Origin of the sequence: Collinsella ihumii, from assembly GCF_900046475.1 — a bacterium.
In the GTDB taxonomy this organism is placed as follows: Bacteria; Actinomycetota; Coriobacteriia; order Coriobacteriales; family Coriobacteriaceae; genus Collinsella; species Collinsella ihumii.
This window is the reverse complement of sequence record NZ_FCOU01000013.1, coordinates 1-57671: the sequence shown is the minus strand read 5'-3', so window position 1 is coordinate 57671 and position 57671 is coordinate 1. Positions and strand designations below refer to the sequence as shown.

The window sequence follows — 57671 nt, the reverse complement described above, 5'->3', positions numbered from 1 at the left end:
TCGGCCCCCACCAGCGTGGAGGAACCGATCTTGACGACCATGGTCTTACGATCAGAGGTCATGGCATGCCTTTCGTTGACACGGGGATTGAGTGTTCACAGGAAAAGGGCGGCTCCCGCCGTCTTGCGGACAAGCGCATGTCCGCCCACGTCGACAAGAGCCGCCCCGTCGTCTCCTCTTCGAACTAGATGCGCTTCCACGGGATAGCAGAGCTGCTCGCCGCCATGCGCTCGCGCACCAGCTCGTCGCGCACGCGGGCAAGGCCGCGCTCCATGCTCACCATGTAGGACTGCGGGTACAGGAAGCGCTTGTACACGGGGTCGAGCGCATCGAGCGCGTCCTTGCAGCGCGCGCGGGCGGCTTCGATCGACTCGCGGGGAGCCGCCGCGGCGCCGTCGCGCACCACGGGCTGCAGCAGCTCATGGTACGAAAGGTCGCGCACGCTCGTGACGAGCGCCGCGTCGTTCACGGCCACGAGCGTTGTGCCGTCGCCCTCGATGTAGGACTCGTCATAGATCATGTCGCACACCGGGCTGCCCGTCTCGTCCACATAGCGGCGGACCTTCTGGATGCCGGGAATCGTGCGCTTGTACGGCTGCTCGGAGAGCTTGAGCACCGGCGTCCACGGGTCATCGGCCGAGGCGCGATGCGCGGCGAGCTTGTAGACGCAGCCGAGCGCGGGCTGGTCGTAGCAGGTCGCGAGCTTGGTGCCCACGCCGAAGCTGTCGACCGGCGCGCCCTGGTTGAGCAACGACTGGATGGTGTACTCGTCCAGGTCGTTGGACACGATGATCTTGACGTAGTCGAGCCCCTCCTCGTCGAAACGGTTGCGGACATAGGCCGAGAGCTTGGCCAGGTCGCCCGAATCGATGCGGATGCCCGCCAGGCGCTCGCCGCGCGCCTCCATCTCCTTCGCCACGACGATGGCGTTCTCGACGCCCTCGCGCACATCATAGGTATCGATCAGCAGCGTGCAGTTCTTGGGACTCGAGCTCGCGAAGGCGCGAAACGCCTCGAGCTCGGAATCGAACGTCATGACCCAGCTGTGCGCATGCGTGCCCGACACGGGGATGCCGTACTTGCGCCCCGCGAGCACGTTCGAGGTCGAAGCGCAGCCCGCGACGTAGCTTGCGCGCGCGACGGCCATGCCGCCGTCGGGACCCTGCGCGCGGCGCAGGCCGAACTCCGCGACCGGCCTTCCCTTGGCCGCCGCGACGACACGCGCCGTCTTGGTGGCCACGAGCGTCTCGAAGCCGATTGTGTTGAGCAGCGCCGTCTCGAGCAGCTGGCACTCGAACATGGAGCCGCTCACGCGCACCATGGGCTCACGCGGGAACACCAACTCGCCCTCGGGCACCGCGTCGATGTCCACATGGGGCCTGAAATCGCGCAGGTAGTTCAAGAACGAGGGGCTGAACAGGCTGCCGCCGGCAGGTGCGGACAGGCTCGCCAGGTAGCTGATGTCCTCATCGGTAAAGCGGAAGCTCTCCACCAGGTCAGCGAGCTCGGCCGAACCGCACATCACCGCGTATTCGCTGCCGAAAGGATGATCGCGGTAGAAGGCCGTGAAGCACGCCTGCTCGTCCTGCTTGCCGTTCTCCCAAAAGCCCTGGGCCATCGTCAACTCATACAGGTCGGTGAGCATCGTGATATCGGTCGGGCGCGACGCATCTGTCAAAGCCATGATTGCTCCTTTACCGTGATGAACGCGCATGTGCGCCCCGTGGCGGGCGCTGCCGGCGCGCAGCGGCTTATGTGTTGCTAGATGAGGCCGGAATTGGAAAGCCAGATGTAGATGCCGCCGCCGATGAAGCACACCATGACGATAAGGATGATGATCTTCTGGGCGGGAGGCATCTTGGGAATGCCGTCGTCGTCAGTCTCCTCGGGCGTCATGACCATGCGCTGGCCGAACGTGCGGGGCTCGTGGTCTGCAGGGCGCGGGGCCGGTGCCTGGCGCTTCGGCTGAGGTGCGGGTGCGGGGGCGGGAGCGGAGGCGGGCTCTGCCTGCTCCGCCTTCTTGGACTCCGCACGCAGGGCCTCGAGCTCGGCGCGCTCCTTGCGGGCGCGCTCGGCCTCCTCGCGGGCGGCCTTCTCCGCGCGCAGGGCCTCGAGCTCGGCGCGCTCCTCGTCGGTAAGCGGGGTGCTATTCTGATCGGCCATGACAGGCCTCCGATTCAATATCATCCGAACAACCGGGACTGGTATATCTGCAGAAGTATACCCGTTTCCCATCTGAGGTGTTCGCGTAGGGACGCGCTGATTTGGATGGCCGATGTCGGTTGAGACCCGCCCTGGGGGCACTTTTCACGCGCATCCCATCGCGCGCCCCATGGATCGGTCCGAATCGAAAGTACGCTATAGGAACGCTGCCTTGTTGACTGTACGGTATAGGCACGTTTTTCACCCGAAAGCGTTCCTATAGCGTACCGTGGACGAGGCTGCGTTCCTATAGCGTACCATCAATCCGCCGCGTACGCGGCCTCGCGCGCTGCGCGGAGATGCGGCTCCGCCGTTCACACGCTCCGCGCCCCGAACGGGGTTCGATTCCCCTGCGGCGGCAACGAAAAAGAGCCCCTACCTGCGTAGGAGCTCTTGGCGAATCAAGGGTGGAGACGAAGGGAATCCGCGGTCGCTGCGCGGCCGCATCCGCTTCGGCCGCTGACGCGGCCTCGCGCGCTGCGCGGCGAACGGCTCCGCCGTTCACACGCTCCGCGCCCCGAACGGGGTTCGATTCCCCTGCGGCGGTAACGAAAAAGAGCCCCTACCTGCGTAGGAGCTCTTGGCGAATCAAGGGTGGAGACGAAGGGAATCGAACCCTCGGCCTCTGCCATGCGACGGCAGCGCTCTCCCAGCTGAGCTACGTCCCCGAGACAAGTGTTTATGATAGCAAGCAAATCTTCGCTGTCAACAACAAACTTGGCAAAAAATGGGCCGCCCCACGCTTCACGAAAATGAACCCACCTCTACAAGGTGGGTGCCCTCATCGTCCGTTCCAGCGTCCTTAACAACGAAGGATACCTGTACTAGGCGCGACTGTGTGGGCTCCCTAAATAAACTCGACGGTTCACCCAGTTGCTCCGCGTGGGGCGGGACATCTTTATCATAAAGCACGCCGTTCGCATTACCAGTCTTGACTTGTATCGATGTGTGGTGGAAGATGGAAGCACACGCCTGTATCAAGGCTCTTTAAGCGCCTGACCGGCGCTTTTTCATGTGAAGAGGTGTTTCGTATGATCGTTCGCCCCGCCGTCACAGCCGACAGCACACCGGTACTCCATGTGTATGAACGCGTTGTGCACTCCATGCGCACCTCCCCCTACAACGCCCATTGGGACATGGAGTTCCACCCGACCGCCAACGATCTTTCCGCGGCCATCGAGGCGGGCGACCTCTTTATCGCCGTGGACGATTCCGAGGACGCAAGCGGCGCAATCCTCGGCGCCTTCGTCCTCGACACGAGCCAGGACCCCCAATACGGCCAGATCCCCTGGCTTATCGCGGAACCCGCGAACCGCATCGCCTGCATTCACCTGCTCGCCGTCGATCCCGACGCCCGGGGCCGTCGCATCGGCGCCGCGCTCGTCAACGCCGCGATCCGCACGGCGCGCGCACGGCGCATGCGCTCCATCCGCCTCGACGTCATCGCCCACAACCAGCCGGCTGTCGACCTCTACGCGTCCCGCGGCTTTACAGACCACGGCGTCTTCACGCTCGATTACGGCGGCGGGCTCATGCTTCCCGCCCATCTGATGGAACTCGACCTGGACGACCCCGCCCCGAACGCCGATCGCGCGCTGCTGGCCCCCGCGTCGCTCGCTTCGTGCGAGCTCTGCCCCCGCCGTTGCCGCGCGGACCGCACCGCCGACGCTACCGGCGTGTGCGGTGCAGGGTCCACCCTCAGGCTCGCCCGCGCAGCCCTCCACCTATGGGAGGAGCCTCCGATATCGGGCGAGGAGGGCTCAGGAACCATCTTCTTCAGCGGATGCCCCCTCAAGTGCATCTACTGCCAAAACCACGAGATCTCGACGGGCAATTTCGGTATCGACGTGCCCGAGCAGCGGCTGGCGGAGATCATGCTCGAGCTACAAGACCAGGGCGCACTCAACATCAACCTGGTGACCGCGACGCACTTTGCGCATCTGCTGCCCGGCGCCCTCAAGGCCGCACGCGCCCGGGGCCTCCATATCCCCATCGTATACAACACGAGCGGATACGAGCGCACCGAGGCGGTGCGGGAACTCGACGGCATCGTGGACGTCTGGCTTACCGACTTCAAGTACGCAGACGCCTCGCTGGGCCGGGAGCTCTCCCACGTGCCGGACTATCCCGAGCAGGCGGCACGCGCCCTAGCCCGCATGGCGGCGCAGGTTGCCGCGCGCGGCGGCATCGTCTACAACGAGGACGGCATCATGCAGCAGGGCATCATCGTGCGCCATCTTGTGCTGCCGGGGCACGCAGACGACTCATGCCGCGTGCTCGACCTCATATGGAACGCTGCGGGCGATGTGCCCATCTCGGTCATGAACCAATACACCCCCAACGAGCGGATGCGCTCGGATGGCGGCGCCTTGGCGCGCGCCGTCACGGACGAGGAGTACGAGATGGTGCTCGCCCATGCCGACGACCTGGGCTTCAGCACGGTTTTCTGGCAGGAAGGCGGAGCCGTGAGCGAAAGCTTCACCCCCGCATTCGACACGACGGGCGTCCTTAGGGCGGCGGACGGCCCCATCCTGCCGCGGGCGTAGTACACCGATTGATCCGTTCCGCGCCGGCCGCCTTCGCGCGATCACGGCGCCAGGCCCTACCGCGCGATGCCCGACACGGCTACGTCCACCGCCTGCTCGACATCGTCGGTAATCTGCATGAGCGAGGGGTCGAGCTGCGAGATGTTGCCCTCTTCGAGCATGGTGCCGGTGATCCAATCGAACAGGCCCCGCCAGTAGTCCGTTCCCACGAGGGCCACGGGCACGCGCTTGACCTTATGGGTCTGCACGAGCGTGAGCAACTCGAAGAGCTCGTCGAGCGTGCCGAATCCGCCGGGGAACACGATGGCGCCCGAGGAGTACTTCACGAACATGGTCTTCCGCACAAAGAAGTACCGAAACGTCATGCCCAGGTTGACCCAGGCGTTGAGCTCCTGCTCGTGAGGCAGCTCGATGCCCAAGCCGACCGACGTGCCGCCCGCCACCGCCGCCCCGCGGTTGGCGGCCTCCATGATGCCCGGCCCGCCGCCCGTGATCACCGCGACGTCGCGGGCTGCGATGAGCTTTCCTGCCCGGCGCGCCGCCTTGTACATAGGGTCGGTGCGCGGTGTGCGCGCGGAGCCGAACACGGAGACCGCAGGACCCAATTCCGCCAAGGCGCCGAACCCGTCGACGAACTCCGCCTGGATGCGCATCACGCGCCATGGGTCCATGTGAAGCCAATCGGTGGAATCTTCGGATGCCAGCAGCTTTCCAGTCGTGGTCTCGGTTGGAATCATCGGGCCGCGCAGGATGACCGGACCCTTGTAATAGGTGTTGGTAAACGGGGCGCCTTTCGCACCCGTGGAGGATTCAGGCGTCATGGAATCGGTACGCGCGCTGTCGTCGGACATGGGGCCTCCTCGCAACAGGAAACGGGGCATGCGACAACGCACGGATGCCGCATGCCCTCAGTATTCCCCGTACAAGCGCGCTCAACCCACCGCAACGGCGGGCCCGCCCCTTTGCTTATGCGCGCGCGATGCCGCAGCGCTCAGCGATACCGGCGTCGGTTGTCACCAGGTCGTCGAGGCCCAGCTCAGAGATGGACGGATGCCCCGTCACCCGGCAGAACATCCGCAGGTCATCGAAGGTCGCGCGGTAGAAGTTCTCCACGCGGCGCGCGCCCGCATCCACGTCCAGACGAGCGCGCAGCTCCGGATCCTGCGTGGCGATGCCCATGGGGCACATGCCGCTGCCGCAGATGCGGTACTGCTGGCAACCGAGCGCCATAAGCGAGGCGCTCGCCAGCGCCACGGCGTCGGCACCCATGGCGAGGGCCTTGACGATATCGGAGGCGACCCGCAGCCCGCCGGTGATGATCAGGCTCGCCGAAGAGCCAAGCTCGTCCAGGCAGCGGCGGGCGCGCGCAAGCGCGAAGATGGTGGGCACCGAGCTCGCGTCGCGCAGCATGACCGGCGAGGCGCCCGTCGCCCCGCCGCGACCGTCGATGGTGATGAAGTCGGCACCCGCGAGGACGGCCGACGCCACATCGCGCTCGATATGGCCCGCTGCGAGCTTGATGCCGATCGGCGCACCGCAGCTCCGCTCGCGCAGCTCGTCGACGAGCATCCGCAGGTCGTCAATGGTCTCCACGCCCGGTATGGTCGAGGGCGACACGATGTCCTCCCCCGGCCGGCGCCCGCGGATGCGCGCGATCTCCTCGGTAACCTTCTCGCCCGGCAGATGCCCGCCCATACCGGGCTTGGTCCCTTGGCCGATCTTGATCTCGACCGCACCGGCGGCGCGCAGGTTCTCATCGGTAACCGAGTAGCGCAACGGGGCGAACTCGAAGATGTAGCGGCCGCCCGCCTCGGCAAGCTCCTCGGGCAAGATGCCGCCCTCGCCCGAACAGGTTGCGGTGCCCGCTGCGGCGGCTCCGCGGGCAAGGGCGATCTTGGCTTCACGCGACAGGGCGCCGAATGACATGTGCGACACGAACGCGGGGCCTTCGAGAGCAAGCGGGCGGTCGGCCTTGGGCCCGATGGTGCAGCCGATATCGACCGGGGCGCCGTCGGCGAGCGGCATGGGCGACAGCTGGGCACCGAGCACCAAGATGTCCTCCCAGCGTGGCAGCGGCAGCGTCGTCGCCATGGCCCCGTCCGGGATGCGCCCGTGCTCCGCGAGCGCGTGGATGGTGTCCATATGGCGGATGGCAGGATCGACCCTCCGCAGCTCGGCCGGAATGGCAAGCGACCCTCCCGCCTCCTTCGGCACGGAGGCGGAGACAGGTGCCGGCGCGGGATCGACGGGCGCGGGCGTCACCCCGTCATCCTCCACCGGATAGAATTCGGCCGCAGGCGCCCCGCACATGGGGCAGCGCTCGAGCTCCGAGAAAGGAGCCCCCTCCGCCTGCTCGTCGTACACCCAACCGCACATGGGACACCGGTACTTGGCCATGGTTCCTCCCTCGTTTCGGGGCGATCATCACAGCCATCGTAATATATCGGGACTCATTCTCAACAAGGCCTTCCACCAGCGGCGCATCCGGCTCGGCAAGACGTCGTCGGCGGACCTGGCACGGCTCGACGGGGCAGAAAACGATAGCGGCGCCCCTCTTGGGACGCCGCTTACGCGAAACATCGATCAGAAGCTCCCGCGCCCGACGACCACCTGCGCGAGATCGATGCGAGAAGAACGCAACGAGACCCAAAAAAGGCACGCAAAGCAGATCGACAGACGTCGTACTACAGCCCCTTGAGGTACTTCTGGAACTCGGGCTTGAACCCGATATGGTCGGGCGCCTGCGAGGGCATCTGCGGGAAGGCGTCGTGGCCCGGCAGGTTGTTGGCCTCGATGAACAGCGGGCCGTCCTCGGTGATGGCCACGTCCCAGCCCACATAACCCATCTGCGGGATGCGCGTCGCCGCCTTGAGGCACAGGTTCATGACCTGGTCCCACAGCGGGATCTGGTAGCCGGTCAGCAGGGTGCCCGTACGCGGATGGCGCTCGTAGACATGGTAGTTCTTGTCGCAGGCGGGACCGGCGATCTTGCCGGTCTCCAGATCGACCACCGAATACATGCCGCCCGCGTTGATATTGTCCACCGGTCGGTCGGAGTTACCCATGCGGATGCACGCGTAGATCACGTGCGGCTCGCCGTCGGCTAGGATGGTATAGACGCGGATGGTGTTCACCGAACCGGGATTGATGGCGGCCATGGCGGGATGCTGGACAACAACGTCCTCGACCAGGTCGATATCGGCGCGCTTCAGGTAGTCGTACATGGCGTCAAGTGAATCGAAATCCGCCTTCTTGAGCTTCTCGACGCCCTGGCCGCAAGACTTGTCGCTCGGCTTGGCCATGATCTGGTCGCGATCGGCCATGAAGGCGATGAAGTCCTCCTTGGGGCATGCCGAGAAGTGCAGCCACCCGCGGTGCAGGTAGTCGGAGAAGTTGGTGTAGAACTCGAACTTGTCGTCGATGCAGTGGTAGTACTCGGGGTCGTTCAGCATGCGCACGATGGTGTTGTTGACGCCGCGCGTCACGAAGGTCGCGCGGTGGGCATCGTCCATGTTGTAGAACTCGAGCAGGTCGTAGTCCTTATAGCCCGCGCCGAACTTGAAGCCGCATTTGACGATATCGAAGAACAGCCAGGCGCGGTTCTTGCGGTTCTTCTCGTGCACGCGGCTCACCGTATCGAACAGCGCACCGTAATCCATATGGGCGATACAGCGAAAGATATATCCGAGACGACCCATGCCGGCCCCTCCCTCAGATCTGCAAATCAATAGCTTGTTGAGTATAGCTCAGCTCGCACACCGCCTTGCATGGAGAGCCGTAATATGGGACCCCTCCACAGATGATTGAAAAGCGCGATCACGCTGCAACGATGACGTGCAACAATGATGCCGAGGGGACCATCGGCCAGGTGTCCGCGCGCCCGGTACGGCGCCGACGGACGCGCAGGGCCGACCGGCATCTCCCAGAAGAAAGGAGCCCGCCATGCCCAAGACGACACCCGACCGCCGCCAGCGCGGAGACGACCTCACCCGCCGCGAGCGCGGACGCGCCGCGCGCGAGGCATGCCCCCGCTCCTCGCACGGGGCCTGGACTGTCGAGGAGCACCGCGACGAGGTCATCGACCTGATCGAAGAGCAGTCCTCCGAGCGCGTCCAGGAGCTCATCGGGCTGCGCTACGAGCGCATGGGGGCATCCCCCTTCACGTTCTATCGCGGCAGCGCCATCATCATGGCGCACGACCTGGCGAGCACGCCGAGCACCGGCATCGAGGTCCAGTGCGTGGGCGACGCGCACATCGCGAACTTCGGGATCTTCTCGAGTCCCACCAGGCACCTGGTCTTCGACATCAACGATTTCGACGAGACCGCTCCCGGCCCGTGGGAATGGGATATCAAGCGCCTCGCCGCGAGTGTCGAGATCTGCGGGCGCGACCGAGGCTTCGACCCGTCGGAGCGAGAGGATGCCGTGCGCGCCTGCGCCAAGGCGTACCGCAAGAACATGGCGCGCTTCGCCGAGATGCGCGAGCTCGATATCTGGTACGCACATCTCGATGTCGAGCAGACCGTCGGCCAGTTTGAGGAGGAGCTCAACGGCAAGCAGAGCAAGACGCTCCGCCGCGCCATAGAGAAGGCGCGCGCAAAGGACAACGTCCGGGCGGCCGACAGGCTCGCCCGCTGCCGCGAGGACGGGACGATGCGCTTTCTCAGCGAGCCGCCCGAGCTCGTCCCGCTCGACGACCTCGGCCGGTTCGAAGGGGCCGACAGTGCCGAGGTGGCCCGCCGCATCGGGGCGCTGTACGCCGGCTACCTCGACAACCTTTCGTATGACAAGCGCTGCCTGGTCAACCGGTACCGTCCCGACGACATCGCGCGCAAGGTCGTCGGCGTGGGCAGCGTGGGAACCCGCGCCTGGGTGGCGCTGCTGCACGGCAAGGACCGAGACGATCCGCTGGTTCTGCAGATCAAGGAGGCGGGGACGTCGGTGGTCGAGCGGTTCTATCGCGCCACCCCGTTCTCGTCCCACGGCGAGCGCGTCGTCCAGGGGCAGAAGCTCATCCAATCGACCAGCGACATCCTGCTCGGATGGACGGGCATCGAGCTTCCCTGCGGTCGCACGCGCGACTACTACGTACGCCAGCTGTGGAACGGCAAGGGCTCGATCGACCTCGAGAAGATCGGCGAGGAGGGCCTTGCCAGCACAGCGCGCCTGTGCGCCTGGGCGCTCGCGCACGCGCACGCGCGCACCGGGGACGGCGTGGCCATCGCGGCGTATCTGGGAGACGGAAACGCCTTCGACGATGCGCTCTGGGAGTTCTCGCAGGCCTACGCAGACCAAAACGAGGCCGACTACCGGCTCTTCTGCGAACGCCTGCTATCCTAGCGAGACGTCGATCGATTCATTTCCGCACACGGCGGCGCCATCGCCCAAACGCGCCCCCGCGTCTTCCGCGAAGGACGACGCGGGGGCCCGTGACACAGAGCGGACCGTTTGGCACGCTAAAGGGGGTCTGTAAAAGGAGTTAGCGTGCCAAACAGCCCGTTTTGTGTCATCGGCCCCTCTTCGCCCCCATCCCGAGGAGGAAGGCGCGAGCTGATCGGTCCTCTCCTCGGGAAATATCGATCAGTAATCTTGGGCGGCGGGGCTGTCCATCCACTCCTGCTGGAACTCGGCATAGCGGCCGTCGATGATGGCTTGGCGCGCACGGCGCATGAGGTCTAGCAGGAAATAGATGTTGTGCATCGACAGCAGGATGCCGCCGAGCATCTCCTTTTGCGTCACCATGTGGCGGATGAGCGCACGGCTGTAGCCGCCGGTGCACACCGGGCAGGTACACTGCGGGTCGATGGGCCCCGCGTCGCGGGCAAAGCGCGCGTTGCGGAAGTTCAGACGGCCCTCGTGAGAGAACGCCGTGCCCATGCGCCCGGTGCGCGTCGGCAGCACGCAGTCGAACATGTCGATACCGATCCCGACGCCGCGCACCAGCGTCGTGGGATTGCCCACGCCCATGAGGTAGCGGGGCTTGTGCTTGGGCATGTATTCGGACGCGAGCGGCGTCAGCGACTCGAACATCGTCTCGTGGTCCTCGCCCACCGAATAGCCACCGATGCCGTAGCCCGGGAAGTCTCCGCACTCCTCGAGATGGCGCAGGGAGCGCAGGCGCAGATCGAGATGCATGCCACCCTGCACGATGCCGAAAAGCGCCTGGTCGGGACGGGTGTGCGCGGCGTAGCAGCGCTCCGCCCACATGCTGGAGAGCTCCACGGCGCGCTCGACGTAGGCGCGCGTGGCCGGATAGCCCGGGCACTGGTCGAGCTGCATGCAGATGTCGGATCCGAGCTTCTGGGCGATCGCCATGTTGTCCTCGGGCGTCCAGAAGATATGCGACCCGTCGTAGTCGGTGGCGATGAAGCGCACGCCGTCATCGGTCAGCTTGACGGCGTCGCCATGGGAAAACACCTGGAAGCCGCCCGAATCGGTCAGGATCGGCCCGTGCCAGTTCATGAAGGTGTGCAGGCCGCCGAGCTCATCGATCAGGTCCTCGCCGGGACGCATGGCCAGGTGATAGGTGTTGGCGAGCACGATCTGCGCACCGAGCTCACGCACGGTCTCGGTGGGGATGCCCTTAACGTTGGCCTTGGTGCCCACCGGCATGAAGATGGGCGTCTCGATATCGCCATGCGGCGTGTGCAGGATGCCCGCGCGCGCATGCGTCTTGGGATCCTCGGCGACGATATCGTAGGTGAACAGGCTCTGGTCCATGGGGCCTCCTTGTTACAGCGATGCTTCGACCAGCCATTCTACTATGGTGACATATGCAGGATGAATCCCTATCGCCCACTCCTCCACAATTCCGAACTATGAAACAAGCCCTCCGATCATCCCGAAACGTTATCCTCGTACAAGATCGAGCAGGCTCTCGAAGCTGTCGACGGCGTCGTAGCGCACATCGGCATCGCCCAAACTATTGAACAGCTTACGGGCGCATGCGATTTTCGCCCGCTCCACCCCGCGCAGCTGCATGCTCTTCATGGACCCCTTCGTTTCCGCAACGAAGAATACGTGCTTGACCGTGCCGCGCTTGAACGCAATCGCCCAGTCCGGCGCATAGTTCCCCACCGGCGTCGGAATCTGGAAGGCGCGCGGCAGCTTCGCGTACACGCACACCTCTTCCGCTGCATCGAGGTCCTCTGCAAAGCGGCGCTCCACCGACCGCTCCGCCGAGCCATCGGGAAACACGTAGTCCTGAACGTTCTTGCGGGCATGGTAGGCACGCGAAAGGTTCTCGGGCATCTCCTCGGTAAAGATGGCGGAGTCGTACCGCTCGCTCAGCCGGTTATAGCTGATGTGCTCGACCACCATCGCTGCCTTCTCGTCCACGATGGCGGCGGCCACCTTGGCGATGAACTCTTCAGGGTTGTCCTGGAACATGCGGAACTTGTACGCACTCATACCGGATAGAATCGCTGCCGCACTCTTGCGGGTTATGTGGGCGCGCGCAGCGACCTCGCCCACCAAATCGTACTTCACGTTGACGGGAGCAGATGCCGCAAGGTCCATGGTCTTCCTGCTATGCACGGAGAAATGCGATCCATCGGCAAGCTCGTCCTCGCGTGCGGACTCCCGTTGCTCTCCGACTATCATCCGATAGCTCACCTTCGATACCGTCAGGCTGCGATCGATGTTATCGATCGCCTTGCGCCGCAGTTCCGCATCATCAAAATGCACGGTATATGCCTGCTTGAAGTTGATGCGGTTCCAGAGTTCCTGAAACTCCTTCCTCCCGAAGTTCTCGTTCAGCGGATTCGAGGTCACTTTCGTCTCGAGGCCGTTCTCAAACATGCCGTCGAGCACAGACTGGTCGTACACGCTCGCCAGCGCTGCGTCTATGAGCGGGCGCGTCTGCTCGATAACCGTGCGGGACGACTCGGGCAATGAAGCGATATCCGCATCGCGAATCCCGCCATCCCGATAGCGATCGGTCACGGCGCCGTCCTTATCCACATAGCCGAACGTCTCGAGGAATCCATGTGCGATACTCGCCTGCGAGCTATCGAATTCGATATCGATACCCTGCTCGTTTGGAATGCGGAAGCGAAGCAGGTACTGCTCGGTGACCGCTTGAGGACGCTTGCGCAGCTCCTCTCGCATGCCGTCCTGAAGGCCCTTTACGTACGACGTATAACTTTCGGACGCAATCACCGTGAGGAGATTCACCCGCTGCACCATATTCTCGCCCAGCGCGGAAACGTCCTGACGGTCGCCATCGCGATTCACGCACAGGCGCATGCCGCGCCCGACTTCCTGACGCTTGCTCGTCTCGGAACCGGACTCCTTGAGCGTGCAGATTTGGAATACGTTGGGGTTATCCCAGCCCTCGCGCAGCGCCGAATGGCTAAAGATGAAGCGCGTCGGCTCGTCAAAGGAGAGCAGGCGTTCTTTGTTCTTGAGGATGAGGTCGTACGCACTCTCGTCGTCTGAATCCTCGCTGCCGCGCTTGGTTTTGCTGTCAACCGCACGTCCCTTCTTGTCGATAGAGAAGTACCCCTTGTGCACCTGGTCAGCGGTAAAGCTCGAAAGATATGCCGAGTAGGATCCGGGCAGCTCATCGCCAATCTGCGGATTGCTGAGGCGCTCGCGGACCGCCGCCGCGTATTCTTCCTCGAAGACCTTCCCGTATCCGACGGTGAGCTCATTGCCGTCGTCATCGTATGCGCGGTATTTCGCCACCTCGTCGATGAAGAAGAGCGAGAGGCATTTGATGCCGCGCTCGTACAGAGCCTCCTCCTTTTGGATGTGGCTCTTGATCGTTTCACGAATCTGCACACGACGCAGATCCTCACCGGTGGAGTCGCCCACCACCTCACCGCAGCAGATCTCCTCGCCGTTGCGGAAACGGACGTGGCCTAACGCGCCCCACTGATCGGGAACAATCTCCGCGATCACGAAATCGTTTCGGTATGCTTCGAGCTCACCCGAGGCGACAAAGATGTCATCGCCTTCGTTGAACTGCCTCACGGCGCGCTTCATGCTTCCGCTTGCCATGCGACGCGTGAACTCAATTACCGCTACCGGAGGATGATTCTTGCTCACGCGAATCTCCTGCAGGCAAAGGTATCCATCGGTCCCGCGCATACCCCGCACCTCAAAACCCTTCACCTCGATGCGCTTCACGAGACGCATGTTGTAGGCGTCGAGCGCATCGAGCGCATACACCTCGTTGTGGTGCTCGGCGTGCGTGGCGGAATAGTCGAGGGAGAACAAGGGCCTGAACTGCTGCATTGCCTTGCGCGTGGCGCTGTTCTTCTTGCCCATCTTCTGCGGCTCATCGAGGATGAGGATGGGGTTGGTGGCGGCGAGCACGTCGATGGGGCGTCGACTGCCGAAGTCATCGCGCTCGGAGAACATGATGCGCGCCGTTTTGTCGCCGCCGCGGCCCTCCTTGTTTTTGGACTCATCAAACGCGTTGAAAGCCTGCATATTGATGACCATGACGGAGATATCGCTGCGGCTGGCGAAGCTGTCGAGTTCGTTCAGACGGCTGCTGTTGTAGACGAACCACCAGATTCGCTTACCGTAACGCTCCGCGAAGTGCCGTTCCGTCACGGCAAGTGATTTTGCTACGCCCTCACGGATGGCGACGCTCGGCACTACGATGATGAACTTCGACCACCCGTAGCGGCGATTGAGCTCGAAGATGGTCTCGGTGTAGACGTAGGTCTTGCCCGTGCCCGTCTCCATCTCAACGTCGAGCTCGCAGGCGCCGAGTGCATGGTGAAGCGCTGAGGAACGCTCGATGAGGTTGCCGTCCTGTATCTTGTGGATGTTATCCAGCAACGCATCAGGACCTAGCGCAAGCGGAGCGTTGCGATAGCCGTCCGAGGATTCATACTGGATGGCCTCCGTACCCGTCTTTGTGTCGAACCGCGTACGGCCAAGATCGCGCACGAACTGCTGTCCCTCGACCTTGGGCTGCCCGTCGAACACGCGCGCCACCGAATCCGCCGCGCGCGTCTGATACTCTTGGATGCTGAACTTGAATTCCATGGTTATAACCTTTGCGGGTACAATTCGTGTAGTTTCCGAGCGAACGATGGAGGCAATCTTGGTCCGCCCCTATGCTCAATTCCCCGACGAAACAGTCATCGCATACAGCGACATGCGCGATGACTGCACGGTCGAGATCCTCATAGAGCGTCCCCGCGATTGGGGCTTCGACAGCGCGCGCTGCCTTATGCCCGCATACCGCTGGCTCGATGTCGACGGGTTCTCCGAGAGCGACCTCGATAACCTCGAGTCGTTCCTGCGTGATAATGCGCCCCTCATCTTTGAGTTCGCAAGCGATCCCGAAGGCGGATGGAGAGCTGCCTGATGCCGACGATCCTCACACTCGGACGCTACGTTCTGTTCTTTTGGATGAATGAACCCGACGAGCCGGTCCACATCCATGTCGCCGTCCGCAGGCCAACGGAGCATGCCACGAAGTTCTGGCTGACCGAAGACGGCGGTTGCATCCTCGCCAGCAACGGGAGCAATCTTCCCAATAAGGAGCTGAGAAAGCTCGCGAACTTCATCGCGCTTAACCACGGACGCATCTGCGACGCATGGAAGAATGTCTTCAAGACCGATATGCTGCGCTTTTACCGATAGCTGATCGCCCATATCTACACCACTCTCGTGATGGTGGTGGGGCTATACGTTTTGAAGAGCTCGCCGAAGTTGGAAACGGCGTCGTCGCCCGCGAAGGAAGCGTCGCGCATCACGGCGTAATCGGGTTCCATCTTGGCCATCTCGGCGATGGTGTCCGTTGAAACGTCACGGTCGAAGCAGGCTGCGAGGCGACCGTCGTCAACCGAGAACACCGTGGAGCCGTTGATACTCTTGCGCTCGATGCTTACAGACAACGGAATCTGGAACTGCAGCATCACCTGGAACAGGATATCCTCCGCCGTGCGACCGGGCTTGAGGTTGTCCGCAAGGCCCATGAGTGACTCCTGGGTGTAAGCCGCGGGCTCAGCCGAAACGTCCTCGAAGTTGGACGAGTCGATCTTGAGCACGCGGAAACCGATGTCTGGGACCTTCTTGGGCTCCTCGCCGAGTTTGAGCTGCCGGTTGGACTGCTCCACCTCGTCGGCAATCTTCTTGCCCGCACGGCGGATGCGCTCCTTGCCGATTTCGCAGATGTTCTTGTAGCCCGCCTTGGCCGCCTCCGTCTCCGGTCCACAAACTTCGGGCAGCTGCACCATGATGAACTTGCGGTTGCCGCCGTCTTCAGCATTGAGCTTCATGACGGCATGAGCGGTTGTGGCGGAGCCGGAGAAGAAGTCGAGAATTATCACGTTCTTATCAGTCAAAGTGGCTGCCTCAACCAACTGATAAACTAGCTCAACAGGCTTCGGGTAGGAAAAACCCTCCACCCCAAGTCCTTCGAGGTCCTTCTTGCCTTCCTCAGACAACACCTTGATGATCGAATATATTTTAGAGGTCGCCGAATTAACCGGAATCCACTCGCAAATCGTGTGCATTCCTTCGGAATTCTTTTCGAGAAACAGCTTGCCTTGTCTTAGAAGATAATCGATCTCCTGTTTTTTCTTTATCCCCTTATACTGTTCCAACTGCTCGTAGAAACAGCGACGGTCGACCCCGGAATCGTACTTTCCGAACTGCTTTCTCACAACATCATCGTTCTTGATGCACAAAACACCATCCACGACGTAAGTACGGCCCTGAACAATCTTTTTCCTCGCTAGAGAGACATCGGATTGAGTCGATTTGATACAGACATGAATATAATCATGTCCCTTTACGATATATTTCGCTTGACCGCCGCCCTTCGCCCTCTGATGAATCAGAGCGCCGAGATGGCAATCGTTTCCGAATATTTCATTGAGCATTCTGTCAAGCGACCCCTGCTCACCATCGTCGCAGCTCACAAATAATACTCCATCATCGCTCAGCAGATCCCTCGCAAGCAGCAGGCGCGGATACATCATGCTGCACCAGTCGGAGTGAAAGCGGCCGTTGGACTCGGGGTTGGCAACCAGGCGACCGCCATCCTCGTCGTAGTCGCCGCTCTCGGCGTCATAATCAGTCTTGGTGCGCGCGAAGTCATCGTCATAGATGAAGTCATGCCCCGTGTTGTACGGCGGATCGATGTAGATCATCTTAATCTTGCCGGCATTCTTGCCGGCATAGGTGTTGCGCAAAAGCTTCAACGCATCGAGGTTGTCCCCCTCGATGTAGAGGTTCTCCGTCGTATCCCAGTTGACGCTCTCCTCAGGACACGGGCGCAAGCACTTGTCGATAGGGCGATACGCCTCCTGTTTGGCATCACGCTTGCCCGGCCACGTGAACTGATAGCGTTCGCGTTGACCCTCAGCGACGTCACCCACACGCTCTTTCAGCGCTTCGACATCGATGGTATGGCGCAGGCTTCCATCGGGCTCACGGACCTCGGTCACCACCTCGGGAAAGAGCTCGGCGAGCTTCTCGACGTTCTCGTCCAGAATGTTCTCGGTTGCATGCGAAAGCTTCTCCATCAGGCACCTGCTTCAAGTCGGGCAAGCTCCTGTTTGATCGCGCGTGCGCGATCAAACAGTGCATTGCGTTTTGCAATCTGCTTCTCTGATTTACGTTTTTTATTTATTGACACCAGCTCGCCTTGAAGTTCCTCAATGCGATTTTTGCGCTCAACGCGCCCGGCAAAATCGCCAGGCTCGCTATTGCCGAACACCACTTGAGAACTCAAGGAGTCCCAAAGCTCAACCAAGGTTGATCCTCGCAGCTCAACTGTCGTCTCGTCACATGGCAACCAAGCGGTTTCGTACAACCGATCTCGCCGCACGAGCAACTTCACTGCGTCATCCGTCTCGCAGACAAACAGCACCTTGCTGGACACACTCTTCGCAATGAGATCAATGGCCGCGTAGGGTGCCTCAGCCCCAGCTCTATCACCCACACGCAGATAAAGCCCCAGGACATCAATCTCATTAACCTCGCCACTAGCGGGAATATGCAGCGTCTCCTCTTTTATCGAGGCGACCATATCGATGCGCTCAATGAGCCGCACGAACTCGTCTTTGACAGCAGCGGTTGTTGCAAGGAATTCATAGAAAAGCTTCTTGGGCATCGTCTTTCCCACCAACACGGTGCTCGGCAGCCCCAGCGTGAGGCTACTCATGGGGCCTCACCACCAAGAAGCAGATGAGTTCGAAGTCGTCGAGCCCTGCCACGTCGTTTTCCAAAAAGCTGGTTGTGCCCGCCGTAAAGAAGCTCCTCAGGTCCTCTTCGGCCTTCTTATCTACGATGGATTCGATAGCGCTTCTCAGCATGTTCGAAGCCGCACGCATATCGCGGCCATTCTTAGTGACTCTGTTGTACTCGCGGCAAAGGTCTGCATCCGGCTCACCTTTGCCCCGGCACAAGCGCCGCATGGCATCGAGCGTGTCCTTGGGGTCGAGGTAGCCATGCCGCACCTCGCCGTCGTCGCCCACATACACCAGGTAAAACGGATGAATCTGGTTGCGCGTCTTCGCATCGAGCTGCTGGCTCACATTGCGCAGTACGAAGATCACGCCGGGCTCATCACCCGCTACAACAGCATCGATGCCCGTGGGAACACAGTCGATGTCTGGGTTCTCTTGGTAGTAGGCAACCAAATCCATCCGGAACTCATTGAGGCCGAGGTCGGTAATGGATACACCGCCCGAAACGTCCTCAAGATCGACCACCTCATGTTGCATCTGCTCGAGTTGCTGGCGACGGTATGCAAGGTCGCCTTGTTCGTCCTCGTTGATGTAGTCGTCATCGCCGGTTGAGCTCATCACCACGGCGTGCATGCGATTCTCCACGCGCGCTTTGAGGTTGATGTAGTGGTCCAGATCATCATCCGGCCAGAAGTTGACGAGCTGGATCGCGCTGTTCTTCGAGCCGATTCGGTCAACACGGCCGAATCGCTGGACGATGCGCACGGGGTTCCAGTGGATGTCGTAGTTCACGAGGTAGTCGGCATCCTGCAGGTTCTGGCCTTCCGAGATGCAATCCGTAGCGATGAGGATATCGATGTCCTTGCCCGCCAGGCGCGGATAGACTTTGTCGCGCTCCTTGGAGACCGGCGAGAAGCAGGTGAGGATTTCCGCCAAGTCGCCGCGCACACCCTTGACGGTGGTCTTGCCACCGCCCGTACCCGTCACTTCGGCAACGCCGAGGCCCAAGCTCTCCGAAACATAGGGGGCGATCTGCTCGTACAGATAGTTTGCCGTATCGGCGAACGCCGTGAAGATGATGACTTTCCTATTCCCCGGATTGATGGGGTTCGTCACCTTCCGCGCGATGAGCTTCTTGAGATCGAGCAGCTTGGCATCGCGCGCGGCATCTATATCATCAATCATGGCAAGCAGGCCCTCGATGGTCTGAGCGTCATCGCGCACATCGCGCTCCCAGCTTTTCCAATCGAGGTCGCGCAGGTCATAGCGGGTCTTCCCTCCTACCGAGAAGTCCATGACCTCGCTATCGTCCGCATCGAAATCAAAACCCTCCTGATAAGTGGCAATGTTTACGCTCGATGTCGACGCTCCCGTCTCCTTGAACGCCTCGATGGTGCCCAGACATGCATTCATGACAGAAAGCACGCGTTCCAATGTCAGGCGAAACGAGGAAACCGAGCTCTCCAAGCGCTTGAGAAGGTTTGCCGCCATCAGTCGGCGCACCCCCGTTTCGCGGCCTCTGTTGGTAAGGTTTCCGTTTTCGCTCTCGTACTTGTATGCAGTGCTCGGCAATACGTACTGCGAGGGCACGTAGACTGCCAGCGTGAGCAGATTGAGAGAGTCGGCGATCTCGCTGTATGTCGGGCCATGCTCCAACGTCGAGAGCTTGGGATAGACCGAGATGGGTTTCTTGCGCTCCGGGAACGGCCCGATGACGCTCACATCGTAGTAGCGCTGGATATGGCGGCGCGAGCGCGCAACGGTTACCTGGTCGAGCACGCGGAAGAAATCGAAATCCAACGACTCCGTGAGCGCCTCGGTCGTGCGCTCCTCAGCCGGCAGGTCGCTCCACGCGGAAAAGGAGGCCTGCGCCCGACGGAACACGTCCTCTATGTTGCTGGATAGCCCCAGACGCTCGGACCACCCATCGGAATCACCCTGATACGCAAGGGCGAGTTGGTTCCGCAAATCGCGGAACCGATTGTTGACCGGTGTAGCCGACAGCATGAGCACCTTCGTGGGCACTCCCCCGCGAAGAACGCGACTCAGCAGGCGCTGATAGCGATTCTCGACACCACCGGAGCCATCGTCCTTTGCCGCGCGTGCCGAATCCTCGCCGTTGCGGAAGTTATGGGACTCGTCGATGACGACGAGGTCGTAACCGCCCCAGTTGAACGCCTCAAGATCGATACCCGTGGCGCTTCGTCCGCGCTTGCGCGAAAGGTCGGTATGGTAGAGCACGTCATAGCGCAGGCGGTCCTCCGCAATGGGATTGTTCTTCTGGTTGTTGCGGTATGTGGTCCAGTTGTCCGAGAGCTTCTTCGGGCAAAGCACCAGCACATTGCGGTTGAGGGATTCGTAATACTTGATGACCGCGAGCGCCGTAAACGTCTTGCCCAAACCGACGCTATCAGCCAAGATGCAACCGTTATAGGTCTGCAGCTTGTTGATAATCGCCAGCACCGCATCGCGCTGGAAGTCATAGAGCAGGTTCCAGATCTTGCTATCGCGAAAGCCGGTCCCCTCCTTGGGCAGGTTGTCGGTGGACACGTCGTCCAAAAACTCATGAAAGATGCGATAGAGAGCCACGTAATAGATAAGCTCGGGTGGATTCTCCCGATACATCTGCTCGATGTTTTCCGTTACGGTTGCGGTTACGTCCTCAAGCTCACCGCTCTGCCATACTTGATCGAACAGACCTAGGAACATGCACGATGATTGGGAATCGCTACGTTGGATACCAGTGAGCGTAGGGTGGTCGCCCATGCCGAGCTGGCCTACGGTGAATCCGTTCATCATCGGCATGTAGGTGACAGCATCGTTGTGGCCCGATACCGTGAGCGCAGGCGTAACCGAAGCCACCCCAGATTTGGGCGACTTGAAAGTCGCCTTCTTTCGTATCCAACGAGCACATTCACCCGCTATGGCTTTTTGCGTGAGCTCGTTGCGCAGCTTGATTTCAAACTCGGTACCGTACAACCCCTGCTCGCGCGAAAGACGCGGGATGTAGAATTCGCGTTGCTCCTTCGCGGCACGCTCCGTGGCAAAAGTGGGCTCGGTAAAGATGAATCTAAATTCATCGAGCCCCTCGAGCCGCTCGCGCAGCTCGCGATAGGCATACATGGAAAAGACCGATGCGGCAACCGATATGGAGTCGCCGCTGTGAACCGTATTCACGAGGTCATCTTTAAGGACACGCGCTCGGTTGTCGATAAAGGCGGCGTCCATTTAGGAAACCGCCATCAACCAATGCGCGCGGCGCAAACCTGCGATATTGATATTTGCTACCGAAGGAAGAGCCTGTCTATGAAAGCCCCCCCCCGACTTTTCACATCGGGGAACAGCATCCTTCTCCTCTTCACGACCCGGACGATGGGGTCACGAGCAATCAACGAGAACTATCTTCATATTCCATAGTACACGATTGACCGCAGGAATATCTTATGGCCGCCGAGAAGCAGATGCGGGGCGGCTTGCATCATGATAGTCCGCATCCCTCGGCGGCTACCGTTCACCTGCCGCATTCAGCAGGGTCGCCACGCAGTCCGCCATTCCATCGGCGGCAGAGCGGATGTTCGCGATCCATGGAGCCAGGCGCCCATCGCCTGCGGCCTCGGCTTCCAGCACGTCGCAGTTTGCCATCATCGCCATGAGCGGCGTCTTGAGCTCATGCGATGCCGAGATGACGAACTCCTGCTCCCGCTTGCGCGCCGCATACACGGGGCGCAGCAGATGGCCGGCGGCGATCCAAAGGACTGCCGCAGACGCCGCCGACAGCACGATGGTCGCAGCGATGCAGCGAAACGCGATTCCTCGCAGGTAGTCATAATGATAGGAGATATCGATGAAGGTATAGACCCGATCGCCCGCATCGGAACCGACGGCATCCGCGGCGACCTCCGCGTCCTCAATCGCGCCGGTGGGCGACACCGTGATGCCGTCCTCCGACTCCCCCGCCGGCTGCCAGGTGCCCAGCCACGTGCAGCCGGCATACTCGAACGGCGCGGATCCCTTCTCGTCACGCAGGCCGACGAGCTCGGATAAGTCCTTCGAGGTGAACGTCGTCTCCGAGTCGGGCGTCCACGTGAACTGATCGCCGACCGCGGGCAGGGCCACCTCCAGCACCTCGCCCGCATCGTTTACAAGGGCCCTCCAAACGGTCTCCGACGGATAGATCCCGCCGGACGGCAGCGTCACCTCGCGGGCATCGAGCCTATCCGCCGAAACGCCCGAAAACGGAGCGTTCGAGGCGTCCTCGAGCCTCGCGCGATAATCGCTGAGATTCGCGTCCACCACCACATAGCACAAGGCGGCCATGCAGAGCGCGACGCAAACCGTGAGCGCCCCTGCGGCCGCAGCGACGATGCGACGACGAAAACGCTTGAGCTCATGATCTTTCACGGCCCTCCCCCTCCTCTTCCAGCACGTAGCCCATGCCTCGCACCGCCCGGATGCGCACGGGCGCGCCGACCGCGCGCAGCTTCGTGCGCACGAGCGACACCTGCACGTCCAGCCGGGTGTCCGACGCCGCGTCGTCCGGCCCCCACACCGCGAGCTCAAGGCGCTCTCGCGTGACCGTGTGCCCAGAAGCGCGCATCAGCGCCTCGAGCACCAGGCCCTCTTTGGGCGTGAGCGCCACCGACACGCCCTCATGCTGCAGCTCGCGCGATTCGGGAACGTAGCAAAGGCCCAGCTCTTGAATGGCCGTTGCCGAGTCGGGAGCTCCGCGGCGGCGCAACACGGCGCGGATGCGCGCCAGCAGCTCCTCCACATGGAAGGGCTTGGCCAGGTAGTCGTCGGCGCCCGCGTCGAGCCCGCGCACGCGGTCGCGCACGTCGCCGCGAGCCGTCAGCAGGATGACCGGCGTGTCGATGCGCTCACGGCGCAGCTTCGCGAGCATCGACAGGCCGTCGAGCTGCGGAAGCATGATGTCGAGCACGATGGCGTCATAGGCTCCCGTGCACGCGAGCTCGAGCCCCCGCGCCCCGTCGCACGCCGCGTCAACCGCGTATCCGGCGCGCCCGAGTGCGTGGGTGAGCGGCTCGGCGACCAGGCGCGCATCCTCTACCAACAAGATTCTCATACTCATCTCCTCGATTCGGACCGTCTGGCGCAAAGCGGGACGGCCCGGAGCGGAATGGATCGACCGGCGCTTCCTTACGCCTCGGACCCCGATGCGCCGCCTTCCGCGATCGACTCGGGCACGGTAACCGTCAGATCGGGCGCGAACTCCCCCGGATCAGCGGTCCCGTCAAGCGCCCGATACGACTCGACAGCGTAGGCGATCATGCCGTCTCGCCTGCTCAGCTCGTCGCCCAACGTGATGACGACACCCTGCTCGACCGGATCGGCGCTCGCCGTTCGAGGCGCGCCCAGCACCGCTGCCGATCCGACGACGGCGCAGCACGCGCTCGCGACCGCCAGCATTCTCATCATCGTCTTCATCCGTGTTCCCATCGTATGCCTCCTCGGGTGGTAGGTGTATCCGGGTGGCCACCCTGAGCACATCTTACGAGGCGAAGATTGAGGAAAGCTTTAGGTCGGCTGACGAAATCGGAAGATCGTTCAGAAAAGGGATGAGATGCAGCCGCGCAAAACAAAGCGCCCGTCGGCCGAAATGGCCGACGGGCGCCATCAGTCACAGATCGTGCCGCGCATCTACCCAGCGAGCTTGGCCGCGAAGTCCGCGAGCGTGCCGGGGATGTCGATCTGCTGCGGGCAGACCGCCGCGCAGCTGCCGCAGCCGATGCAGGCGTCCGGGCGCTTGTCCTCGGGCAGCGCGTTCACGTACATGCTGGGGATGAACCCGCCCTTGCCGCCGGTCACGATGGCCTCGTTGTACATCTCCAGCAGCTTGGGGATGTCGAGCCCCTGCGGACAGTGGCTCGTGCAGTAGTGGCACGCGGTGCACGGCACGGTGCCGCGACCGAGCATCTCGTCCACAACCGCCTGCAGCGCCGCGGACTCCTCCTCGTTCAGCGGCTTATCCTCGGAGAACGTCTGGATGTTCTCCTTCAGCTGCTCGAAGTTGGACATGCCGGACAGCGTCACGCAGACCTCGGGGATACCCTGGATGAAGCGGAACGCCCACGCGACCGTGGACTCGTCGGGGCGCAGCTCGTGCAGGTGCGCGCTCTCCTCATCGGTGATCTGCGCAAGCTTGCCGCCGCGCACCGGCTCCATGACCCACACGGGCAGGTTGTACTTGCTCAGCAGCTCGACCTTGCCCTTGGCGTCCTGGAACTCCCAGTCCAGGAAGTTCAGCTGGATCTGGCAGAACTCCATGTGCTCGCCGTACGCCTCCAGGAAGCGCTTCATCACCGGGATGGCGCCGTGAGCGGAGAATCCCAGATGGCGGATGCGGCCGGCCTCCTTCTGCTTAAGCAGGTAGGCGACGATGCCGTGGTCGAGATTGAGGTACTCGTCGATATTCATCTCGCACACGTTGTGGATGAGATAGAAATCGAAATACCCCGCACCGGTCTTCTCGAGCTGCTTCTCGAAGATCTCCTCGACCTTGTCCATGTTCGACAGGTCGTAACCGGGAAACTTGGTGGCGAGGTAGAAGGAGTCGCGCGGATGGCGGGCGAGCGCAGTACCCATCGCGATCTCGGAATTGCCGCCATGATAGCCCCACGCGGTGTCGAAGTAGTTGACGCCCTGCTCCAACGCGTAGTCGACCATCTCGTCGACCGCGGCCTGATCGATCTTGGTGTCATCACCGTCGACAACCGGCAGGCGCATCGCGCCAAAGCCGAGCGCGGACAGCTTCATGCCCTGAAAGTCCTTGTACAGCATCTGTTTTCCCCTCTGTACGCGTGCACAACACGAAAGACCACAGCACACGGCGCGGCCCTGCGCATATGGTAGAACCTGGACCGCGCTCCAAGTCAATCGGGTCGCGCAACATCCGCGCGCCGTTTTTGTACTTGACGTAAACGCTCGCAGACGCGCGCCGCGCCATCCCCGCGTGTCCCCTCAAGGGTTTATTATGGTGCAGTGAAACATATGCGCGCTGCCATAGCGGCGCGTTTGAGAGATGGAGCGACCATGAGCGACGAGCGTACAACCAAACAGCCCGGCGTTTGGGACGAAGACATACAGGCAAGCGACGAGGCGCAGGAGGGCGCGTCGGTCGACGACGATGAGGCCGCCGAGACGGACGCCGCCGTCGACGAGGAGCCCGAAGCAGAAGAGCCGCTCTACCTCGCCGAGGACGAAGACGAAAACGACATCGTCGAGGAGGACGATGCCGAGGGTGACGACCCCGAGGACAGCGCCCCTGACGCAGGCGAGCCCGCAGACGACGAGACCCCGGCAGAAGACGAGGACGACCTGCCCGCCGACCTCGATGAGGACGGCGCAGACGAGGCCGACGGCGATGAGCCCGAGGTCCCGCATGCCGCTGCCGACGACGCGGAGCCGGAGTACTACGGCAGCATGCCGCGCTTTCTGACGCGCGAGGAGTACGAGAACTTCGGCGATGACCCCGAGCCGCTGCCCGAGGGATTCGAGGTCATCGAGGGAGGCGCGGGCAACACCGGCAGCATGCCGCCCGTCTCCGCCGCACCCTCCCCCGCCCCCGCCGAACCCGAGCAGCACGGCCCGTCCAAAGGCGAGCATTTCGCGCGCGCCGCGTCGGTCGCCGCCAAGGAGGCCGCGAGCACGGTCAACGCGTTCATCAGGCAGGGCGTCGGCGCCGTGCGCGAGATGAGCGACGCCAAGCGCGCCCACGCCGAGGCGCGCGAGCAGCTCGAAGAGCTCAAGCACCGCATCACCGACCAGACCGCCGAGCTCGAGCACCGTCGCGACGTCACCGAGCGCTACCCCGAGATCATCCAGGAGCAGACGACGCGCAAGTCGAGCGCCGCGGCATCGATCAAGGCCGCCCAGGCGCTCCAGAAAACCATCCAGGACAACATCGACATGCTCAAAAAGCAGCTCGATGACATGCGCGCGAGCGACGAGGCGACCGAGAAGCGCCTCAAGTCGGCCCTGGAGGCCGCCGAGAACCGCGAGGAATCCGCCCGCGACGCCGCCAACCGCCTCAAGCGGCGCCTTTCCGACGCGCAGCGCGCCGTCGAGAAGGCGCAGGAGGCCAAGGCGACGAACATCGAGACGGCCCAGCATGCGGTCGAGGCGGCAAACGCGCGCCTTAACACGCTCCGCGAGGAATACGCCGAGCTGCAGCGCAACCCCTCGGCGAACTCCGCCGCCTACAGCGTGCGCGACAACCAGCTCTCCGCCGAGATCGCCGACGCGACCGAGGAGCTGCGCCGCGCCAAGGAGAACCTGCCGCGCGTGACCGCGGACGCCGAGGCGACGCTTCTGGCCGCCAAGTCCGCGCTTGCCGAGGCGGAGAGGCCCGTCGCCGAGGCCAAGAACTCCTTCCGCGGTATCGCCGACGAGACGGGCAACGCGCGCGATGCGCTCGAGGCGTCCCGCAAGGAAGCCGCCGACCGCCAGAAGGCTCTCAAGAGCAAGATCTCCGAGCAGGAGCGCGCCTACCGGGATCAGCAGCGGGCCCAGGAGGAGGCGCAGGCAGAGATCGCCGACGCCGACGACACCATCACCAAGGCCGCCGAGATCCACGACAACCCCGACGTCACCGACCGCATCGCCGCATCGCTTGCCGCCGACACCGCCGAGCACGATGAGCTCATGCAGCAGGTCCAGGCCCTCGCGGAAACCGAGGCGAACGTCCGCGAGCGCACGCGCGACTCGCGCGTGAAGTTCATCGGCGCCATCGCCGCCGTCATCGTCGTGATCGTGATCATCGCGGCCATCTGGTTCGCGCTCACGTAAATGCGCTGGCTCGGCATCGACGGGGGCGGCACCAAGACCGCGTTCTCCATCTACGACGAAAGCCTTCGGCAGGTCGACCGCATCGTGCTGCCGACCTGCCACTATGCGCAAGCGGGCCTGACGGGCATGCGCGCGGTGCTCGCCGAGGGAACCGAGCGCGCCATCGCGACCGGGCATCTGGGCCCACGCTTTGGCATCGGGTTTTCCATCTGCGGGTTCGGCGAAGATGCCGAGGCGGACCGCGCCGCGAAGGACGCCGCGCACGATATCGCGCAAGGGAGGCCCTATGCGCTCGTCAACGATGTCGAGGCCGCTTGGGCTGCCGGACTCGACATGCGCGACGGCATCGCCCTGATCGCCGGCACCGGCTCCATCGCGCTCGGCGTGCGCGCAGGGCGCACCGTGCGCTGCGGCGGCTGGGATTTCGAGATCGGCGACGAGGGCAGCGGTGGCTGGATGGGTCGCGAGGTGCTGCGCGCCTTCACGCGGCAGGCCGACGGCCGCGATGCCCGAGGACCCCTGTACGACCTGGTGCGTCGCGAGCTTGCCCTCGAGAGCGATTTCGACATCATCGGACGCGCCCGCACCCTGCTCGCCGACCGCACGCAGACGGCCGCGCTCAGCCGTCTGGCAAGCGAAGCCGCGTGCGCAGACGACTCGAGCGCCCGGGCGATCTTTGAACGCGCGGCTGCCGAGGAGGCGGATATGGTCGGCGCCATCGTGCGCCAGCTGTTCCGCGACCTCACAGACAGCCCGGCAGCGATCCCGGTCGCCTACATCGGCGGCACCTTCAACGCGGGCGATCTCATCTTGAATCCGCTTGCCGACGCGCTCCCCTCCTGCTGCCGGCTCGTCGCCCCCGTCCACGAGCCGGACCTCGGCGCGGTCCTTATCCTGCGCGACCGCCTGAATAAAGACCGCTGAGCTGGGACGTTCCAGGACGAGGCCAGCCCTGCCGATCGGAAAGCTACGACACGCGCTCGAGCGTCACCGCGGTGCCGCTCGCCGTGACCATGAGCATGCCGCCCTGGCCGAGCACCTCGTAGTCGAGGTCGACGCCCACCACGGCGTGGGCCCCGAGCTAGGAAGCGCGCCGGCCGAGCTCGTCGAGCGCCTCCTCGCGCGCGGAGATCAGCTCGTCCTCATAGCCCTTGCTGCGCCCGCCGACCAGGTTGCGCAGGCTCGCGCCGATATCCTTGATGAAGTCGACGCCCGCGATGACCTCGCCGAACACGATGCCGTAATACCCGCTGATGCGGTACCCCTCGACGTTGGGTGTGGTCGTGATGATCATGGCTCCACCTTTCTATCCGAGACGGCCCGGCATCAGCCGCCGGGTCGTCTTGCGGTACAAGCGCGCCTACTGCTCGATGGCCGTCACGGGACGCACCAGCGCCGCGCCAACATCTTCGGCGACCGCCGTCGCGTCCTCATCCTCCTGCGATCCGTCGGCAGTCGGCGCCTCCTCGGCCGTGCAGGTGAAGGCGATCTGGTCGCCCACCCGGTAGCGCACGATGGAAAGCAGGTCGGGCAGGGCAAAATCGTAGATGTCGGAGGAGCCCTCGAGCGTTACGTAGAAATGGGAGTTGCCGTCGATGACCGCCTGCGCGATCGTCGCGATCTTGCCCTCGACCCGCTGCTGCACGCCCGACGCCTCGGCCTGCTCATCGGAGAGCGTTCCGTCCGCAGCGAGCATCTGCAGATAGCTATCCTGGCAGGCGGCGACCGTCGAGCCCGTAGCGACATTCTGGTAATGCTCGACGTTGAGCATCGCGTACATCTTCACCAGGCCGGCATCATCCTTCATGGCCATGAAATACGTGGGCTGACCGGCCACGTTGAGCAGCAGCGGGAACGTCGCCTGGTAGCGCAGGTTCTGGAGCTCACCCTCGGCGCTCGCCATCGCGGAGTCCTCGGTCGCCCCCGCGACGGGATAGAAGTGGGACTCGCCCGTGCGCTGGTTCACGAGGATGAACCCGACGTTCGAGCTGTCGGCGGTCACGCTCGACACGCCGGAATACAGGTAGATGTCCTCACCCTGCGCCAGGTAGTTGTAGCCCAGCTCGCCGTCGGTCCCACGCGTGGTCCGCACCACGTCGCGCTGGCCCAGCCACGAGTTGAGCCAGCCGTTCACGTAGGCCCCGCTCCAGTTGTACTGCTGGATGATGAGGTCGCTCGGATACGCGCGGTCGACCCACGTGGGGACGTCCTCGACCGCGTAGTCCGCCGTCTCGCCGGTGCAGGCGTTCACGAGCACCACGCGCTGGATGGTCGTGCCCTCGAACAGACCGATGGTGCGGCGCTGCACGGGATAGACCCACCACGGCGTGCCGTCCTCGTCGAGCTCGAACGACTTCTGGTCGAACATGTAGGTCGGGTACTTGAGCTGCACGTAGCGGTCGACGTTGCGCGCAAGCGGCTCGGACTCGCTGTACTTGATGGGCTCGTCCAGCCGAACGACCTCGGCCTCCTGGGTCACCATGTCGACCAGCACGTAGGCCGGGATGCCCGACTCGCGGTTCGAGAACCATTTGAACAGGTCGGCGTAGATCAGCGGGCTCACGCGCACCGGGCGGCCCTGGTAGTTGATCTGGCTGTAGGCATCCGAGATCTCGAACTGGCTCACGTACTCGGGGATCGAGCCCATGGCGCGGGCGCCGAGCAGGATGGCCGACGCGCGGTCGATCACCGGCACGTCAGCGTAATCGACCTCCTGGATGTCCTCGGCGAAATCGCCGTCGGTCGTCTCGAGCACCGTGGCGTAGCGCTCCGCGTTGCCCGGAATGAACGGGAATCCGGCGACGACGCCCACCACGAACGCCGCGATCACGGCGATCGGCACGATGATCAGGCGGCGCAGCAGCACTTCGTGCTTCGTCGAGCGCATCGAGAGCACCTTGAGCGCAAAGGCCGCGACGGCGGCGATTCCCAGAATCCAGCTCCAGACCTGCGGGCTCTGCAGGTTGAGCGCAGGATGGAACCACCAGTAGCTCGCGGCGAGCACGACGACGAGCACGATGCAGGCCACGATCAGGGCCCGTTTGCTCCATTGCGCCAAGCGGTCGAGCAGGTCGCCTCCCGCATGCCCTCGCGGCCCGCGCGACGAGCGGCGCTTTCCGCCCCCTGAGCTGCTCGAGGCCGACGTCCCCTTCTTGTCGTCCCCCTTGGCATCGTCCGCGTCGCCGATCACCGCGTCCACCGGTATGGCGTCGTCGCCGTCTCTGTCCTCGGGCACGGGCATCCCCATCATGCGAAGCAATCTGAACAGGTCTTCATGGTCGTTGGCCATGGGTTCGCTCCTTCGTAGCGGTTCGACTCACGAGGCTATGATACCCAAGTGCGCGCATGCCCAACGACGGGGAGGGCCAGCTTCTTAGGGAAGCGCTGGCCAACGCACCGTCCTTCCCTCTGCTGCGCCGGAGGACCCCGGGGGATGCCGCACTCCGTGGGAAAAGTGGCTAGAATTTTCTGTTTTGCTGTAAGCCGGGCGCGGCGGAGATGTCCGGATAAACCGTTTTGGCTGTATTGGCTGGCTGCGAAGCTGGTTTCTGGACCCAAAGATCCCCGAATCGGGCGCTCCCGGGGAGAAATCGGTGCCGGCGGCGGGCTTCCGACCCCTCCATCCAGGCTCAGCTACAGCAAAATAGAAATTTCTAGCCACTTTCGCCCGGAAGAGGTCGCGGCAGGGGCCATGCGGGCGCTCCCGATCGGAATTAACCAGCGTTCCCTACCGTTCGGCCATGGCCCTGAGCACCCAGTCGACCGGTCCGGGCTGGAGCCTGCGGCGCACGTCGCGCAGGCGTTCGGGGATGTCGATCTGCTGGGGGCAATGGCGCGTGCAGGCACCGCACCCCACGCAGTTGCTCGCAAGGCGCGGCGAGCCGGTGCGGATGGCGCTCGCCGTGAAATACTGCTGCACGCCCGTAAACCAGCTGTGGGCGAAGCTCGCGTTGTACGCGGCGAAGCATCCGGGGATGTTGACGCCGCGCGGGCAGGGCATGCAGTAGCTGCAGCCGGTGCACGGGATGCGATTGGCCTGCTCGATGTGGCCGAGCGCCTCCTGGACGACCTCGAGCTCGGACTTCCCCATGCTGCCGGGCAGGGCGCGGCAGGCGATCCGGGCGTTGTCGGCAACCTGCTCGGCGCTCGTCATCCCCGAAAGCAGCATGGTCACCTCGGGGTGGTTCCACACCCACGACAGCCCCCATGCGGCGGGCGTCGTCAGATGCTCATGGGACGCCATGTCGAAGACGCGCTGCGCCGCGCGCGGAAGCTTGGTCGCCAGACGGCCCCCGAGCAGCGGCTCCATGATGAACACGGCCATCCCCCGCCCGGCAGCGGCCTTGAGGCCCGCGGTCCCCGCCTGATAATGCTCGTTGGCGTAGTTGTACTGGATCTGGCAGAAATCCCAATCGTAGGCGTCGAGCACCACCGGGAAGTCGACGGCGCTGCCGTGGAAGGAGAATCCGATCTGACGGATGCGCCCCCGTTCCTTCTGGGCGGCTATCCAGTCCTCGATCCCCAAGCCGCGCACCCGTTCCCACTGACCCGGGCTCGTGATGTTGTGCATGAGGTAGTAGTCGATATGATCGGTTCGAAGACGGCGCAGCTGCTCGTCGAAGAAGCGATCGAAGTCGTCTGCGCGCTTGCAGGAGGCATGGGGCAGCTTGGTCGCCAGGAACACCCGGTCGCGCATGCCGAGTTTCTCGAGCGTCGCCCCCACGACGGCCTCGTTGCCCGGATACAGGTAGGCGGTGTCCAGGTAGTTGATGCCCGTCTCCACCGCCGCCGAGATGATCGAGGCGGCCGCCCGGGCGTCGGGTTTGCCTAGGGCAAAGCCCGGGATGCGCATGCAGCCGAGTCCCAGCGCCGAAATCCTGTTGCCGCTTTTAGGGTCGATTCGATACTGCATTCATCCTCCTGTACAACCCATCGCCCCCTGGAAGCCGGACCCGGCGCCAAAACGCACCGCCTAGGCGACCGCGTCCTTCATCTTCTTGATCAGCTCCTTTTTCGAAGAGCAGACCACGAGCTTGCCGTCGATGCGCGCGAACGTGCGCCCGGAGTCGGCGTCCTTCTTCTTGACGCACGCGTGCACGCAGCCCTCTTTCCAGTAGCTTTTGTCGATGGTCCCCTTGAGGTCCTTCGGCGAGATGCCCGAGCACTTCTTGCAGAACTTGATAACCGTCTTTCCCATGATGGCTCCCCAACATAGTCGCAGCCCGTTAATTGTTATCGGGATTGTTGCATATTGCAAAACGTTTGCCAAGGGAAACTTCGATAAGGGTCCTCGGGAGGCGGCCCCGATCAGTGACGGTCGCGATACCACCGGACGAACACGGCGATGGCGAGCGCCACGAACACGACGGGCAGCAGGCGCAGCGCGCCGACAAGCACCGTGCCCAAAAACGACAGCACCAGCGATATGACGGCGGCTATCACAAGCAGGATGCCTAGGTAGACCAATAACTCCATGTACGTCTCCTCCATGTCGTCTTTCTCCTCCATTATCCCCTATTACCTTGTCCCCTGTGACCAAAGACCTCCCTTGCCCCTCGAAACCGCTACACTGGATGAAACGTCCGGGAGATGGAGGCCGCACATGGGACTGTTGGATCGCATTCGCGCATGGGGCTCGGCAGACGACACGAAGGCGCCCACGGTGCGAAGCCCCCAAGAGGCACAGCTCATCGAAACCATGCAGGACCGCATCGGCGACCCGCTGCACGAGGAGCGCCCCATCCGGCTCTACCTGCGCTTCACCGGGGAGGTGCAGGGCGTGGGATTCCGCTGGACCAACATGGGGCTCGCGCGCGAGCACGGTATGACGGGCTGGGTCATGAATCTGTCCGACGGCTCGGTCGAGATGGAGATCCAGGGGACTCCGAAGCAGGTCATCGTCCATCTTGACGAGCTCCATGCGTATTACCGACGGTTCGCCAACCGCATCTGGCTTGAGGAGAAGCGCGAGATTCCCGTGATCGCGGACGAGACGTCGTTCGAGGCGCGCTACGAGCCCGGCATCACTCTATAATGGTTCGGCTTGATGTCCGTTCAGAAAGGATCCAACGCTTGAACGTCACCATCTATACCGACGGCGCCGCACGCGGCAACCCCGGCCCCGGCGGATACGGAGCCGTGCTGCGCTACACCGCTCCTTCGGGCAAGGTGCACGTGCTCGAACTGTCGCGCGGATACGAGCGCACCACCAACAACCGCATGGAGCTCATGGCGGTCATCGCCGCGCTCGAGGTGCTCAACCGCCCCTGCACCGTCGAGCTGCACTCCGATTCGCAGTACGTGGTGAACGCGTTCAACAAGCACTGGATCGAGGGCTGGCAGAAGCGCGGCTGGAAGACCGCGGCGAAGAAGCCGGTGAAGAACCCCGACCTGTGGCGGCGCCTGCTCGCAGCGAAGCAGCAGCACCAGGTCACTTTCGTGTGGGTCAAGGGCCACGCCGGCCACACCTTCAACGAGCGCTGCGACCAGCTCGCCACGAGCGCCGCCGACAACGGGCCGCTCTATGTCGACGAGGGCTTCGTGGAGGGCGACGTCGATTAACGGCGCCTTTTAGGGGATGGGTCGAAATGAACCCGTCCCCACAGGACCCATCCAAAAAAGCGCCAAAGCAGGTGTCATTTTATGGAGACGGACGCCATACCTTGATTCGGGCTTTTTCTTTTGCTGAAATGCACATGAGGTCAGTTGAAAAGGAGGGCGCCATGACGGTGCAGCGCAGGAACACCAAGCAGCGCACGCTCGTGCTCGACGCGGTGCGCTCTCGCAACGACCACCCCACCGCCGAGGACATCTACCTCGACGTCCGTCGTCAGGACGACAAGATCAGCCGGGCCACGGTCTACCGCAATCTGCGCCTTCTGGAAGACACCCATGCGATCACCTGCGTCAAGGCGCCCGGCGGCGACCGCTTTGACCTGCGCCTCGACGCGCACGCGCACGTCGTGTGCACCGAATGCGGAGCCGTCATCGACGCCACGCTCCCCTATGACGAGTCGGCCGACAACGCCGTCGCAACCGGCACCGGCTACGCCGTCACGGGGCACAGCACCATCTTCACCGGCATCTGCCCGAACTGCCAGCGCGCAGAAAACCCTGAACAGTAGCTTTCGCGATCAGTCGCGCGAGATGCCCTTGAGCCGTTCGAGGATGAGGTTCAGCGAGCGGTACATCTGGATGCGCTGGATGTCGCCAAGCTCCTCGCCCGCCTCCGCGACGACGCGGCGGATGATCTCGCCCACCGTATCGGTGACCTCGCGGCCGCGCTTGGTCAGGCGCACCGGAGCCCGGTAGCGCGACCCCGTCTTCTGCTCGCCCGCGACCTCGACGAAACCGTCCTCCTCCAGATGGGCAAGCGTGCGCGAGACCGCGGCGCGCGTGACGTCCGCCTCGCGCGCAAGCTCGGATCCGGTCAGCCCCTCCTCATGCTGCCCCAGGTAGTACAAGCACATGATGTCGGATCCCTTGAGACCCAGCTTGGAGGCCTCGACCGTCTTGATGCGCTGGATCTCTTTGGAGATCAGCGTGATGAGGCCCACGAAATCCTCGAATCGCTCCGTCTCCACGGGGCCTCCTTCCATCCGTAACTTGTTAACGCGTCAACATTCATTCTATCGATGTGTTCCTGCAGTTCAAACGGGGTCAACCGGTCTTCACAGACGCGACAAAGGAGGGGACGGCCAGGCGGCGGCGATCCGGTCGCCCGCGCCCCGAAAAGGGCGAACCCGCCCGCCGCAATCGAGTGCGGCGAGCGGGTTCGCAAGAAGGCAAGGGCGGTGATGCGCCTTAGCGGTTCTTCTTGGCGAGGTCCTTGAGGTCGACGCCCGGATAGCGCGTGTTGAAGTTGTCCTTGAACTTCTGCGCCAGCGCCTCGGCCTCGCGGTCATACGCCTCGGGATCCTCCCAGGTGTCGCGCGGGTTGAGCAGCTCGGTGGGAACGCCGGGGCAGGCGATGGGCACCTCGACGTCGAACAGGTCGTTGTGGCGATAGCCCGCGATGTCCAGCTCACCGGTCTGCGCGGCCTTGACGAGCGCGCGGGTGTGGAACAGCGCGATGCGGTGGCCGACGCCGTAGGGGCCGCCGGTCCAACCGGTGTTCACGAGGTAGACGCGCGTGTTGTTCTGCGCGATCTTCTCGCCCAGCAGGTAGGCGTACACCATGTGGTCGAGCGGCATGAACGGCTCGCCGAACAGCGCGGAGAACGTGGGCTGCGGCTCCTTGACGCCCAGCTCCGTGCCGGCGACCTTGGCGGTGTAGCCGGTGAGGAAGTGGAACATGGCCTGCTCGCGGGAGAGCTTGGAGATCGGGGGCAGCACGCCGTAGGCGTCGGCGGTCAGGAACAGCACGACGCTCGGGATCTCACCGGTGCCGGACTCGACGACGCGCTCGATGTGCTCGAGCGGATAGGCGGCGCGGCCGTTCTCGGTGATGGAGCTGTCGGAGTAGATGGCGGCGCGGGTGCGACGGTCGAGCTTGACGTTCTCGGACACCGAGCCGAAGCGGATGGCGTCGAAGATGTCCGGTTCGCGCTCACGCGTGAGGTCGATGGTCTTGGCGTAGCAGCCGCCCTCGATGTTGAACACGCCGCGCGGGCTCCAGCCGTGCTCGTCGTCGCCGATGAGCAGGCGCTCGGGGTCGGCCGACAGCGTGGTTTTGCCGGTGCCGGACAGGCCGAACAGGATGCAGGTCCTGCCGGTGTTGGGATCGACGTTCGCCGAGCAGTGCATGGGCAGCACGCCGTCCTCGATGGGCAGCAGGTAGTTCATCATCGTGAAGACGGCCTTCTTGATCTCACCGCAGTACCCGGTGCCGGCCACGACGATCTTCTTCTTGTTCATATCGAGGATGACAGCCGCGGGCTCGACGCCGTCGCGGTCGCGAGAGCACACGTAGGAAGGCGCGGCGAAGACCAGGATCTCGGGGCGACCGAAGACCTCGAGCTCATCCTTGGTGGGACGAACGAGCATGTTCTGGATGAACAGGGCCTGATGCGCGCGCTCGCACACGACCATGACCTTGCGGGCGTACTGGCGGTCGGCGCCGGCGTAGCCGCGGATGACAAACAGGTGGCGACGCTGGGACATGTAGCGGGTCACGTTCTTGCGGACGCGCTTGTAGGTCTTGTCGTCGATCGGCTTGTTCGTGGGGCTGTTCCAGTTGACGTTCTTCTCGGCGGCCCCGGCGTCGACGATGTAGCGGTTCTCGGGAGAGCGGCCGGTGAAGGCACCCGTGCTGACCGAGAGGGAGCCGGTCGAGGTGAGGTAGCCCTCGTGGTGAGAAATGGCGTGCTCGATGAGCTTGGCAGGGCTCCAGTCGACGTGCACGCGATCGATGTCGCAGTCGATGCCCGATTCCAACAGTATGGTCTCGATCATAAGCAGCAACCTTTCATACTCGGCGCGATGCTCGGCGCAAGGCGCCCTACTAAATAAACCCACGTTGGATGGGGCGTTGTCCCGAGAGGACAGCGCACTTGCTACATAATACCTGCAGAAGTGACTCCCCGTATAGCGAGATATCGGTGAAAGAACAGCAACGGGGCACAAATGTACCGGATACCTATTCGAGGGTCGCACGAGGCTCCGAGAAATGGTATAAAGGTGCATTTCGTTTCGCCGGGGCGCTCGATGGCCCGCCGGACGCCCCCCGCCGCACCGCACCGGATCCGCTTACTTCAACCTGCAACAGTGACGGTATCACCCGGCCGGAATGCACGGAATCGGCGGCGATTCCGTGCATTCCGGCCGGGTGATACCGTCGGAGTTGCACCACGGGGCACGCGGTGCGGAATAAACTGGTCGGTAGCCCGAGGGCCAACCGCTCCCCTACAGCATCGTGCCCGCCATCGCGATCAGCGACATCGCAACCAAAAAGCCCAGCGCGTACGGCAGGACCGAGCGCAGGAGCTCCGCGTCCTTCCCCACCACGCGCACCGAGGCGAGACCGATGGCGAGGGTCTGCGGCGAGAGCATCTTGCCCGCCGCGACGCCGAGCTCGTTCAGGGCGACCATCCAGTACGGATCGGCCCCGAGCGCCGAGGCGGCCTGTGCCTGCACGGGACCGAACAGCATGCCGGAGCTCGTCCCCGAGCCGGTCACGAAGGCGCCCACCATGCCGATCCACGGCGCCACCAGAGGATAGAGGCCCCCGGTCATCTGGATGCAGAACGCGGAGATGGACGAGATCATGCCCGCATAGCCCATCACCTTGGCGCACCCGAGCACCGCGAGCATAGTGACGACCGTCGGCATCATCTGCCGAACCGTGGCGGCGAACACCCGCGCCATCTGGCCTGCCCCCGCGCCCTGGATGCGCCCGCCCGCCAGAGCGGCGACGATGATCCACACGCCGGGCGTGTTCACCCAGGAAAACGACAGCGAGCCGGGGTCCGCACCGGTGTACACGACGACCGTCGAGCTGAATTGCGCGAGCCATGCGTTGAGGGGCGCCACGAGCTTCGAGGTCCCCATGAGGAGCACGAAAATCAAGATGAAGGTGGACCAGGCGACGAGCGCCTCGCGGATGCCGACCGCCTGCGACCGGTCGACCTTCATATGGAACCGTGCGTCGAGCACGTCGGCCCGCTCTGCGCGCATGCCCAGCAGGGCCGTGCAGGCCAGCGAGCAGATGGAGCCGACCACGACCGAGAGCTCGGGCCCCACCAGCGCGGCCACGACCGCCGTGGGCACGATGAACGACACGCCCGAGACGAGGGCGATGACGCCGACGCCCCGCATGCGGACGGTAAACGAGGCGGTCTGGGTGTTGCCCGACCCCGCCACGAGCACGATCAGGAAGGGCGCCGCGATGAAGAACGGGGCGAGCTGGATCGCCTCGGTGAAGGCGAGCTGCGCGGGGTCGAGCCCCACGAGGCCCGCGAGCGAGACCGTCGGGATGCCGATGGACCCGTAGGGCGTGGGCACGCCGTTGGCCAGCAGGCAGACGAGCACCGACGACAGGGGGCTGAACCCGAGGCCCACGAGCATGCCGGCGGGGATGGCGACCGCGGTGCCGAAGCCCGCCATGCCCTCCATGAAGCCGCCGAAGCACCAGGCGATCAGCAGGGCGAGAATGCGGCGGTCGCTCGAGATGGAGCAGATCATCCTGCCGATCACATCCATCGCGCCCGTGCTCACGCACAGGTTGTAGGCGAAGACCGCGGCGATGATGACCAAGACGATCGGCCAGAGCGCCATGCAGAAGCCCTCGAGGCTCGCCGTCGCCACCTCGCGCAGAGGCAGGTGCCACATGAGGAACGCGAGGGCGCAGGCGATGAGAAACGAGCCGATGGCAGCCTTCCACGCCGGAAGCCTGAAGACGAGCAGGACGACCACCAGCCACAGGATCGGGGCGAGCGCCAGGATGAATGCGAGCAGATCCATGGGACTCCTTCACGATGAAAAACCGGAATGGAAAATAATTTCGATATCAGCACCATCAGCATACCGCAACAGCCGTCATGAAAACGCGCCGTCGCCATGAAATCGGCGCATGGCTATCTGCGCCGAACCGTCTATGTCACGGCAGCGCGTCTTCCAAGAAGGGCACGGCGACGCCGATCGATTCCGCGCCACCCCGGCGGCCCCCTACCAATATGGAACGAAACGGCAGATGTGGGCCCTTCCCCCACAGGGGAGCCGACGGCAACGTATCATGTGGGGGACATCGATTCTTCTGGAGGCTCATGGCTCTCTCACTTCTCGACCGCCTGCGCGCCCGACGCGCAGCTCGCGCAGCCGCCCGCGCCGTCGGCAAGCCGCAGTACCGCACCGTACCCGCAAGCTCCGTTCCGCCCGCGACGCCGGCGCGCACGCCGTCGCGCCCGCATCGCACCGGCCCTATCGCCCGTCTCGTCAACCGCTGGTGGAACCGCCTGCTGCAATCCGTCTACGAGGGCTCCCTCTCCGAGCAGGAGGCCCAGTACGAAGAGGGCAGCACCACGCGCGACTACCTGTGGAACACCATCGGCACCTCGGTCTGGGGGTTCACCTTCCCGCTGCTCACCGTCGTTGCGACCCAGCTCGCCGGCGTCGAGGGCGCCGGCATGTTCTCCATGGCGTTCGTCGTGGGCACCCTGCTGATGATCGCGTCGAACTACGGCATCCGCAACTACCAGGTCTCGGACATCGAGGAGGCGAACTCGTTTTCCTCCTACCAGATCAACCGCTGGCTGACGAGCATCGTCGCCCTTGCCGTCGGCGCGCTGTACTGCGCCCTGCGCGACTACGACGCCTCCATGACGACCATCTGCGCGGGCGTGTTCGTCTACAAGGTGCTCGACGGTGTCGCCGACGTCTACGAGGGCAGGCTCCAGCAGGCCGACAAGCTCTATCTCGCCGGCATCAGCCAGGCGCTGCGCTCCGTCGCGATCGTGGCGGCGTTCTCCGTGCTCCTGTTCGTGACGCGCAGCCTGGAGATCGCCTCGGTGGGCATGGCGATCGCCGCCGCCGCAACCTTCGTGCTCGTCACCGTCCCGCTCGCCCTGCTTGAGACCGAGAAGTCGCGTCCGGCGAGCATGAAGGAGGTGGCGCGCCTGTTCACGCAGGGCTTCCCGCTGTTTTGCGCCCTGTTCATGTTCAACCTCATCGAGAGCATGCCCAAGTTCGTGATGGAGGGGTCCATCGCCTACGAGAACCAGCTCTACTTCAACGCGTTGTACTTCCCGGCGCAGGGGATCCTGCTGGCGACGGGCTTTATCTACAAGCCGCAGCTCGTGCGCCTGGCGAGTATCTGGTCGAACCCGCGCAAGCGCCGTCGATTCGACCTCATCATCGGCGCCGTCGTGGGCGTGGTCGTCATCATCTCGATCGTGTGCGGGCTCTTTTTGGGCTCGATCGGCATCCCGCTCATGAGCTTCATGTACGGCGTCGACTTCGAGCAGTTCCGCCCGCTCGCCTACTGCATGGTCGCCGCCGGCGGTGTCACGGCCGTCATCGATTTCCTGTATGCGATCATCACCGTGCTGAGGCGCCAGGGCGACGTGATCCGCCTGTACCTCATCGCGTTCGCGGCGTCGGTCGCGCTGCCGCTCGCGCTCGTGAACCTGTTCGGCCTCGCGGGCGCCGTGGCGAGCTACCTCGCCGTGATGACGCTGCTGCTCTGCCTGCTGGTCTGGCAATACGCCCAGATTCGCAAGGAGATCACGCGCCGAGCCGACCCCTTCGCCTAGGGAGGCCCCGGTTTTTTAGCGAATGCGGGCCCTTGGCCTTCCAGGGGCGCGTCTCGCGCGGCGACGGCGCACGACGGGCGGATTCCGGGCCCCGTATGCGCGCGGCGGGCAAACCGCACCGCAAAACTCCAGGAATGAGGGGGTTATTATTTTTTGAAAATGAATTTGGTGTCAATTCGGGAAGCACAGAGGGAAAACGGCCATATCTGACAAGCCTGTGACCTGCTGTTTCTTTGTCCGGCAGATTCCAGCGATCCCGCGAGGGGCACTCGATCCACCCGGAAGCGGTCCTTATTGCCCAAGAATTGATACCAAATTCAAAACAGGGCATCCGCGCACCTTGGGAAAACCTTTTATCAAGGTGCGATTCCGCACACGGGCGGATACAGCGGCCCCTTCTGCGTCAGGCGCCCTCTTCGATGGTCCCGTAGAAGACGGCGTGGTCGTCGAGGCGCATGATTCCCACGCGCCCGTGGGGCGCGCCCGCGGCGGCCGAGCAGTCGATGTCGATGCGGTCGGCCACGCCGAACGTGTCCCAGCAGGCTCCGACCTCGACCATGTTCGCCCGATCGTCCTCGTTGAGCACCGGTCCGCCCATCATCTCGGCGTAGCGCGCCAGCAGCACCGTCGGCGTGTGCCCGGAGATGACGACGGGACCGCGCCCGTCGGGACCGACCAGGCCGGTCGGCTCCCCCCAGAAGGCCCCGCGCGTCCACAGCAGGTCCTCGGGATCCTGCTCGGCGAGCGCCGCGCGCCACACGTCCTCCGGCACGTCGCCGTATCCGGTGTCCGCGTTGAAGCCGGCCGTTGCCAGATAGCCGCGCAGGCCAAGCGCGTCGATGCCGGCATGCGCGAGCAGATACGTCCTTTCGCCCGCGCTCACCACGTCGAACAGCGGCAGCGCAGAGATCCAGCGGATGATGTCCACGTACTCGTCGTGCGGGCAGGCATCGAGGCCGGCGGCCGTGGACGACCCGCCGTTCATCTCCCAGGTCAGAAGATCGAGCTGGGTCCCCGATGAGATCGTGTTGAGCAGCATGTCCTCATGGTTGCCCATCAGGACCTGCGCGTTGGGGAGGCTCCGGACCAATCGCAGCACGCCCACCGGATCGGGTCCGCGGTCGACCATGTCTCCGAGCACGTAGAGCCTGTCGTCGGCGCCAAGGGAGATCTGCTCGAGCGCCGCATCGAATGCGCGCAGATGGCCGTGCGCATCGGAGGTAACATATGTCGCCATGGCCTGCCTCGCAATCCTTAAACTTCAAGTTGAACGTTATTGTACACGTTTCCCGCTACCGCATCCGAGCCGGCACCAATCCCCCATGCGAGGTTACGCACCGGTTAACGAAAACGCATAAAATACTTTGCTATGCTAGAGTTAGGCGCACTTTGCAATCGACTCAGGTCTGGAGGTCGCGTATATATGGCACGCGTGCACAACTTCTCCGCCGGCCCCGCCGCCCTTCCGCTCGAAGTGCTCGAGCAGACGGCGTCCGAGCTGATCGACTACCGCGGATGCGGCATGTCCGTGCTGGAGATGAGCCACCGTTCGGCCGCATACCAGCGCATCTACGATGAGACCGAGGCCTGCCTACGACGCATCCTGAGCATTCCCGACACCTACCAGGTGCTCTTCCTGCAGGGCGGGGCGACGCTCGAGTTCGCCGCCATCCCGCTGAACCTCATGCGTCGCGGGCGGGCGGGCTACGTGGTATCGGGCAACTTCGCCAAGAAGGCCTGGGAGGAGGCCCGCCGCTACGGCGAGGCGGTCGCGCTCGCCTCGAGCGAGGACACGAACTTCGACTGCATCCCCGATCTTTCCCCCATCGCCGAGCGCGCCGCATGCGGCGACCTCGACTACATCCACATCTGCCAGAACAACACCATCTTCGGCACGATGTACCACGAGCTCCCGAGCACCGGCGAGGCGCCGCTCGTGGCCGACGTGTCGAGCTGCTTCCTCTCGATGCCGCTCGACATCGAGCGCTACGGGGTCGTCTACGCGGGCGCACAGAAGAACGCGGGCCCCGCGGGCGTGACCGTCGTCATCGTACGCCGGGACCTGATCGAGGACGGGCCGGCGCTGCCCATCTGCCCGACCTATCTCGATTGGCGCACCCAGGCGGCGAAGGGCTCCATGCTCAACACGCCCAACACGTTCGGCATCTACCTGTGCGGCAAGGTCTTTGCCTGGATCGAGCGCACCGGCGGGCTCGCCGCCATGGAGCAGCGGAACCGCGCCAAGGCGGAGCTGCTCTACAACCTGCTCGACGGCAGCGACCTGTTCCACGGCACGGCCCAGCCCGCCTCGCGCTCGATCGCCAACGTGACGTTCAGGACCGCCTCCCCCGAGCTCGACGCCGCCTTCATCGCCGGCGCGCGCGAGCGCGGCATCGAGGGCATCGCGGGACACCGCCTCGTGGGAGGCATGCGCGCGAGCATCTACAACGCCGTCGACATGGCGTCGGTCGAGGCGCTCGCCGCGTACATGACCGAGTTCGAAGAGAGCCGGCGCACGCAGACGCGATCTTCGTAGCCCGCTGACACGCGGGCCCCTCTCGACCGTTACGGCAACACAACGAAGATCGACAAAGGAGATCGTTCCATGCGCTACATCAAGACCATCGATGACATCACCAAGGACGGCAACGTCGAGTTCGGCGAGGGCTACGAGTTCGTCGAGCACACCGAGGACGCCGACGCCATCCTCATGCGCTCCACCGACCTGCACGGCTACGAGCTTCCCGACGGCATCCGCGCCATCGCGCGCTGCGGGGCGGGCGTCAACAACATCCCCGTCGAGGAGTACGCCAAGCGCGGCGTCGTGGTGTTCAACTCCCCCGGCGCCAACGCCAACGCCGTGAAGGAGATCGTCATCGCCATGATGATCCTGTCCAGCCGCGGCATCGTCCAGTCCATGGAATGGGTGAGGAACAACGCCGGCGACCCCGACATCCTCGTCAACGCCGAGAAGGCGAAGAAGGCGTTCGTGGGCCACGAGCTCAAGGGCAAGCGCATCGGCGTCATCGGCCTGGGCAACGTGGGCTCCAAGGTCGCCAACGCAGCCGTGAGCCTCGGCATGAACGTGTACGGCTACGACCCGTTCATCTCCGTCGAGCACGCGTGGGCGCTCTCCCAGGACGTGCAGCGCGTGGGCACGCTCGAGGACCTGTGCCGCGGGTGCGACTACCTCACCCTCCACGTGCCGTCCAAGGCCGACACCGTCGGCATGATCTCCACCGAGCAGCTCGACCTGCTCGCCCCGGGCGCGGTGCTCGTCAACTTCGCGCGCGAGACCATCGTGGACGAGGACGCCGTGGACACCGCCCTGCATCGCGGGCAGCTGTCCTGGTTCGCCACCGACTTCGCCACGCCGAAGACCGTGCTCATGCCCAACACGTTCATCACCACGCATTCCGGCGCGGGCACGGGCGAGGCCGAGGCCAACTGCGCCGACATGGCGATCTCCGAGCTCAAGGACTACCTGGAGAACGGCAACATCGCGCACTCCGTGAACTATCCGGCCTGCTCCATGGGCAAGGCGCGCGCCGCGAGCCGCATCGCCTGCCTGCATGCCAACGTGCCGAACATGATCGGCCAGATCACGCGGATCCTGGCGGACGACAACGCCAACGTCCAACGCATGGTCAACGAGAGCGCGGGCGAGAACGCCTACACCATGTTCGACACCGACGAGCATCTCGACAGCAGCACGATCGAGGCGCTGAAGAGGATTCCCGCCGTCTACCGCGTGCGCGTTATCAAGTAGCACCAGCAACCGAAACGAGGAGTCGACATGTATTCCGCTTGGGAGCTCGCGCAGCAGCTCGTGGGGATCGACAGCTCCGACCCCGGGGCATATGAGGGCGAGATCGAGCAGGCCATCAAGCAGCTGGTCGAGCACCGGCTGGCGCAGATGCCCTCCGAGCTCGCGGCGTGCGTGGACATCGAGGAGCTCGAGGTGCTGCCCGGACGCTGCGACCTCATGGTCACCGTGCCCGGCACCACCGACGAGGAGCGACTTGTCTACATCTGCCATATGGACACCGTGACCTTGGGCGAGGGATGGAGCGACGACACGCCACCGCTCGGCGCGGTCGTGCGCGACGGGCGGCTGTACGGACGCGGCGCCTGCGATATGAAAGGCGGGCTCGCATGCGCCCTGTCGGCGCTGTTCTCGCTGCTCGACGAGGTCGAGCGCAAGCAAGCGCTGCCCCGGCGCGGATTCTCGCTCATCTGCTCAGTGGACGAGGAGGACCTGATGCGCGGCGTCGAGGCCGCGATCGAGGCCGGCTGGGTCGGCTCCGGCGAGTGGGTGCTCGACACCGAGCCCACCGACGGGCAGGTCCAGGTCGCGCACAAGGGGCGCACGTGGTTCGAGCTCACGATGGAGGGCGTGACGGCCCACGCGAGCCAGCCCTGGCAGGGAGCGGACGCCATCGCGGCCATGGCCGAGGCCCTGTGCTCGATTCGCCGCGCGTTCGCCGACCTGCCCGCCCACGGCGAGCTGGGACCCTCGACGGTCACGTTCGGCATGATCTCGGGCGGCTACCAGCCCTATGTCGTCCCCGACCGCTGCCAGGTCTCGATCGACATGCGCCTCGTGCCGCCAACGGACACGGCGGCCGCGCGCCGCATCGTGGAGGAGGCGTGCGCCGCCGCCGAGAGCGCCGTGCCGGGCACCCACGGCACCTATGTCATCACCGGCGACCGACCCGCCGTCGAGCGCGACCCCGACTCGCCCCTGCTCGCCGCCCTGCTTGCAAGCACCGAGGCCTGCGGCGCGCCCGCCGAGGTCGGCTTTTTCACGGGCTACACCGACACCGCCGTCATCGCGGGACGCTGCGCCAACCGCAACTGCATGAGCTACGGGCCGGGATCGCTCGCTCGCGCGCACAAGCCGGACGAATTCGTGCCGCGCGCCGACATCGAGCGCGTTGAGCGCGTGCTCACCGAGCTGACCCGTCGCGAGCTCTGGTGATAAGAAGCGCAAAGGTGCCCCTTCCCGCCTGCAGAAAGGGGCACCTTCCATTTGCCTAGACGATGAGCGCCATGAGCGGGATCGTGAGGATCGAGGCGAACACCGATAGGAACATACCCTGCATGACCGGCTTGGCGTCCATGCCGTACATGAGGCAGTACAGGATGCCGTTCGTCGCCACCGGCATGGCCTGGCCGAGCACGATGACCGACAGGATCAGCGGCGTCGCGGCGAACCCGCGCAGGGTCGCGAACAGCAGCAGCGGCACGCCGACCAGCCTCAGCGCGGTCGCCACGTAGGCGCGCCAGTTGCTCAGCATCTCGCGCGCCGAATAGTTCGCCAGCGACGAGCCGCAGATCAGCAGCGCCGCGGGCGTCGTGAAGGCGCCCACGTTGGACAGGCCGTCGCCGACCACGCCGAAATCGTTGATGCCGACGAGGGCGAACGCCAGCACGATCAGGCTCGCCACGAGCATGGGCGAGACGAGCCGCTTCGCGCTCGCGCGCAGGGCCTTGGCAAGGCCGCCTTCCGGCAAGCCCGAGATCATGAGCACGCCGATGCTGCTCGACAGGATGTACCAGGGGATGTTCGCGATGGCGGCGTAGAGCACCGCGTCGGGTCCGAGCACGGCGCTCAGCACGGGGAAACCGATGAAGCCCACGTTGCCGAACGCGATGACGAAGCTGTACGCGCCGGATTCGGGCGCGCGCATCAGCCTCGGGGCGATCAGCGCCACGATGACGGCCATGACGTAGCCCGCGGCGGACAGGGCGAGCAGCTGCAGCAGCTCGGTCGCCGGCGGCAGCTCGCGACCGCACACCGAGACCAGGATCATGCACGGCAGCGTGATGTTGATCACCAGCTTGGACAGCGCGCTGTCGAAATCTCCGCCCAGAAAGCCGAGCTTATGCGCCACGTAGCCGATCAGGATGGGGATGGCAAGCGTGACCATCTGCAGCGCCGTCTCGATAAATCCCATAGGTGGAGCTCGCATTCCCTCGTAGTGTGCAACAGGTGTATAAGAATACACCCAACGTCTTTCCTTTGGTTACATCATGGGGCTCCCCGCTACGCACGCCACGCGCGGCGCGTGCCCTGCGGTATGATGGTCGTGGTTCGACCGGCCGATCCACGATCAGAAAGGCATCCCATGCGCGTCCTCCCCTTCCCCTGCATCCGCCCCGTCCCTGAGCACGCCTCCGACGTCGCGGCCCTGCCCTACGACGTCTTCGACCGCGCGGAGGCAGCCGAATACGTGCGCACGAGGCCCCTGTCCTTCCTGAACATCGATCGTCCCGAGACGCAGTTCGCACCGGATCAGGACATGTACGCGCCGGAGGTCTACGCCCGCGCAGCCGAGGTGCTCGAGCAGCGCATCGAGGACGGGACGTACCTCTCGGATTCGAACCGCGCCTACTACATCTACGAGCTGCGGATGGACGGACATGCGCAGACGGGCGTGGTGGCCATCTGCTCAATCGACGAATACGAGGACGGCACCATCAAGCGCCATGAGCTCACGCGCGAGGACAAGGAGCGCGACCGCATCGAGCACATGCGCGCGCTCGGGTGCCAGACGGGCCCGATCTTTCTCACCTACCGCGACCAGCCGGTGCTCGACATCATCATCAACGCGGCGAAGGAGTCCTCGCCGATCTACCGCTTCACCGACGACGAGGGCGTGGAGCAGATCGTGTGGGAGGTCGCGCGCACCGATGCCGTCGAGGCGATCCACGCCATGTTCGAGCATGTCCCGTGCGCCTACATCGCCGACGGGCATCACCGCACCGCATCGGCCGTGAAGGTCGCACAGGCCATGCGCGACGAGGCGCGCGCCGCCGGCACGCTGACCGGCAAGGAGCCGTTCAACTTCTTCCTGTCCGTCCTGTTCCCGGCGAGCCAGCTGACGATCCTGCCGTACAACCGCGTGGTGGCAGATCGTGCGGGGCTGACCGTCGACGAGCTGCTCGCACGCGTGCGCGAAGCGGGCTTCACCGTCGACGCCGCCCCCGCGGCGGTGGTTCCCTCGTCCGCGGGAACGTTCGGGATGTTCACCGATGGGCGCTGGTGGCGGCTGGCCCTGGGCGAGGAGCTCGCCTCCCAGATCGCCGACGGAGACCCCGTCTCCGCGCTCGACGTGTCCGTGCTTCAGGAGCGCGTGCTCGCCCCGGTGCTGGGCATCGGCGACGTGCGCAGCGACCCCCGCATCTCCTTTGTGGGCGGCATCCGAGGCGTGGACGAGCTCGAGCGCCGCGCGGGCGCCGAGGGCGTGGCGTTCTCGATGTACGCCACCTCCATCGACCAGCTGCTCGCCGTGGCGGATGCGGGCCTGCTCATGCCGCCCAAGTCGACCTGGTTCGAGCCCAAGCTCCGCAGCGGCCTGTTCATCCACCGCATCGCCCGCCCCTAATGGGTCATTTGGGGACGGGTTCGTTTCAACCCATCCCGACGTGAGCGCGACATGGCACCTCAGAATGCCAGCACCCGCAGGATTCTCGCGAGTCCTGCGGGCGCTCTTTTCGTCCGGACGGCCTCAGCCCTCCTTCTGCTCCTCGCTCGTCACGATGCGATCGAGCGAGAAGGCCGAACCATCGAAGGAAAACAGCATGATGGAGCAGTTGCCCGGCAGGTCGACCCTGCCGCTATCCTCATAGCCCAGCGCGTGCGCGAGGAACTCGCGACAAGACGAACCGGAGGACACGGCGAGCACGCACTCGTGACCGGGCCGCCGCATGATCTCGGACAGCGTCTCGACCATGCGCCTCCTGACCTCCATCTGGCCCTCCCCGCCGAAGCGCTTGAAGAAGTCGCCCCAGGGCTTAGGGAACATAATGTTGGAATGCTCCGCCTCGAAGGTGCCGAAATACCATTCGCGAAGACCGTCCTCGCAGCTATAGGGCATACCGGTGATGCATTCGAGCGTTCGCTGCGTCCGCGTGAGCGTCGAGGCGTATGCGTGATCGAACACGACGCCCTCGCGCTCGAGGTACGCCCCGGCGCGACGCGCCTGCTCCCAACCGAGATCCGTGAGGGGCGAGTCGCACCAGCCTTGAATCAGCCCCTTGACGTTGAACAGCGTCTCACCGTGGCGCACAAGATAGAGATGTCTGGTCATCAGGGTTCCCACCGCCTTACAATCCGACAATCCGCGGCGCTACATCGCACGGTTCTTCGCCGCCGCGGCGCGGGCGGCGTCGATCACCGCGGCGCGAAAGCCGCCGGACTCGAGCGCGGATACGGCCTCGATCGTCGTGCCCGCGGGCGAGGACACCATGTCCTTCAGCACCGCCGGGTGCACCCCGGTCTCAAGCAGGTACTTCGCCGTGCCCAGCACCGCCTGCTCGGCGAAGGTGTAGGCCTGCGCGCGCGGCATGCCCTCGGCCACGGCTGCATCGGCCAGGGCCTCGATGAACACGCATACGTACGCAGGCGAGCTGCCGGACGCGGCGATCACGGCGTCGATGAGGTGCTCGGGCACCACCTCGGCGCGGCCGAAGCTTTCGAACAGCTCCTGCACGCGCGCGCACTCCTCGGCGCTCACCTGCGCGTTCGGCGTCAGCGAGCTCATGCCCGCAAGCACCATCGCCGGCAGGTTGGGCATCACGCGCACGATCTTGCGCTCGGAGCCCAGCAGGCCCTCCAGGCGCGCGAGCGTCACGCCGGCGGCGATGGACACCACGAGCGCATCGGGCACCACGGCGTCGGCGAACCCACGCACCACGTCGTCCAGATACTGCGGCTTCACCGCGATGATGACCATGGCCGCGTCGCGCACCGCCTCGACGTTGTCGCAGGTGCCCGCGCACCCCAGCTCGCCAGCCAGCCGTGTGGACGCCGCCTCGCTCACGTCCGACACCACGATGTCGCCCGCGTCGATGAGGCCCGCGCCCACGATGCCCTTCACGATCGCGCTGCCCATGTTGCCGCAGCCGATGAGGGCCAATTCCTTATGCATGATGCTTGTCCTTTCCCGTGATACGAATGGTTCAGCGTCTCCCCAGAGCCGCTAAAACGCCTGCTCCGTACGGTTGATGATCTCGTCTTGCAGCTCGCGGCCCAGGTTACACCACTTTTCGGAGAAGCCCGCCACGCGCACGATGAGGTCGCGGTAGTTCTCCGGGTGCTCGCGCGCGTCGAGCAGCGTGGCGCGATCGATGATGTTGAACTGGATGTGGTGCCCGCCCATGTCGAAGTAGGTGCGCACGAGGTCGGCCAGGTTCTCCAGGCCGCGCTCGCCCTCGATGGCCGCCGGCGCGAACTTCTGGTTCAGCAGCGTGCCTCCCGTGGAGGCGTGATCCATCTTGGCACACGACGCGATCACGGCGGTCGGGCCGTTCACGTCCGCCCCGCGCTCCGGCGAGATGCCGTCGGAGACCGGCTCGCCCGCCAGGCGTCCCGACGGGGACGCTCCCGTGACCTCGCCGAAATAGATATGGCAGGTGGTGGGCAGCATGTCGACGCGCCACTCGCCGCGGCGCATGTTGGGGCGCCCGGTCACCGCGTCGCGGAAGCACGCGAACACCGAGCGCATGATGTCGTCGGCGTAATCGTCGTCGTTGCCGTACTTGGGCGTGCGGCGGCTCACCATGCCGTGCAACGCCGCGAAGCGCTCGCCCTCGAAGTTGGCGTCGAGCGCATCCATCATCTCGCCCATCGACACCCGGTGCTCGTCGAACACGTTGAGGCGCAGCGACGCCAGCGCGTCGGTGATGGAGCCGATACCCACGCCCTGCAGGTAGGTGGTGTTGTAGCGCGCGCCGCCGGCGTTGTAGTCCTGGCCGCGCGCGATGCAGTCCTCGGTCATGATAGACATGAACGGCACCGGGTTTAGCCGTGCGCACAGCTGCGTGTTGATGTTGGAGCCGCGCACCTTGATGTCGATGAAGTGGCGCATCTGGGCGCAGTAGGCGTCGAACAGCTCGTCGTAGCTGGCAAAACCGCGCGGATCGCCCGTCGTGAGGCCGATGAGCTTGCCCGTGCGCGGGTCCACGCCGTTATGCAGCGTGACCTCGAGGATCTTGGGCAGGTTGAAGTAGCCCGTCAGCGGATAGGCCTCGTAGCCCCAGCAGCCCGTCTCCACGCAGCCCGACGCCCCGCCACGGCGCGCATCGGCCAGGCTCTTGCCGGCCGCCAGCAGCTCGTCGACGATCTCCTCGGTGCTGTAGAAGGCCGGCTGGCCCCATCCGGCGCGCGCCACCTCGCAGGCGCGCAGCAGGAAGCGGCGCGGCGTCTTGCGCGAGATCTGCACGTTGGAGTTCGGCTGGATGAACATCATCTCGTCCATGCAGTCCAAGATGAGGTAGGACACCTCGTTCACGCCGTCGGCGCCATCGGGCGTGATGCCGCCGGTGTTGATGTTGGCGAAATCGCTGTACGTGCCGCTCTCCTTGAGCGTCACGCCCACCTTGGGCGGCGCGGGCTGGTTGTTGAACTTCACCCACAGGCATTCCAGCAGCTCGAGCGCGCGGTCGCGGTCGAGCGCGCCAGACGCCACGTCGGCGCGGTAGTGGCCGATGAGATGCTGGTCGAGGCGGCCGGGCGTGTAGGCGTCCCACGGGTTCGTCTCGCTCGTGATGGCCAGGTGGATGAACCAGTAGCGCTGGATCCACTGCCAGAACGTCTGCGGGCGCTCGGTCGCGACGACGCGGCAGTTCTCGGCGATCTGCGACAGCTCGGCGGCGCGCACGGGATCGGACTCATCGGCCGCCATGGCGCTCGCCAGCTCGGCGTAGCGGATGGCCAGCGTCTGCACGCCCTCGAGGGCGATAAGCATGCCCGAGAGCTCGTCGCGCTTGGCCACGGCGTGCTCGTCGGCCAGGTAGTCGAGGCTCGCCAGCGCGGCCTCGATGTCGGCGCGGATCTCGCCGAAGCCCGCGCGCACGCCGCGCTCGGAGCCCAGGCAGGTGTGCCCGCCGGCACGCTGCTCGTAGAACTCGGTGAAGATGCCGGCCTCGTAGGCGTCGTGCCAGGCGGGCTCCTGCGCGCGCATGATGGCGTCGCGGCTCGCGCGGCCCGTCCAGTACGGGATCACGATGTCGCGCTGCGCGGCCAGGTCGTCCTCGGTGACGGTGAAGTTGACCTGCTCGCGGTCGTTCATGTTGTGCATGTCCTCGAGCGTGTGGCAGCACAGCTCGGGGAAGGTGGGCGCCGCCTGCGGGCCGCGACCCTTCTCGCCCACGATAAGCTCGCCCGGCTCGATGGAGATGCTCTTGTGCGCAAAGTAGTCGCGCAGCACCAGACCGCGCAGCTCAGGGGTGGAGACCGTGCCCTCGTAGCGCAGGTAGGTCGCCGTCTCGATGAGCGCCCGCTCCATGTCGAGGTAGGGCTGGGTGGTCTCGGACTGATGGCGCAGCCGCTTCACGCGCTCGTTCATGCCGCGGTCGTCCTCCCACGTGGCATGCGACGTGGTCCGCGTGGGCGCGGTATGCGAGCGCACCGCGGCGAGCGCGTCGCGGATCGCCTGGAAGCGCGGGTCGTCGAGCGTGGAGGATGCGGCGGTCTGGCGGATGCCCGACGGCTTGCCTGCCTCCATGGCGACCTCCCCCGTATCGGTGTTCCCTGTCATATCAACCCCCGATTTCCACCTGCAAGAAGCCGCGCTCGCGCAGCAGGTCGCGCAGGTGCTCCATCGTCTGCGCCGGGGGCACCGCGAACGCGCCAGCCGGCGCGGCGCGACCCAGGCGCGCGTACTTTCCATTACCCGTTGTATGATACGGCAGCAGGCTCACCGGGCACAGCCCCGCATGCGACTTGATGACCTCCGCGGCGGCGATGATATCGTCGTCGCCGCTGTTCACGGGCTCGACGATGGGCATGCGCACGTTGATATGCGCGCCGTGTTCCGCGAGGTAGGCCAGGTTCTCCAAGATGGCCCCGTTCGGCGCGCCCGTGAGCGCCCGATGGGTCGTCTCGTCGGCAGCCTTGATGTCATAGAGCCAGAGGTTCACGAAAGGCAGCAGCCGCTCCAGATGCGCGCGGGGCGCCGCGCCGCACGTGTCCGCCGCCACGTGCACGCCCTCCTCGCGCAGCAGGCGGCAAAGCTCGACCAGGTAATCGATGTCCTGTGCCAGGCACTCCCCGCCCGACAGCGTGACGCCGCCGCCCGATTTCTCGTAGAACATGCGGTCGCGCAGTCGGAGTTGGTGATGACCCTGTGTCTTATACACATCTAGATGTGTATAAGAGGCAGACCAGGGCCTGCGGACGCTTCGTTTTGAATTTGGTATCAAGTCTTGGGCAATAAGGGCCACGTAAGAGCGAATCGGATACCCCTTCCGAGGCCTCCGGAATCGATCGTGTGGAAAAAACGCAGGTCACAGGCTTGTCAAATATGGCCGCTTCCCTTTCGTACTTCCCAATTTGATACCAAATTCATTTTCAGGAAACCCTGACCCCCTCGTTCCTGCGGTTATGCGGTGCGGTTTCCCTATCTGACGCATACGGGACCTCGGGATCCGCCCGGCCCGTGCCCCCTACTCCCCGCTCGTGCGCACCCAGTTGCGGTCGAAGTCGCGCAGCAGCAGGAATATCATGGCGACTCCGAATGCGAGCGGGCGGGTGTCATCGTCCTCAAGCTCGATGCGAAAGACCGGACGGCCCGACGAGCGCAGCGCCGTCACCGTGGCGATGCGTCCGCCCTGGCGCCAGATGCTGAACTCGTCGCCCAGCACCGCGCCCTCGACGCCCACGCCCTCGCCCTCGATGGTGTAGACGGTTCGAAACTCGCCCGGCTTCCATTCGCGCCTCACCTGCACGCGCTCGAACCCCGGCACGCGCAGCTGATACACCGGATCGAAGGTCGCCCTGCCTCGATGGATGGTGCCCACGGCCTCTCCCGCACCGTTCTCGATGCGATAGTTGCTCATGCTGAACAGCGCGAACGTCCGCACCAGGCGAAACTCCGGCATGCCGGCGCGCACGGCATCGATGCGCTCGTAGTTGCCGAACACCACGCTACCCTGCGGCTCGGGCATGGTGAGCGTGATGGGCGCGTCGGCATCCTGTGCGCCGGCAGCCTCCGCGGTGGAAACCCGCTCAGAATCAGCCCCTTGGGCGCTCGAATCGGACAATTCCGGCCCCACCACCAGCAGGCGATTCCGATCGCGCGCGATGGCCCGCGCCATCACGTTCGCATCGCCCTTCACCATCTCGTCGATGGTGACGCCGAACAGGGCGCTCATGAGGATGAAGCTTTGGATATCCGGCGTCGTCGCGCCCGTCTCCCAGTTCGATACGGTGTTGCGCGACACCCAGATGGCGTCGGCCAGATCCGCCTGCGACATCCCCAGCGCCTCGCGCCCGCGCCTGATCTGCTCGCTCACGTTCATGACGGCATCCTTCCACTTTGCCGCGGCCCATGCGGCTACCTACCGTGTACCCCCACTGCAGCACAGGCGAAGCGAACGCGCTGCCCAAAGCCTTTGGCATAGCGGCAAACGGCCGGCAGACGCGGGCGAAAGACGGCACGTGTCCTCCATCGGGAGACACGCGCGCATGACGGGGATGCCGTCAACCGGCCATGCGGAAATGCCCCACGATGTCGCCGCGGCGGGACTCCAGGAGGTCCTCTTCGTAGCGCAGCTGAAATGCGCTTTGGTGGTGGATCACATAGGGTGTGCCGCGGCTGTTACGATAGTCGGAGACGATGCCCACGTGCCCCTCGAACATCACGATGTCCCCGGGCTGCCACGAGGAGAGATCCTCCGGATTATTCGTGAGGCGTTGGGCATGGCGCTCGAAGTACACGAGCTGGTTGCCCGTCCTGCGGAAGTCGATGGCGGCATCGGGCGTCTCCACGTCATACGCCTCCGGGGCAGCCGCGATATCATCGGCGATGAGTTTCTGCAGGTCATAGCCCGCATCGCGCAACGCGAACGCGACGACATCCGTGCACACGCCGAAGCCGTCATCCGGATATCCGTTCGCGTAATATGCGCTTCGATAGCGCGGCCGGGTCCGAACATACGCGAGCGCCGCCTCGAGAATGTCCTGGCCGTCCTCAATGCCGTCCCCGTCGCGATCAACATGCGACCCGTCGTCGACGAAAAGTATGTCCATGTAATGCTCCGGGCGCTCGGCGGACGTCATGTTCACCGCACCCGTCGCGACGAGGACGGCAGCGACGAGCGTGAACAGCAGAAGAATCCCGCCCAGAGCTGCCGTAACGCGATGCCTCATCTGCCTTCTCATCGCAATCCCTCCCGTACCGAGCATGCTTCGAACGCGTCGATGCGCGATGTTCCCCTCCAGTTTATCAGCCCATCCTTTCGCGCTTGAAACGGGACGATTCGGTCTTGACCTTACCGTTACGTAAAGCGCTATCGTGGAGCTCGAAGGAGGGGCCATGAACGGATACCGCATCGGGGAGCTCGCGCGCATGGCGGGGATCACCACGCGCACACTGCGCTTTTACGAAGAGGTGGGGCTGCTTGCGCCCTCGGGCCGCAGCGAACGCGGCTATCGGCTGTACTGCAGCGCGGACGCCGATCGGCTGCAGGAAATCTTGCTGCTGCGCCGCTGCGGCGTAGCGGTGCGCGACATCGGCCCGCTGCTGAGCACCTCGCCCGCAGAGCGCGCTGAGCTGCTCGCACGCCATCTTGGCCGCCTGCGCGACGAGCGGCTCCGCCTGACGCGCCTCATCGCCACCGTCGAGCGAACGCTCGCGACTTTGGAAGGAGCTGGGTCCATGACCGATATCGAGAAGTTCGAAGGTTTCAAACGGGATCTCGTGGATAAGAACGAAAAGCGCTACGGAGCCGAGGTGCGCGAGCGCTATGGAAACGACGCGGTCGACGAGAGCAACAGGAAGATGCTGAAAATGAGCAAGCAGGAGTATGCGGATTTCCGTGCACTGGAGGAGCAGATCCGCTCCGAGCTGGAGAGGGCCGTCGACGCGGGAGACGATCCCGCGGGCGAGACGGGCGAACGGATCTGCAGCATGCACCGCACCTGGCTGGGCTACACCTGGCCCGCCTATTCCGCCGAAGCGCATCGCGGACTGGCGGAGAGCTACGTGGCAGACGATCGGTTCCGCAGCTACTACGACCGCTCCGTCGAGGGCTGCGCCGCATGGCTGCGCGACGCGATCGTCGCGCACGCGCGGTAGGCGGCGCTTTTCGGGAGGGGCGCCGGTTGCTGCGCCTTTCGCCCGCCCGACGGTTCGGCGGCTCCCCTTGATGCGCATGTGCGATAATCGATGCCCTCAGCGAAAGCGAGGCGCACCGCGACCGTGGTGCACGGACGACGAGCAAGGAGACGCATGGTCTGCATCCGCACACTCTATATAGATGCTGACGCCTGTCCCGTCCTGCGCGAGGCGCTCACCTGCGCACGATGCGCCCATATTCCCGTCGTCATCGTCGGCAACACCACGCAGAACCTTGCGCGGCACATCAGGCGCGACGACCCGCGCGACGCCGAGCATGCCCGCGGGCGCACGGCAGATCGCCCCGGGTTTTGGGTCGATATCGTCGATGTGTCGATCGGTGCCGACAGCGCGGACTTCGCCATCGTCGAGCGCCTGCAGCCTGACGACGTGGTCGTCACGCAGGATATCGGGCTGGCGAGCATGGTGCTCGGGCGCGGGGCGGCGGCCATCGGGGTGCGCGGGCGCGTGTACTCGAGGGCGACGATCGACATGGACCTGTTCATCCGCCACGAAGAGAAGAAGGTGCGACGGACCGGCGGGCGCACGCGGGGGCCGGCGGCGTTTACCGACGAGGATCGCGAGCGGTTCGTTCGCAACCTGTCGCAGCTCCTGGCTTCGTGAAACGCTGATCGCAGGGCTCGCTGTCGATGCGCGGTCTCTATGGGGGCGCCCTCCCGCGCATGAGGTGCCGCCGGACAGCTCCGGAAGGCGACGGCGCCGATCCGTCATCGCACCGAACATGAGCTACGTCACCCTCGCTTGCGCCACGTTGCGCAAAAGTGGCTAGATATTTCGAATTTGCTGTTGACCCGCGCCGGCTCGGATGTCCGAGTCGGCTGGTTTGGCTATATTGGCTGGTTCTGACGGCGGGATGAGAGGCCCATTCGTCCCGAATCGGGCCCCGTCAAGGGGAGATGAACCGGAAGCACAGGCTCCAGGCACATCGGCACGGGGTTTCTTACAGCAAAATAGAAATTTCTAGCCACTTTGCCATCAGCGGGTGATAACGGAGGACCCGTTCGCACGGCTGGGACGCTCCGAGGCGACCTCGCGCCTCCGCACGGACCCATCCGCCCTGCCCTACAGCCCCGCCGCCATCAGCACGAAGCCCCAGACCACCGCGATCACGTACAGCAGGGCCAAGATGATGACGTTCTCGCGCGCGTTGTGGTTCGTGCGGAACAGCACCAAAAAGCCCACGCCCGCCGATACGAGCGTGCCGGCCATGAGCGGTCCGAACCCGAGCACGCCCTCCAGGTACAGCTGCGTGATGACCACGCTTGCCGCGCAGTTCGGGACGAGACCGACAAACGCCGACGCGAACACCGCGAGCGCCTGGTTGCCGGCAACGAACGAGGCGAGCGCACCCTCGCCCACCGTCTCGAGGATCGCGATGAGCGCGAACGTCACGACGAAGATGAACACGGTCACCTGCACGGTGTGGGACACGGCGCTCAGCACGATCGAGCGCAGGGCGCCGTGACCATGGTCGTGCCCGTGCCCCTCATGCGCATGGTCGTGATGGTCGGCGTCGTCGTCGCACCCGCAGTGGTCGTGCTCGCACAGACGATGGATGTGCGAAGCGCCCTCGCCCGCTTCCGCCATCTCGTCGAGCAGGTCGCGCCCCTCCTCGGCACCGCGCGCGGCACGGCGCAGCGCGGTATGGGCGCGCGCGTTCCTGCGCAGCACGCGCAGGCCGAGATCGATGCCCAGGCCGGTGATCGCGGCGACCGCCGCCTTGGCGAGCAGCACGAACGCAAGCGAGCCGGCGTCGGTCCGCTCCGCCAGAAGCATCGGCAGCATCTCGTCGGACGTGGACAGGAAGACCGCGACGAGCGTACCGAGCGTGATGACGCGTCCCGCGTACAGCGTCGCGCCCATGGCGGAGAACCCGCACTGCGGCACGATGCCGAGCAGCGCTCCCACCACCGGGCCCGCCGCGCCCGCACGACGCACCGCCGCGTTGACGCGCTCGCCCGCCGCATGCTCAAGCGCCTCGAGCGCCAGATAGGTTACCAGCAGGAACGGCACGAGCGGCAAGGTGTCCTCGACCGCATGCTCGAGCAGATGAAGAAGAAGTTCCATGGAGCGCAGCTCCCTTTCGTATAATCGTCTTCCGGCAGATAAGGTTAGTACCCATTTGTACGCCGTGTGTGAAACGACCGAGGATGTTCCGGCATCAACACAAGTTCCGGTATTGTATCCACGTTAGTTGCATAAGGCAAACTATTCACAAGAACACGAGAGGTGACCAGCGTGAACGTCAACCAGGCACTCGAGTACTCGATGCAGCCCTTTATCCCCATGTTCATCTACGGCGACTACGACGCCATGGAGTCCGAGCGCCAGCGCGGCGAGGAGGCCATGAAGGCCCTTATCGACGAGTGGCGCGTGAACGACGAGCCCGGGTTCTCGTTCGACGTGATCTTGGAGCTCGCCGACCGCAACCGCGAGCTGTGCGACCAGATCGGAGAGGCGCGCCTGCGCAACCTGTCCTCCCCGCTGCTCGCGCGCTCGCTTTCCGATGCCGACACCTGCGCGGGCATCGGCAAGCTGCAGGGCCGCGGCTGCCTCTTATACACACCTAGAGGTGTATAAGAGCAAGGTTCATCCGCCACGAAGAGAAGAAGGTGGGACGGG

General features: G+C 64.4%; 48 protein-coding genes, 1 tRNA gene and 2 pseudogenes (1 of these 51 running past the window's edge). 18 read left to right on the top strand and 33 right to left on the bottom strand.

The annotated features are described in order from the left end of the window. The 4 genes from proB to BN3789_RS11125 form a co-directional block, all read right to left on the bottom strand. Nucleotides 1–62, bottom strand: partial view of a glutamate 5-kinase gene (gene proB / locus BN3789_RS11140; RefSeq protein ID WP_066834415.1) — the start only. The gene continues 1063 nt to the left of window position 1, outside the view; the window shows 62 of its 1125 coding nt (coding positions 1–62); its start codon is at nt 60–62; its stop codon lies off the left edge, out of view. Between the two features lie 122 nt (nt 63–184). Further along, the gene (locus BN3789_RS11135) at nt 185–1684 is read right to left on the bottom strand and encodes a nicotinate phosphoribosyltransferase (protein ID WP_066834413.1); all 1500 of its coding nucleotides are present in this window, start codon (nt 1682–1684) and stop codon (nt 185–187) included. 77 nt (nt 1685–1761) lie between these two features. After that, nucleotides 1762–2163, bottom strand: a complete 402-nt coding sequence (locus BN3789_RS11130; RefSeq protein ID WP_066834411.1) for a hypothetical protein — start codon at nt 2161–2163, stop codon at nt 1762–1764. 634 nt (nt 2164–2797) lie between these two features. Beyond that, a tRNA-Ala gene (locus BN3789_RS11125) sits at nt 2798–2870 on the bottom strand. A 276-nt stretch (nt 2871–3146) separates the two neighbouring features. Between BN3789_RS11125 and BN3789_RS13305 the strand changes: the two are divergent. Together BN3789_RS13305 and BN3789_RS12485 are read left to right on the top strand one after the other, a co-directional pair. Further along, nucleotides 3147–3692, top strand: a pseudogene (locus tag BN3789_RS13305) (GNAT family N-acetyltransferase); the annotation flags it as partial. Between the two features lie 60 nt (nt 3693–3752). Next, nucleotides 3753–4748, top strand: a complete 996-nt coding sequence (locus BN3789_RS12485; RefSeq protein WP_066834438.1) for a radical SAM protein — start codon at nt 3753–3755, stop codon at nt 4746–4748. 56 nt (nt 4749–4804) lie between these two features. On the opposite strand, the gene BN3789_RS11115 is transcribed toward BN3789_RS12485, so the two are convergent. The 3 genes from BN3789_RS11115 to BN3789_RS11105 form a co-directional block, all read right to left on the bottom strand. Further along, nucleotides 4805–5599: an LOG family protein gene (locus BN3789_RS11115; protein WP_066834409.1), complete on the bottom strand. Its 795-nt coding sequence runs from the start codon at nt 5597–5599 to the stop codon at nt 4805–4807. Nucleotides 5600–5714: 115 nt separating this feature from the next. After that, nucleotides 5715–7145 (bottom strand): glutamate synthase-related protein, encoded by a 1431-nt coding sequence (locus BN3789_RS11110; RefSeq protein ID WP_066834407.1) that lies wholly within the window; start codon nt 7143–7145, stop codon nt 5715–5717. A 287-nt stretch (nt 7146–7432) separates the two neighbouring features. Then, nucleotides 7433–8446 carry a sugar-transfer associated ATP-grasp domain-containing protein gene (locus BN3789_RS11105; RefSeq protein WP_066834406.1) on the bottom strand — a complete coding sequence of 338 codons (1014 nt, stop codon included), beginning with the start codon at nt 8444–8446 and terminating at the stop codon, nt 7433–7435. Between the two features lie 244 nt (nt 8447–8690). Between BN3789_RS11105 and BN3789_RS11100 the strand changes: the two genes are divergently transcribed. Continuing rightward, on the top strand, nt 8691–10088 hold the full coding sequence (locus tag BN3789_RS11100; protein ID WP_066834404.1) for a DUF2252 domain-containing protein: 1398 nt from the start codon (nt 8691–8693) through the stop codon (nt 10086–10088). A 240-nt stretch (nt 10089–10328) separates the two neighbouring features. Here BN3789_RS11100 and tgt read toward each other — a convergent pair whose 3' ends face one another. Both tgt and BN3789_RS11090 read right to left on the bottom strand, forming a co-directional pair. Continuing rightward, nucleotides 10329–11468, bottom strand: coding sequence for a tRNA guanosine(34) transglycosylase Tgt (gene tgt / locus BN3789_RS11095; RefSeq protein ID WP_066834403.1), 1140 nt, complete (start codon nt 11466–11468; stop codon nt 10329–10331). Between the two features lie 129 nt (nt 11469–11597). Continuing rightward, nucleotides 11598–14753, bottom strand: coding sequence for a type III restriction-modification system endonuclease (locus BN3789_RS11090; RefSeq protein WP_066834402.1), 3156 nt, complete (start codon nt 14751–14753; stop codon nt 11598–11600). Nucleotides 14754–14811: 58 nt separating this feature from the next. Here BN3789_RS11090 and BN3789_RS11085 point away from each other — a divergent pair, with 58 nt between their 5' ends. Beyond that, entirely contained in the window at nt 14812–15078 is a 267-nt protein-coding gene (locus BN3789_RS11085) for a hypothetical protein (protein ID WP_066834401.1), read from the top strand. Then, nucleotides 15078–15356: a DUF4160 domain-containing protein gene (locus BN3789_RS11080; protein WP_229254350.1), complete on the top strand. Its 279-nt coding sequence runs from the start codon at nt 15078–15080 to the stop codon at nt 15354–15356. The genes BN3789_RS11085 and BN3789_RS11080 overlap by 1 nt, the downstream gene beginning before the upstream one ends. Nucleotides 15357–15370: 14 nt before the next feature. Here the strand turns inward: BN3789_RS11080 and BN3789_RS11075 are convergent, their stop codons facing one another. The 7 genes from BN3789_RS11075 to BN3789_RS11045 all read right to left on the bottom strand — a co-directional run bounded on the left by BN3789_RS11075 (nt 15371) and on the right by BN3789_RS11045 (nt 24709). Continuing rightward, the gene (locus BN3789_RS11075; protein ID WP_066834397.1) at nt 15371–17245 is read right to left on the bottom strand and encodes a site-specific DNA-methyltransferase; all 1875 of its coding nucleotides are present in this window, start codon (nt 17243–17245) and stop codon (nt 15371–15373) included. Then, nucleotides 17245–17886 carry a DUF4391 domain-containing protein gene (locus BN3789_RS11070; RefSeq protein WP_066834395.1) on the bottom strand — a complete coding sequence of 214 codons (642 nt, stop codon included), beginning with the start codon at nt 17884–17886 and terminating at the stop codon, nt 17245–17247. Before BN3789_RS11070 ends, BN3789_RS11075 begins: the two co-directional genes overlap by 1 nt. Then, nucleotides 17879–21088, bottom strand: a complete 3210-nt coding sequence (locus tag BN3789_RS11065; RefSeq protein WP_202615132.1) for a helicase-related protein — start codon at nt 21086–21088, stop codon at nt 17879–17881. The genes BN3789_RS11070 and BN3789_RS11065 overlap by 8 nt, the downstream gene beginning before the upstream one ends. Nucleotides 21089–21415: 327 nt before the next feature. Beyond that, complete coding sequence (locus tag BN3789_RS11060) at nt 21416–22312, bottom strand: histidine kinase dimerization/phospho-acceptor domain-containing protein (protein ID WP_066834391.1); 897 nt, start codon at nt 22310–22312, stop codon at nt 21416–21418. Continuing rightward, nucleotides 22299–22994, bottom strand: coding sequence for a response regulator transcription factor (locus BN3789_RS11055; protein WP_066834389.1), 696 nt, complete (start codon nt 22992–22994; stop codon nt 22299–22301). Before BN3789_RS11055 ends, BN3789_RS11060 begins: the two co-directional genes overlap by 14 nt. Before the next feature lie 74 nt (nt 22995–23068). Beyond that, entirely contained in the window at nt 23069–23368 is a 300-nt protein-coding gene (locus BN3789_RS11050; protein ID WP_147569712.1) for a hypothetical protein, read from the bottom strand. 201 nt (nt 23369–23569) lie between these two features. Beyond that, on the bottom strand, nt 23570–24709 hold the full coding sequence (locus BN3789_RS11045; RefSeq protein WP_066834386.1) for an aldo/keto reductase: 1140 nt from the start codon (nt 24707–24709) through the stop codon (nt 23570–23572). Nucleotides 24710–24961: 252 nt separating this feature from the next. Here BN3789_RS11045 and BN3789_RS11040 point away from each other — a divergent pair, with 252 nt between their 5' ends. Then, nucleotides 24962–26716, top strand: coding sequence for a coiled-coil domain-containing protein (locus BN3789_RS11040; protein WP_066834385.1), 1755 nt, complete (start codon nt 24962–24964; stop codon nt 26714–26716). Further along, entirely contained in the window at nt 26717–27640 is a 924-nt protein-coding gene (locus BN3789_RS11035) for an N-acetylglucosamine kinase (RefSeq protein WP_066834384.1), read from the top strand. It abuts the gene before it with no gap. Between the two features lie 43 nt (nt 27641–27683). On the opposite strand, the pseudogene BN3789_RS11030 reads toward BN3789_RS11035, so the two are convergent. From BN3789_RS11030 to BN3789_RS13075, 5 genes and pseudogenes are all read right to left on the bottom strand, one after another. Further along, nucleotides 27684–28010: pseudogene (locus BN3789_RS11030) on the bottom strand (heavy metal-binding domain-containing protein). Between the two features lie 66 nt (nt 28011–28076). Next, nucleotides 28077–30005 (bottom strand): Tat pathway signal sequence, encoded by a 1929-nt coding sequence (locus BN3789_RS11025; protein ID WP_229254349.1) that lies wholly within the window; start codon nt 30003–30005, stop codon nt 28077–28079. A 438-nt stretch (nt 30006–30443) separates the two neighbouring features. Next, a complete protein-coding gene (locus BN3789_RS11020) occupies nt 30444–31628 on the bottom strand; it encodes an aldo/keto reductase (RefSeq protein WP_066834381.1) in 1185 nt (394 codons plus the stop codon). 60 nt (nt 31629–31688) lie between these two features. Then, nucleotides 31689–31913 (bottom strand): hypothetical protein, encoded by a 225-nt coding sequence (locus BN3789_RS11015; protein ID WP_066834379.1) that lies wholly within the window; start codon nt 31911–31913, stop codon nt 31689–31691. Between the two features lie 110 nt (nt 31914–32023). Next, a complete protein-coding gene (locus BN3789_RS13075) occupies nt 32024–32206 on the bottom strand; it encodes a hypothetical protein (RefSeq protein WP_147569711.1) in 183 nt (60 codons plus the stop codon). Nucleotides 32207–32318: 112 nt separating this feature from the next. On the opposite strand from BN3789_RS13075, the gene BN3789_RS11005 reads away from it, so the two are divergent. The 3 genes from BN3789_RS11005 (at nt 32319) to BN3789_RS10995 (ending at nt 33840) form a co-directional block, all read left to right on the top strand. Further along, nucleotides 32319–32750, top strand: a complete 432-nt coding sequence (locus tag BN3789_RS11005) for an acylphosphatase (protein WP_066834375.1) — start codon at nt 32319–32321, stop codon at nt 32748–32750. A 38-nt stretch (nt 32751–32788) separates the two neighbouring features. Then, nucleotides 32789–33277, top strand: coding sequence for a ribonuclease HI (rnhA, locus tag BN3789_RS11000; RefSeq protein WP_066834373.1), 489 nt, complete (start codon nt 32789–32791; stop codon nt 33275–33277). A gap of 161 nt (nt 33278–33438) precedes the next feature. Next, on the top strand, nt 33439–33840 hold the full coding sequence (locus BN3789_RS10995; RefSeq protein WP_187119150.1) for a Fur family transcriptional regulator: 402 nt from the start codon (nt 33439–33441) through the stop codon (nt 33838–33840). A gap of 9 nt (nt 33841–33849) precedes the next feature. Here BN3789_RS10995 and BN3789_RS10990 read toward each other — a convergent pair whose 3' ends face one another. From BN3789_RS10990 to BN3789_RS10980, 3 genes are all read right to left on the bottom strand, one after another. Next, a complete protein-coding gene (locus tag BN3789_RS10990) occupies nt 33850–34299 on the bottom strand; it encodes a MarR family winged helix-turn-helix transcriptional regulator (protein WP_161939008.1) in 450 nt (149 codons plus the stop codon). 220 nt (nt 34300–34519) lie between these two features. Continuing rightward, the gene (pckA, locus tag BN3789_RS10985) at nt 34520–36109 is read right to left on the bottom strand and encodes a phosphoenolpyruvate carboxykinase (ATP) (protein ID WP_066834370.1); all 1590 of its coding nucleotides are present in this window, start codon (nt 36107–36109) and stop codon (nt 34520–34522) included. Between the two features lie 450 nt (nt 36110–36559). Continuing rightward, complete coding sequence (locus BN3789_RS10980) at nt 36560–38116, bottom strand: L-lactate permease (protein WP_066834369.1); 1557 nt, start codon at nt 38114–38116, stop codon at nt 36560–36562. 302 nt (nt 38117–38418) lie between these two features. Between BN3789_RS10980 and BN3789_RS10975 the strand changes: the two genes are divergently transcribed. Continuing rightward, nucleotides 38419–39903, top strand: coding sequence for a lipopolysaccharide biosynthesis protein (locus BN3789_RS10975; protein WP_066834367.1), 1485 nt, complete (start codon nt 38419–38421; stop codon nt 39901–39903). 403 nt (nt 39904–40306) lie between these two features. Here BN3789_RS10975 and BN3789_RS10970 read toward each other — a convergent pair whose 3' ends face one another. Next, nucleotides 40307–41140, bottom strand: coding sequence for a metallophosphoesterase (locus tag BN3789_RS10970; RefSeq protein ID WP_066834366.1), 834 nt, complete (start codon nt 41138–41140; stop codon nt 40307–40309). A 186-nt stretch (nt 41141–41326) separates the two neighbouring features. Between BN3789_RS10970 and serC the strand changes: the two genes are divergently transcribed. The 3 genes from serC (at nt 41327) to BN3789_RS10955 (ending at nt 44884) form a co-directional block, all read left to right on the top strand. Next, a complete protein-coding gene (gene serC, locus BN3789_RS10965) occupies nt 41327–42439 on the top strand; it encodes a 3-phosphoserine/phosphohydroxythreonine transaminase (protein ID WP_066834365.1) in 1113 nt (370 codons plus the stop codon). Nucleotides 42440–42508: 69 nt separating this feature from the next. Next, nucleotides 42509–43672: a phosphoglycerate dehydrogenase gene (locus tag BN3789_RS10960; protein ID WP_066834364.1), complete on the top strand. Its 1164-nt coding sequence runs from the start codon at nt 42509–42511 to the stop codon at nt 43670–43672. A gap of 27 nt (nt 43673–43699) precedes the next feature. Beyond that, on the top strand, nt 43700–44884 hold the full coding sequence (locus BN3789_RS10955) for a M20 family metallopeptidase (RefSeq protein ID WP_066834363.1): 1185 nt from the start codon (nt 43700–43702) through the stop codon (nt 44882–44884). A 55-nt stretch (nt 44885–44939) separates the two neighbouring features. Here the strand turns inward: BN3789_RS10955 and BN3789_RS10950 are convergent, their stop codons facing one another. After that, a complete protein-coding gene (locus tag BN3789_RS10950) occupies nt 44940–45863 on the bottom strand; it encodes an AEC family transporter (protein ID WP_066834362.1) in 924 nt (307 codons plus the stop codon). 171 nt (nt 45864–46034) lie between these two features. On the opposite strand from BN3789_RS10950, the gene BN3789_RS10945 reads away from it, so the two are divergent. Then, the gene (locus BN3789_RS10945; protein WP_066834360.1) at nt 46035–47294 is read left to right on the top strand and encodes a DUF1015 domain-containing protein; all 1260 of its coding nucleotides are present in this window, start codon (nt 46035–46037) and stop codon (nt 47292–47294) included. Nucleotides 47295–47417: 123 nt separating this feature from the next. Here BN3789_RS10945 and BN3789_RS10940 read toward each other — a convergent pair whose 3' ends face one another. The 6 genes from BN3789_RS10940 to BN3789_RS10915 all read right to left on the bottom strand — a co-directional run bounded on the left by BN3789_RS10940 (nt 47418) and on the right by BN3789_RS10915 (nt 54061). Continuing rightward, complete coding sequence (locus tag BN3789_RS10940) at nt 47418–47999, bottom strand: histidine phosphatase family protein (protein ID WP_066834358.1); 582 nt, start codon at nt 47997–47999, stop codon at nt 47418–47420. A 39-nt stretch (nt 48000–48038) separates the two neighbouring features. Then, nucleotides 48039–48839: a pyrroline-5-carboxylate reductase gene (proC, locus tag BN3789_RS10935; RefSeq protein WP_066834356.1), complete on the bottom strand. Its 801-nt coding sequence runs from the start codon at nt 48837–48839 to the stop codon at nt 48039–48041. Nucleotides 48840–48890: 51 nt separating this feature from the next. After that, nucleotides 48891–51449: a trans-4-hydroxy-L-proline dehydratase gene (hypD, locus tag BN3789_RS10930; RefSeq protein ID WP_202615129.1), complete on the bottom strand. Its 2559-nt coding sequence runs from the start codon at nt 51447–51449 to the stop codon at nt 48891–48893. A gap of 1 nt (nt 51450) precedes the next feature. Further along, nucleotides 51451–52005, bottom strand: coding sequence for a radical SAM protein (locus BN3789_RS10925; RefSeq protein WP_066834354.1), 555 nt, complete (start codon nt 52003–52005; stop codon nt 51451–51453). Between the two features lie 351 nt (nt 52006–52356). After that, nucleotides 52357–53211, bottom strand: coding sequence for a helix-turn-helix domain-containing protein (locus BN3789_RS10920; RefSeq protein WP_066834352.1), 855 nt, complete (start codon nt 53209–53211; stop codon nt 52357–52359). Nucleotides 53212–53392: 181 nt separating this feature from the next. Continuing rightward, nucleotides 53393–54061, bottom strand: a complete 669-nt coding sequence (locus BN3789_RS10915; RefSeq protein WP_229254348.1) for a DUF1287 domain-containing protein — start codon at nt 54059–54061, stop codon at nt 53393–53395. A gap of 166 nt (nt 54062–54227) precedes the next feature. On the opposite strand from BN3789_RS10915, the gene BN3789_RS10910 reads away from it, so the two are divergent. Together BN3789_RS10910 and BN3789_RS10905 are read left to right on the top strand one after the other, a co-directional pair. Continuing rightward, nucleotides 54228–54989 (top strand): MerR family transcriptional regulator, encoded by a 762-nt coding sequence (locus BN3789_RS10910; protein ID WP_066834350.1) that lies wholly within the window; start codon nt 54228–54230, stop codon nt 54987–54989. A 153-nt stretch (nt 54990–55142) separates the two neighbouring features. After that, on the top strand, nt 55143–55652 hold the full coding sequence (locus tag BN3789_RS10905) for a YaiI/YqxD family protein (protein WP_066834348.1): 510 nt from the start codon (nt 55143–55145) through the stop codon (nt 55650–55652). A 459-nt stretch (nt 55653–56111) separates the two neighbouring features. On the opposite strand, the gene BN3789_RS10900 is transcribed toward BN3789_RS10905, so the two are convergent. Then, nucleotides 56112–57116 carry a putative manganese transporter gene (locus BN3789_RS10900; protein ID WP_066834346.1) on the bottom strand — a complete coding sequence of 335 codons (1005 nt, stop codon included), beginning with the start codon at nt 57114–57116 and terminating at the stop codon, nt 56112–56114. 171 nt (nt 57117–57287) lie between these two features. Between BN3789_RS10900 and BN3789_RS10895 the strand changes: the two genes are divergently transcribed. Then, complete coding sequence (locus BN3789_RS10895) at nt 57288–57629, top strand: hypothetical protein (protein WP_066834345.1); 342 nt, start codon at nt 57288–57290, stop codon at nt 57627–57629. The last annotated feature ends 42 nt before the right edge of the window (nt 57630–57671 follow it).

Coding starts and splice junctions, on each gene's coding strand:
- BN3789_RS10940 (WP_066834358.1), bottom strand. CDS start 47,999: ATGACCAGACATCTCTATCTTGTGCGCCACGGTGAGACGCTGTTCAAC.
- BN3789_RS10960 (WP_066834364.1), top strand. CDS start 42,509: ATGCGCTACATCAAGACCATCGATGACATCACCAAGGACGGCAACGTC.
- BN3789_RS11040 (WP_066834385.1), top strand. CDS start 24,962: ATGAGCGACGAGCGTACAACCAAACAGCCCGGCGTTTGGGACGAAGAC.
- tgt (WP_066834403.1), bottom strand. CDS start 11,468: ATGGACCAGAGCCTGTTCACCTACGATATCGTCGCCGAGGATCCCAAG.
- serC (WP_066834365.1), top strand. CDS start 41,327: ATGGCACGCGTGCACAACTTCTCCGCCGGCCCCGCCGCCCTTCCGCTC.
- BN3789_RS11070 (WP_066834395.1), bottom strand. CDS start 17,886: ATGAGTAGCCTCACGCTGGGGCTGCCGAGCACCGTGTTGGTGGGAAAG.
- BN3789_RS11090 (WP_066834402.1), bottom strand. CDS start 14,753: ATGGAATTCAAGTTCAGCATCCAAGAGTATCAGACGCGCGCGGCGGAT.
- BN3789_RS10905 (WP_066834348.1), top strand. CDS start 55,143: ATGGTCTGCATCCGCACACTCTATATAGATGCTGACGCCTGTCCCGTC.
- BN3789_RS11045 (WP_066834386.1), bottom strand. CDS start 24,709: ATGCTGTACAAGGACTTTCAGGGCATGAAGCTGTCCGCGCTCGGCTTT.
- BN3789_RS10925 (WP_066834354.1), bottom strand. CDS start 52,005: ATGTTCTACGAGAAATCGGGCGGCGGCGTCACGCTGTCGGGCGGGGAG.
- BN3789_RS11105 (WP_066834406.1), bottom strand. CDS start 8,446: ATGGGTCGTCTCGGATATATCTTTCGCTGTATCGCCCATATGGATTAC.
- BN3789_RS11115 (WP_066834409.1), bottom strand. CDS start 5,599: ATGTCCGACGACAGCGCGCGTACCGATTCCATGACGCCTGAATCCTCC.
- BN3789_RS10920 (WP_066834352.1), bottom strand. CDS start 53,211: ATGAACGTGAGCGAGCAGATCAGGCGCGGGCGCGAGGCGCTGGGGATG.
- BN3789_RS11080 (WP_229254350.1), top strand. CDS start 15,078: ATGCCGACGATCCTCACACTCGGACGCTACGTTCTGTTCTTTTGGATG.
- BN3789_RS11055 (WP_066834389.1), bottom strand. CDS start 22,994: ATGAGAATCTTGTTGGTAGAGGATGCGCGCCTGGTCGCCGAGCCGCTC.
- BN3789_RS10970 (WP_066834366.1), bottom strand. CDS start 41,140: ATGGCGACATATGTTACCTCCGATGCGCACGGCCATCTGCGCGCATTC.
- hypD (WP_202615129.1), bottom strand. CDS start 51,449: ATGACAGGGAACACCGATACGGGGGAGGTCGCCATGGAGGCAGGCAAG.
- BN3789_RS11075 (WP_066834397.1), bottom strand. CDS start 17,245: ATGGAGAAGCTTTCGCATGCAACCGAGAACATTCTGGACGAGAACGTC.
- BN3789_RS12485 (WP_066834438.1), top strand. CDS start 3,753: ATGGAACTCGACCTGGACGACCCCGCCCCGAACGCCGATCGCGCGCTG.
- pckA (WP_066834370.1), bottom strand. CDS start 36,109: ATGATCGAGACCATACTGTTGGAATCGGGCATCGACTGCGACATCGAT.
- BN3789_RS10955 (WP_066834363.1), top strand. CDS start 43,700: ATGTATTCCGCTTGGGAGCTCGCGCAGCAGCTCGTGGGGATCGACAGC.
- BN3789_RS10995 (WP_187119150.1), top strand. CDS start 33,439: ATGACGGTGCAGCGCAGGAACACCAAGCAGCGCACGCTCGTGCTCGAC.
- BN3789_RS11005 (WP_066834375.1), top strand. CDS start 32,319: ATGGGACTGTTGGATCGCATTCGCGCATGGGGCTCGGCAGACGACACG.
- BN3789_RS11050 (WP_147569712.1), bottom strand. CDS start 23,368: ATGGGAACACGGATGAAGACGATGATGAGAATGCTGGCGGTCGCGAGC.
- BN3789_RS11130 (WP_066834411.1), bottom strand. CDS start 2,163: ATGGCCGATCAGAATAGCACCCCGCTTACCGACGAGGAGCGCGCCGAG.
- BN3789_RS11110 (WP_066834407.1), bottom strand. CDS start 7,145: ATGGCCAAGTACCGGTGTCCCATGTGCGGTTGGGTGTACGACGAGCAG.
- BN3789_RS13075 (WP_147569711.1), bottom strand. CDS start 32,206: ATGGAGGAGACGTACATGGAGTTATTGGTCTACCTAGGCATCCTGCTT.
- BN3789_RS10900 (WP_066834346.1), bottom strand. CDS start 57,116: ATGGAACTTCTTCTTCATCTGCTCGAGCATGCGGTCGAGGACACCTTG.
- BN3789_RS10975 (WP_066834367.1), top strand. CDS start 38,419: ATGGCTCTCTCACTTCTCGACCGCCTGCGCGCCCGACGCGCAGCTCGC.
- proC (WP_066834356.1), bottom strand. CDS start 48,839: ATGCATAAGGAATTGGCCCTCATCGGCTGCGGCAACATGGGCAGCGCG.
- BN3789_RS11035 (WP_066834384.1), top strand. CDS start 26,717: ATGCGCTGGCTCGGCATCGACGGGGGCGGCACCAAGACCGCGTTCTCC.
- BN3789_RS11135 (WP_066834413.1), bottom strand. CDS start 1,684: ATGGCTTTGACAGATGCGTCGCGCCCGACCGATATCACGATGCTCACC.
- BN3789_RS11015 (WP_066834379.1), bottom strand. CDS start 31,913: ATGGGAAAGACGGTTATCAAGTTCTGCAAGAAGTGCTCGGGCATCTCG.
- BN3789_RS11025 (WP_229254349.1), bottom strand. CDS start 30,005: ATGGCCAACGACCATGAAGACCTGTTCAGATTGCTTCGCATGATGGGG.
- BN3789_RS10915 (WP_229254348.1), bottom strand. CDS start 54,061: ATGAGGCATCGCGTTACGGCAGCTCTGGGCGGGATTCTTCTGCTGTTC.
- BN3789_RS11020 (WP_066834381.1), bottom strand. CDS start 31,628: ATGCAGTATCGAATCGACCCTAAAAGCGGCAACAGGATTTCGGCGCTG.
- BN3789_RS10910 (WP_066834350.1), top strand. CDS start 54,228: ATGAACGGATACCGCATCGGGGAGCTCGCGCGCATGGCGGGGATCACC.
- BN3789_RS11100 (WP_066834404.1), top strand. CDS start 8,691: ATGCCCAAGACGACACCCGACCGCCGCCAGCGCGGAGACGACCTCACC.
- BN3789_RS10980 (WP_066834369.1), bottom strand. CDS start 38,116: ATGGATCTGCTCGCATTCATCCTGGCGCTCGCCCCGATCCTGTGGCTG.
- BN3789_RS10950 (WP_066834362.1), bottom strand. CDS start 45,863: ATGGGATTTATCGAGACGGCGCTGCAGATGGTCACGCTTGCCATCCCC.
- BN3789_RS10945 (WP_066834360.1), top strand. CDS start 46,035: ATGCGCGTCCTCCCCTTCCCCTGCATCCGCCCCGTCCCTGAGCACGCC.